The following is a 55,578-nucleotide window of genomic DNA, read 5'->3' on the forward strand; positions in this document are numbered from 1 at the left end:
TCGAACACGAGTCGGTCTCGGTGTTCCGCCACTTCGAGCAATTCCAGCAGATCAACCCGGTGGTCAAAGCCCCCACGCTGATCCTCGACGACGGCGTGGTCCTGATGGACTCGACCCTCATCCTCGACTACCTCGAAGCCAGTTCCGGCAAAAGCCTGCTGCCAACCGACCTGAAACAACGCGCCCACGCCCTACGCCTGATCGGCCTCAGCCTCGCCGCCTGCGAAAAAGCCGTACAGCTCTACTACGAACGCAACCTGCGCCCGGCCGACATTCAATACCAACCGTGGGTCGAACGCGTCGAAGGCCAACTCGCCGCCGCGTTCACCGCCCTTGAGCAAGAACTGGAAAAAACCGGCCTGCCCACCGACGGCACCCTCACCCAGGCCGGCATCAGCCTCGCCGTCGCCTGGAGCTTCACCGGCCTCGTCGTCCCCGACCAGATCGACACCCGCCGCTACCCCCACATCGCTCAATACACCGCCTACGCCGAAACCCTCGAAGCGTTCGTCAGCACCCCGATGACCTGACCATGAGCACCACCGACACCGCCGCCCCGGCGTTAAAGGAAATCTTCAACGCCGAGCGCTTGCAGCACATCGCCCGCGAAATGAGCGCCGTGTACCCGGCGTTCAAGGCCAAAGCGTTTCTCAAACACGCCCAGGACGGACTCGCCGAATTATCAGTGATGCAACGCATGGCCCGTGTCAGCGAAAGCCTGCATGCCGTGTTGCCGCTGGACTACGAAGATTCCCTCGATGTATTGCGTGAACTCGCGCCAAGGCTGAACAGCGGATTCGTCAGCATGTGTTTGCCGCACTACGTCGCGAGCTACGGCGGTCACGCGTTCGACACCTCCATGGACGCCCTGAAGTACTTCACCACCTTCGGCTCCTCCGAATTCGCCATCCGCCACTTTTTGCGCAGCGACCTGGAGCGCTCGCTGGAACGGATGCACGACTGGACCCGAGACGAAAACCACCACGTTCGCCGACTCGCCAGCGAAGGCAGCCGCCCTCGCCTGCCTTGGTCGTTTCGGTTAGAAGCGGTTCAGGCCGATCCGCAGTTGGCAGCGGGGATACTGGATCGGTTGAAGGCGGATGAGAGTTTGTACGTGCGCAAGTCCGTGGCGAATCATTTGAATGATGTGACGAAGGTGCATCCGGAGTGGGTGCTGGACACGATTGAAGGTTGGTCGCTGGAGAACAAGCACACGGCTTGGATTGCGAAGCATGCGTTGCGGAGTTTGATTAAGCAGGGGGACTTGCGGGCGCTGACGGTGATTGGTGCCGGGGCGAAGGCTGAGGTTGAGTTGTTGAATGTGCGGGTTGAGCCGGCGGTGGTGAGGTTGGGGGAAGCGATTACGTTGTCGTTTGTGGTGAAGTCGACGGTGGCGCATGAGCAGCGGTTGGTGATTGATTATGCGATTGACTATGTGAAGGCGAATGGCGGGGTTTCGGGGAAGGTTTTTAAGTTGAAGACGGTGGGGTTGGTGGGGTTTGGGGAGTTGGCTGTGGGGAGGCGGCAGGTGATTAAGGATTTTACGACGCGGAAGCATTTTATGGGGCGGCATGGGGTGCGGATTATGGTTAATGGGGAGGTGTTGGGTAGTGCTGCGTTTGGCATCGTTGCGGGATGAGACCATGTGTGGATTCGTTGATCTGGCAGTACCCGGACTGGTAGGAAGTTACGGATGGGGCTGCTTTCGGCCAAAAGCGGTCAGTCATCAAAGCCCCAAAAATGTCCCGAGGCGAGTATCTAGTCACGCCAATCGGGCCCGTCATTGTGAGCAAGGCTAGTGGTTTCAACCATTTGCTAGCCGGAGATAATCGAAAATAGATTTTTGCACAAATAGGCATCCTCTCTTTGGATGAAATCTTCGGGGCTTTCATTGCAGGAAAAAGCTTCGAAAACGTGGTTAATAATTTTTTTTGCTTGGTCCGTAGTAAGGACACGAATGTCTATCAGGTCAAGAAGAGCATCGGCTATCTCGTTTAAACTAATGCAGTATTCTTCAGCGGCAACCCTAAGCAGCGCTCGCATCTCCCTATGTTTACTATCTGAATCTACATTGTTTTTCAGAAATTCAAGTGGCTCTTCCAGAATTTCAAAAGGATAAATCTTTTGATACCTGTCGCAGTATTCTATAAGGATCCGCCTAATCTTCACGCCATCAAATTTTTGAGAGCTTGCCCCTAACAGTGCATTAATTTTCGTATTAGCTATCCAGCTTTTCATCGCGAAATTTACCTTGCTTAGCGCTTATTTAAGGGACGTCGACTGGCGGATCTTGGCCGATAGCTGCCACTTACAATTGAGTCGCCACCCACCCGCGGTGGCTATTTGCAAGAGGCGTGAGTGGCTTGAGAAATGAGCTAAAACGCATTCATCATAAGGCAGAAAGGCACCTAAGAGCTGCCCTAGCTTAATCGAACATAAGCACCAGGGTTCGCGGCATCGCAATCGGCGCTCAACCGCTGGTGATATATAAAACAGGATATAAGGTAACGTCAGTGCTTGAGCGCATCGAAGAGTGGAAACGGATTTTTGATTCCGAAGAGAATGCAATTACTAAGGCCTTAACTCGAATGGCTTGGGATGTTGCCGCATTTTCGTGTGTGGTTGAAATGGTACGGCAAGCCTCATCGGTCGACGGAGAAAAGCAGCTTAATGGCCTGGTGATGGACATGTTGGCGTCCGGTTTCTGGGCAGGAACGATGCAGGGAATCCGGCGGCTGGTCGAAAAGGAACCTATTCGCGGCCCTAAAAGCGTGTGCTCACTGGGTGGTCTGATTGAAGATATTCGCGCTTCTCGCGGAAAGCTTACTCGCGAGGTGTATGTAAGAGATATTGCCGGCTTAGAATACAACTACCTCCGCACTCGCGCCGCCAGCGACGCCTACGCAATAGAGCAGCTTCGACAAGGGAACCGCAGTTACTGGGTACCGATTCAATTACACCATGAGCTTGCGTTGAAACGGCACGAGGAATTTGATTGGCTCAGTGGGGTGACAGCGAATGTCTCTAGGCCGGATGATCTCATACGGGAGGAAATATTCGACATGCTTGAGTCACGATTGAAACGACTGTCGTCCGTGATTGATCACGTCAACGTCGAGATCGCCCATGCTGCCACAGAGGCAAGCCGTCAAGGGAGGGTTTTGGAGCGCTGGGGCTTGACTGACGCCAAGCAGGCTATGCGTGAGATTGCTGAGGTTGCCCATGTTGTGGGTTCCTGGTTTTGCTATAGCGGCGCAGGCACTGTGTTACCCATTGCACAGTTCGACAAGTTCAAGCATCTAGATCGTCCAATGTTCATTGGTGATCGTGCCAAGCTGGAAGCTGTATGGGCGGAATTCGATCGCGAGGCGCAGCAATGGAATCAAGTGGATGCGACAAAGTGGATGAACGCACAGTGAGGCCAGAATGAATCGGCCCTGATTCCATAGGCACATTAGAATGACCGCTTTTGGCCGAAAGCGGACCTTCGTTGAAACCAGCATTGACGCGGTAGCTGTCAAAGATGATTACTCGAAACAACGCCACTGAGAGACAGGCAAGAGAAATGTCTCATGCCTGCTGCTACCAACTCCCGTACGGTATGCCGAATTTATCGATATACCGCTTGGACTTTTCGCTGACGGGATACGCGTAGCGCCCTTGGCTCTTACCTTGACTCGGCCCTAGCGGTTCAACTTCTGCCTGTGCTCTGGCGATCTTGACAGGACGATGGCACTCGTCCCGAACAAAAACCTGTACAACGCCCCCTGGTGCCAATCCCAGATAAATAGATGCGCTATAGCTGGCCTGTTGCTCCGGTGTTTCCGGGCACCGCTGACTGACCGATTGCACCATCAGTTGCCTCGCCTCTTCTGGCACATCCAACCAAACCTTATAAGTCTGCGGCTCGACAATGGATTGCCAGCGCACGTAAATGCGCTTGGGCAAGTCGGCGCCAATCACTGGTTTCGCAGCCGCACCTAGCGCATGCCAACCGCGCGCGGGCTCTTTGCCATTTTCTGGTTCTCCACCAGCGGCCGTCCCTCCTCCTGTGCGCGTGAATAGCTTGCCGTTTATGTCTTCGACGGCACTGTCCTCAACCCAAACCTTCATGTAATAAGGTTCGGTGAACGCAAGCTCCCACGATTCGGACTTCGGGTCGTTTTTCCCGGATAGAGGAGAGGCAGACTGGCAACCGCTCAGGAACAACACAGATACCGCCACGATGCATTGCTTCATTGGTTTATCGCTTACCAACTACCGTAAGGAATACCGAATTTTTCGATATACCGCTTGGACTTTTCACTGACGGGATAAGCGTATCGCCCTTGGGTTTTCCCCTGACTCGGCCCCAACGGATCGATTTCGGCCTGCGCTTTCGCTACTTCGACCGGATGGTGACATGAGTCTCTTACCCAAACCTTGATGGCCCCGCCGGGAGCTAAACCCAAATAGACCGAAGATATATAGGTAGCTGTCTGGTCTGGAGTTTTCGCGCAGCGTTGATTCACCGATTTCAGCATCAGTTGTCTGGCCTCTTCGGGTATATCCACCCAGGCTCGATAGGTCTGTGGTTCCACGATGGACTGCCAGCGAACGAAGATCCGTTTCGGGAGATCAGCACCCACTACTGCTTTCGCGGAACTGCCCACACCGTGCCAACCTCGCGCCGACTCTGTTCCATCTTCTGGCTGCCCACCCGATGCGGATCCCTTTCCCGTACGAAGAAACGTCTTTCCTTTGATATCTTCGACGGAAGTGTCTTCAACCCACACCTTCATGTAGTCAGGTTCGGTAAAGCCTAGCTCCCACCAAGGAGATTTGGGGTCATTTTTGGCTGATAGTGGATCAGCAACCTGGCATCCCGTGACTAGCAAGATGCAAAGCATCGTAATGAGTTGCTTCATTGGCTGACTGGTTACCAACTCCCATAAGGTATGCCGTACTTTTCGACGTACAACTTAGCCTTATCACTCACCGGATAAGCATAGCGACCACCGTTTTTCCCTTGTTGCGCACCTAGGGGCTCAATATCGCCTTGGCCTCGAGCGACCTTAATAGGATCTCGGCATGAGTCTTTTACCCAAGCCTGTAGAACGCCACCTGGAGCAAGACCTACATAAAGAGACGCCATGAATCGAGCAGTCTTATCTGGGGTTTCCGGGCAGCGTTGATGTGTGGATGTCACCATCAACCGTCTGGCTTCTTCAGGAATATCAATGAACCCGCGATAGGTTTTCTGCTCTGTGATGGACTGCCAACGTACGGAAATGCGTTTTGGAAGGTCGGCCCCTGTTACCGGCATTCCCGATCCTGTCACAGCTCCCCAGCCACGTGCTGACTCGGTGCCAATGTCGGGTTCTCCTGAAGCGGCAGTGCTTTTGCCGGCTTTGGAAAATACCTTGTCGTTAATGTCCTGAACGGAACTGTCCTCTACCCAAACTTTCATGTAGTTCGGCTCAACGAACACTAATTCCCACCATGGGTATTTTGGGTCGTTTCCGCCGGTTTCGGCTCCTCCGAACTGGCACCCCGACAACAGTAAAACGCCCAAGAGGGCAATCATTGATTTCATTACCAAAGCGTCCAGTCAGGTACATGGGGGTGTTGTACGCGAATCCCGTCTTCAGTGGGGGCATTGATATAAACGGCGTCGATGCCACTTCCATCTCTTCTTCCGAGGGGATGATTCCAGTTTGCGGAGGTATGAATGTACCTCAGTTTAAGAAGTGCCTCTTCCTCTGGAGTGGTTGTGTAATCACCGGCGACAAATCGATCGCATAGCGGTTGGAGCTCCTCGGGTACGGAATACTCACCATCATCGGGAATGTCGATGAAGCGAACACCTTTTTCTTTTGCCAATTGATACATGACTTTTAAATAAACCCTCGAAAGCTTGCCGCTAACTGCGCGTTTGAGTTGCAGAGCTGCGAACACGCGCTTCTGACCGGGGGAAAGCCTGTCTTGATTTTCACGTGGGAGTTCTACAGACGCAGGAGTGACAATTTCCAGCAGATGAGCAGGCCATCCCTTAGCAACCCATTCACTTTTTGCTCGTGCAGCATCACGGTAGATCGAGGTACTTGCGACGTCGGTAAAAGTAGATACCGCCAGGGTTTGCATGGGGCTCACCAGCACACACTCTTCAACTTCGTCGAGATAACTGCCGCCGATATCAGAGTGGACGCCGGGAAAGGTGAACTCCGGATGAGCGGGCTTCACCCGGCTGAGCGCAAAGTTTGCGCGGCATTCATCACGAGCAACCAAGTGAACAACGTCCTTGAAGTACTTCCGATCCAGATAGAGCTTCACACCGGGAGCGATAGGACTTTTCACTCGCCCAAAATTCGTGAAACCGGCGATCGAGGGTACGGTGTCGAACAGCCCGATGAACCCCATGTTGATGCCGCTTCCGTATTGACTATCAAAGGTTCGGCTGAAGTCTCTGGCGCTGCCGTTTAGTAACGCGCCTAACGGTCCTTGCTTGCCCCTGACAACCTCGTTCGAAAAGTGCCGTGCTGCAGCGGCTCCCCGACTAAAGCCAAACGTATCAAAAGTCAGAGAAGCAATTTCGCTGTTTGAATTTTCCTTCAATGCTTCTTCAACAATGTGGTTGATCTGCGTGAAGGATGTCTGTACACGGCCTGCGACTCCTGTGTCACCGCGCCCCATACCGGAACCCAGCGCACTGTCTTTTTTATCGTTCTCCGTACCGATACCGTCGATGTAGATAGCACGCGAAACGCGCCTCAAAGAACCTTCACCCTCGTCTTCTTTGATCTCTTCATACAATGAAAACAATTTTTTTACGTTGGTAGGCCCGGCACCATAACTGCTGTCCGGATCCCTCATATAGGGCTGACAGCTAGCAGGAATATCTGCCGGCGCAATCGGATGCTGCGCCCCACACAGCAATCCCGCCGCCGTGTTATTCGCATTATTCCCAGTGCCATCAAAGAACACCCCAATCCTCAACGCGATCCCGATCTTCTCAGGTTCGCGCGCAGGTTCTTTCCCGTGTTTCTCATATTCCGCCCAACGCTGGGCGTGAATATCAACGGGTTTGGCTTCTTCGTAACGAAAATTTTTCGGGGGGTTGGGTACGTAGCCACTCATCCGTGATTCCTGGTTCTGATCCTTGAGAACGGCCCGAAGGGTGACAGCCGCGACTTTGGGGCGCAAGCCGTGGCCGTGTGCCAGCCAGGGTGTGACCGCGGGGTTCGACGAGGGTTTCCCCTCGTCGGGGTGGGGATTAGCTGGCGATTTCGACGTTATCCAGCGCTTGGTTGACGGCGATTTCGCCGAGCATCACGACTTGGGCGATGCCCAGTGCGGTTTTGCGGTGCGGGGTGTCGAGCATGGCGGCGAAGTTGAGGAGCATTTCGCTGGCGGAGCCGAGGGTTTCGCTGGCGTTGGCGAGCAGGGATTCGCTGTTGTACTTCGGGTTGGCGAGGTACATGCGTTCGGGTTGTTGGGTGCTGGCCATGATTTGGCTGGCGGGTTTGAGGTAGTGGTCGAGGGCGCGTTCGGCGGCTTCGTGGAATCGCTTGGAATCGGGGGATTCGTAGGGGGATGTGGGGTCGGTTTCTGGTGGGTTCGGCGTTACTTTGAACATAGATGAAGCTCCTAACACATTTAGAGGAGGCTTCACCCTTTCGCTACCAAACGAAGGGTGGCGGCCATGCGCAGGTTGGTAGACCGGGTGTTAGGATCCGGCGCGCCCTAGGACGCCCTGCACATGACCACCATAAATTCGAAACGAAGAAGTTTCGGCGATGGTGGAGCTGTACATCTAACACCGGGCTACCAAACCCGATCGCTGTTTTTCAGCGACCGACAGACGATAGAACCCGCGACCTAGACGCACAAGCCGGCGGATTCTGGCTTAGTCGTAGGTAACGGCGCAAGGCGTTGTAGGGTTTCGGTGGTTACTTGAGGCTTCGTTTAAACAGTGGTGGTTTTTACTGTTTATTTCGGTCAGTGGTTGATGGGGTGACTCGGTGGGCGTCTTCGCGAGCAAGCTCGCTCCCACAGGGATTTGTGGTTGAGTTGGGATTGGTGGTGGCTGAGCTGGCGTTATCGCGAGCAGGCTCACTCCTACATGGGATTGAGTCTGGCTTGGGATTTGGGGTGGTTGGGCTGGCGTCTTCGCGAGCAGGCTCGCTCCCACAGGTTTTGTGTTGGGCTTCTGGGTTCGCGGCGGCCGGGCTGGCGTCATCGCGGGCAAGCCCGGCTCCCACAGGAATTGGGGGATGGCTATGGTCGGTGGCGTGTCATGTTGATCAGCGCTGAACGTTTGCCACCCGGCGCCGGGCGTTCTTCGATGGAGAACGGCACGAAGCCGAGTTTTGGGTAAAGCAACAAGCCTGCGGTGTTTTCGTTAAAGCAGGACAGTTGCACTTCCTTAGCCTGGTATTTTTCGAAACCCACTGCGGTCATGGTCTCGACAATGTACCGCGCCACACCTTGCCCACGGGCGTATGGCGCGACGATGACGTTGCCGATGCAGCAGATGCCGTCGTGCTCAGCGCGATAGAAGTTGGCGAAACCGACAAACTCGCCGTTGGCCAGAAAAGCCGTGGAGTCGAAGCGCTGGCTGATTGCGCTGTGCATCTGCTCTTCGGTCAGCGGGAAGTTGGCTTTCGGGAACATGAAGAACAACTCTTGTTCGCCCTGGGGAAAGCTGCAGAGGGTGTTGACGTCGTCGGCCGTCACTGGCCGGTGGGAGAAATTCATCGCTGCCCTGCCCTCACTTTTTACCCGCCAGATGATGCGCAACCAAGGCGTTGGCATGACCGTGGCCCATGCCGTGTTCGTCTTTAAGCATGGCCACCAGTTCCATGTGTTTCTTGTCGCTGATGCCGGCGAGCAGGTTTAGCCAGTGATCGATGGGCTGCCCGTATTTTTTCTCGATGGAGGGGAAGTACGACGCCGGGCCTTTTACCTTGTTGTCTTCGCTCATGCTGCAAGCTCCCTGTGGTCACGACGGAGGGTCGGCGGACGCTCCTTGTCGGCAGGTCATAGAGTGGACGCGAAGTGCGATTCCGGCAACTGCCCCGCTCTGCCAGACACCACAAAAAACTGTGGGAGCGAGCTTGCTCGCGAAGGGGCCGTGTCAGCCAAAATCATCGTAGGCTGACACACCGCTTTCGCGAGCAGGCTCGCTCCCACAGGGTTTGTGGTTGAAGGGTTATTCGGTGCGGCCCGGCAGCATCCGCACCAGCGTGTTATCCCGCACCCAATAATGGTGGAACAACCCCGCCAGCGCATGCAGCCCGATCAGCCAGTAACCGGTGCTGCCAATCAGTTCATGCCAGTACTTCAGTTGCTTGGCGAAGTCCGGGTCGATGGCCACGGGTGCCGGGACGTGGAAGCCGAAGTACGGGAACGGTTTGTCGGCGGCGGCGAGCATCAGCCAGGCGAGGATTGGGGTGGCGATCATCAGGCCGTACAGCGCCAGGTGCATCAGGTGCGAGATGCCGGTCTGCCACGCCGGTGGCTTGGGCGTGATCGGTGGGCGTGGGCTGAGGCGGCCGAGCAGGCGGATCCACACCAGGGCGAAGATGCTCGCGCCGAACAGGCCGTGGAAGCCCATCAGCAAGCCGCGCGCTTCGCTGCCCTTGGGCATGTAGCCCTTGATTTCGACGCACGCGTAGACGCCGACAAAAAGCGCCAGCATCAGCCAGTGCAGGGTGATTGAGAGTTTTCCGTAACGGGTTACGGCGATGTCGCGGGACATAAGCTGCGCCTCTTGATTGTCATGAGTGACGGTCAATTCGTTCGACCGCCTCGCTCCGGTTGTTGGGCGAACCGACGGCGTTACCCTGCCCGCCCAGTCTTAAGAGAGTCTGAAGACAGACCCTCAGGTTAACCTTTTTTTACCTTCAGACTTCGTTAAGAAATGGCTTGGATACTCCGCTCAAACCTATTGAGGGAGGCGTTCTGCCCATGCCCGATTTTGACTGGAACATCCCCCTGCCCCTGCGCTTCGGTCAAGCCGAAACACCGCAGATGACACTGACCGGCGCGCTGCCCGACGACACTCTGCGAGCGTCGTTTGAGAGCTTTATCCAGCAACGCTTTCGCAAGGCCCATGGCGCCGATATCCGCCACTTCATGCCCGAGCTGTTCGGCATGCACAACGGCGAAGGCGAGTTGTGCGCCGTGGCCGGGGTGCGTCGCGCGCATCTGGAATCACTGTTTCTCGAGCGCTATCTGGATGAGCCGATCGAGCCGTTGATCAGCGCGGCGGCAGATCGTCCGGTCGAGCGCAGCGCCATTGTCGAAGTCGGCAACCTCGCCGCCAGCGACACCGGCAGCGCGCGCCTGAGCATCATCGCCATCACCTATCTGCTGGCCATGGGCGGCCTGGAATGGGTGACGTTCACCGGCAACATCGGCTTGGTCAACAGCTTCCATCGCCTGGGTTTGAAGCCAGTGACATTGTGCGCCGCTGACCCGGAACGATTGGGTGACGAGCGTCAACACTGGGGCAGTTATTACGAAAGCAAACCTTGGGTGCACGTCGGCAACATCCGCGCCGGGTTCGTCCATTTGCGCGATATCGGTCTGTTTGCCCGCCTGGGTTTGCCCGGTTCGATTGAAGGAGCCTGTCATGTCGCTTGAACTGCAACGCTTCCAGGAAACCCTGCGCGACCATGCCCGGCGCAATGACAACGCGACGGCCCTGTGGGGCGACACGCTGAAACTCGATTACGCCACGATGTATGCCGAGGTGCTGTATCGCCAGGAGCGTTTGCGCGATGAGCAAGCGCAGGTGATTGCACTGGCGTTGGACAATGGCGTCGACGCGATGCTGTGGGATCTGGCCGTGCTGTTTGAAGGCCTGACCTGCGTAACGCTGCCGCCGTTTTTCAGTGCGGCGCAACGTGCTCATTGTCTGGAACAGAGCCAGGCCGAACGGGTAATCGCCGAGCCGGAACTGGGCGCCGAACTGCTCGCAGCTGGCTATGAACAACGTGGCGAGTTCTGGTGCCGCTCGTTCAGCGGCCCCAGTCGCATGCCGGCCGGCACTGCGAAACTCACCTTCACCTCCGGCACCACCGGCACGCCGAAAGGTGTGTGCCTGAGCGCCGATAGCCTGCTGCGGGTTGCCCGGGAGCTGTATCACGCCAGCGAAGTGACCGGCCCGCAGCATCATCTGGCGCTGCTGCCGTTGGCGATTCTGCTGGAGAACCTTGGCTGTTACGCCGCGCTGTATGCCGGCGCGACGCTTAGTGTACCGAGCCAGAAAACCCTCGGTATTCAAGGCGCCAGCGGCGTCGACATTCCGCGCTTGCTCGGTTATCTGGCCAGCCGTGCGCCGGAGAGTCTGATCCTGGTGCCGCAGTTGCTGCTGTTACTGGTCAGCGCCGCCGAACAGAAAGCCTTCGACCCGCAAACCCTGCGCTTTGCCGCTGTCGGCGGTGCGCGAGTGTCGGAGGATCTGCTGCACCGCGCGCAACGGCTCGGGCTGCCGGTTTACGAAGGCTACGGCTTGTCCGAATGCGCCTCGGTGGTGTGCCTCAATCGCCCCGGTGCGCGCCGCCCCGGCAGCGTCGGCCGGCCATTGCCGCATGTCGAAGTGCGCCTGGCCGAGGACGGCGAAGTGCTGATCAAGGGCTCGACGTTGCTCGGTTATCTGGGCGACGCGCCGTACGCCGAGGAATGGTGGCCGAGCGGCGATCTGGGCGAGTTCGACCCGGAAGGTTTTCTCTATCTCAAGGGCCGCAAGAAGCACCAGTTCGTCACCAGTTTCGGGCGCAACGTCAACCCGGAATGGGTCGAGTCCGAGCTGACCCAGCGCCGCCACATCGCTCAGGCGTTCGTCTACGGCGAGGCCTTGCCGCATAACCACGCCCTGCTTTGGCCACATCGTCCGGACTGCACCGATGCCGAACTGGCCGCTGCCGTCGCCGAAGCCAACGAGGCTTTGCCCGATTACGCCCAAGTGCATCAGTGGACGCGCCTGCCGCAACCCTTCACCGCCGCCAATGGCTTGCTCACCGCCAATGGCCGCCCGCGCCGCGACGCCATCGTCGCGCAGTACCACACCCAATTGACCGAATCCGCTGTTTCCGAGGAGTCCGCATCATGAGTTTTTTTGACACCCTGCAAGAAGCCACGCAACAGGAACGCCACGAACTGTTCAACCTGCCGATCATCGTCGATGCCCTGCAAGGCAAGGTCAGCCTCGACAGCTATCGGGCGTTTCTGGCGCAGGCGTATTACCACGTGCGCCACACCGTGCCGCTGATGATGGCTTGCGGTGCACGCCTGCCGACGCGTCTGGAATGGCTGCGCAAAGCGGTGGCCGAGTACATCGAAGACGAATACGGCCACGAGCACTGGGTGCTCAACGACATCGCCGCGTGTGGCGGTGACCGTGATGCGGTGCGCGACGGTCAGCCGTCGTTGTCGATCGAACTGATGGTCAGCTTCCTTTACGACCTGATCGCCCGGGGCAATCCGGTCGGGCTGTTCGGCATGGTCAACGTGCTCGAAGGCACCAGCATCGCCCTGGCCACCCACGCGGCGGGCAGCATTCGCGAGCGTCTGGCGTTGCCGGAAACGGCGTTCAGTTACTTGAGTTCCCACGGCTCACTCGACATCGAGCACATGCAAACCTATCGGCGCCTGATGAATCAGCTGGAAGATCCTGCCGATCAAGCCGCCGTGATCCATGCCTCGAAGGTCGTCTATCGCCTGTACACCGACATGTTCCGTGGCTTGCCGCGTGACGCGGAGGCTCAACATGCAGCTGCGTGACGCACGGGTGGTGCTGACCGGTGCCAGTGGCGGCATCGGTCTGGCCATCGCCGAAACCTTGTGCGCTGCCGGCGCCCGCGTGCTGGCCGTGGCGCGGCATCAGGAGGCACTGCTGCCGTTGCTCAAGCGCTACCCCGACTCGTTGTGCTGGGTCGCCGCTGACCTGACCTTCCTCAGCGACCGGCGCAAAGTGCTGGTCGCCGCCGAAGCCATCGGCGGTATCAACCTGTTGATCAATGCCGCCGGGGTCAATCACTTCGCCATGCTTGAACAGCTGGATGACAGCGACATCAACGCGATGCTGGCGGTGAACATCAGTGCGCCGATGTGCCTGACCAAACTGCTGTTGCCGCTGCTCAAGCAGGCCGACAGCGCGATGGTGGTCAACGTCGGTTCGACCTATGGCTCGATCGGCTACCCCGGTTACGCCAGTTATTGCGCGACCAAATTCGCTCTGCGCGGGTTTTCCGAAGCGCTGCGCCGCGAGCTCGCCGACACCCGCGTCAGCGTGCTGTACGTCGCGCCCCGCGCCACGCGCACCTCGATGAACAGCGCCGCCGCGCAAGCGTTGAACGACGCGCTCAAGGCCAACGTCGACGACCCGCAAACCGTGGCCTCGGCGGTGATCCATGCGATTGCCGGTGATCGTCGCGATCTCTACCTGGGCTGGCCGGAACGCTTCTTCGTGCGCCTGAACAATTTGCTCCCGCATCTGGTGGATCGCGGCCTGCGCAAGCAGTTGCCGTTGATCCGCCGCCTCAGTGAAAAACCTGACAACGAGTCGCCAAAACCATGAAAAAACTATCCGCATGCCTGTTACTCGCTGCCCTGAGTCAAAGCGTCTGGGCACTGGAACCCGCCGACCAGCAACGTCTCGAGGGCATCCAGCAGAATTGGGCGCACATCCAATATGAAGTGGCGGAAAAACAACGCGCCGCCGCGTTCGAACAATTGGCCAGCGAGGCCAACGCGTTCACCACACAGCGCCCGGCGGTGGCCGAAGCGTGGATCTGGAAAGGCATCGTCACCAGCAGTTGGGCCGGTGCCGAAGGTGGCCTCGGAGCCTTGGGCAAAGCCAAGGACGCCAAGGCTGATCTGGAAAAATCCCTGACCCTCGACCCCAAGGCCCTGCAAGGCTCGGCTTACACCAGCCTCGCCGCGCTGTATGACCGCGTGCCCGGCTGGCCCATCGGTTTCGGCGACAGCGACAAGGCCGAGCAACTGCTCAAGCAAGCCTTGCAACTCAACCCCAACGGCATCGACAGTCTGTACTTCTGGGGCGATCACCTCTACCGTCAGAAGCGCTACGCTGAAGCCAAAGCAGCGCTGCTCAAAGCCCAGCAAGCCGCGCCGCGCCCGGGCCGGGAAAGTGCCGATGCCGGGCGCCGCAAAGAAATCGCCAGCCTGCTGCTGGACGTGAACAAGAAACTCGACTGACAGGAGTCCGCGTGCGTTTATTACTGGTTGAGGATGACGTGGCGCTGGGTGAAGGCATTCATCAGGCGCTGGGCCGCGAGGGTTACACCGTCGACTGGCTCAAGGACGGCAGCAGCGCGTTGCATGCGCTGCTCAGTGAAACCTTCGATGTCGCCGTGCTGGACCTCGGTCTGCCGCGCATGGACGGCCTGCAAGTGCTGCGCCGCCTGCGCGACAGCGGTTCGAATCTGCCGGTGCTGATTCTGACTGCCCGTGACGCTACTGAAGATCGCATCGCCGGGCTCGACGCCGGGGCCGACGACTACCTGATCAAACCGTTCGACCTGGACGAACTCAAGGCACGCTTGCGCGCCTTGTTGCGGCGCAGTGCCGGGCGCGCCCAGGCGTTGATCGAACATGCCGGCATCAGCCTCAACCCCGGCACCCAGCAAGTCAGCTATCAGGGCCAACCCGTGGCCCTGACGCCCAAGGAATATCAGTTGCTGCACGAACTGCTGTCGCCACCGGGCCGGGTGATGACCCGCGATCAACTGATGCAACTGCTTTATGGCTGGAATGAAGAAGCCGAAAGCAACACCCTCGAAGTGCACATCCACCATCTGCGCAAGAAATTTTCCACCGACCTGATCCGCACCATCCGTGGTGTGGGTTATCTGGTGGAGGAGCGTCGATGACCTCGATCCGCCGCCGCACGCTGACCCTGATCATCGGCCTGTTGCTGGCCGGTCTCGCCGTTCTCAGTACCTTCAACCTGCACGACAGCAACCACGAAATCGCCGAGGTGTACGACGCGCAATTGGCGCAGAACGCTCGCTTGTTGCAAGGCGTGATGCGCATGCCCTTGGCAGGCAAGCAGCACGCTGAACTTTATCAAGCGTTCAATTCTGCACTGGGCGAAGCGGTGCCACGCGGCGAAGGTCATCCCTACGAACGGAAAATCGCCTTTCAGGTATGGGATCCTGTCGGGGATGTGTTGGTGCACACCGCCAGCGCCCCGTCCTTCAGCGCACCGCCAACGCAGCCGGGCTTCAGCGATGTGGTGGATCTGAACAACCGTCACTGGCGCGCCTTTCTTCTCGAAGACCCGCAGAACAACCTGCGCATCTGGGTCGGTGAGCGCGACGATGTGCGCGCTGATCTGGTCGACCGCATCGTCCGTCACACCCTGTGGCCGAACATGGTCGGCAGCTTGCTGCTGGCGGCGATGGTCTGGCTGGCGATCGGCTGGGGCCTCAAGCCGTTGGCGAACATGGCCGAGACCCTGCGCGCCCGCCACAGCGGTTCGCTGGAACCGTTGCAACTGGCGCCGCTGCCCAGTGAGCTGGAACCGATGCAGGCAGCGCTCAACCGTATGCTCGCGCAGATTCAGGAAGTGCTCGGCCGCGAACGGCGTTTTATCGCCGATGCCGCCCACGAAATGCGCACGCCGCTGGCGGTGCTGCGGGTGCATGCGCAGAACCTTCAGGAGGCCGGCACCGAACAGGAACGCCGCGAATCGCTGGCGTTTCTGATCGCCGGGGTCGACCGCACCAGTCGCCTGGTCAACCAGTTATTGACCATGGCGCGCCTGGAACCGAAACCCAACCCGCCGCCGCTGCAACCCATCGACCTCAGCGAAACCGTGCGCAACAGCCTGGTGCAACTGACGCCGTGGTTGCTGAGCAAACACCTTGAGCTGGCCTTTGAAGACAGCGCCCAGCCGTTCAACATCATGGCCAGCCCCGGCACGATCGACATTGCCCTGAACAACCTGATCACCAACGCTGCCAACTTCTCCCCCGAACACGGCGTGATCACCGTACTGCTCAGCCAGGCCGAGGGTTTCTACCACTTGAGCGTTGAAGATCAGGGACCGGGCATTGATGAAGCAGATCGGGCGCGCTTGTTCGAACGTTTCTACAGTCGCGGCAATGCCAACGGTGCGGGGCTGGGGCTGACCATCGTCAACACCATCGCCACGCAGTTGGGCGGGCGAATCACGTTGGTCAACCGCGCCGAAGGTGGTTTACGCGCGACCTTGTCGATTCCCGACGGGCATCCGCGCTCCGCTGCGCAACGCAGCACCCGCGAGCCGCCGCCGGCCTGAGCCTGATTGCGGCGCCAGATGCGCCATCGCCCGGTAAAAACAGTGGCCTCGCGCCGGAATCTGATCCAGATCAGATCCCGGCGTTGCCACCGGCGTAGAACAGACCTCAGCGCACTGCCCGGCGCGTTGCTCGTTCAGCCGATGGAGGCTCACCTCATGCTCACTGTCAAAGACCACAATGACCGCGCGGCGACGATCTATGCCGCACATCAAGGTGAATACTGGATCGAGTCGCTCAAGGACGGCCGCCACGTCTTGATCCGGCCACTGGCCGCCAAGGATCGCGAACGCGAATACGCGTTCATCAAGCGCTTGTCGCCCGAGTCCCGGCACCTGCGTTTTCTCGCGCAGATCAGTGAACCGGGCACCGCGCTGCTCGATCAGTTGATGGACGTCGACTGCAAGCAACGCGCGGCCTTCATCGCGCTGGTACATGAAAACGGTGAACTGATCGAAATTGGCATCAGCCGCTACGCCGCCACCGGCGAACAGGATTGTGAATGCGCCGTGACGGTCGCCGATGAGTGGATGCACCTGGGCCTGGGCACGTTGCTGATGCAACACTTGATCAAGGCCGCTCGGCACCACGGTTTCAAGCATCTGTATTCGGTGGATTCGGCCAGCAACAAGGCCATGCGCGACCTCGCAAGATCACTGGGCTTTGAAACCCACAGCGATCCTGATGATCCGCACCAGGTCATTCATCGCCTGAGTCTGTAACGCATTCCTGCGCCCTGCACCTGTAAACAGTGCGGGGCGCATTGCCGATCAAGGCGTGATCGCCACCTTCATCACCCCATCGCGCTGATGCGCGAACAGTTCATACGCGGCTTCGATATCGTCGAGTTTGAAGTGGTGTGTCACCAACGGCGACAGATCGACGCCACCGCTTTGCACCACCGCCATCAACCGACGCATGCGTTCCTTGCCGCCGGGGCACAGGGTGCTGACGATGCTGTAATCACCCAGCCCTGCCGCGAAGGCATCGTAGGGAATACGCAGGTCCGACGCGTAAACACCCAGGCTCGACAAGCGTCCGCCCGGGCGTAACACCCGCAACGCAGACTCGAACGTGCCTTGGGTGCCCAAGGCTTCGATGGACACATCCACGCCGCGCCCGTCGGTCAACGCCATGATTTGCTCGACCACGTCACCGTCCTTGAAGTTGACCACATGGGTCGCGCCCAACTGCCGCGCAACGCTCATGCGCTCGGCCACCGCGTCGACGCCAATGATCACGCTCGCGCCCTTGAGCCGCGCCCCGGCCACCGCACACAGGCCGATCGGCCCCAGCGCGAATACCGCCACGCTGTCGCCGATACTGACTTCGCCGCGTTCGGCGCCGGAGAACCCGGTGGACATGATGTCCGGGCACATCAGCACTTGTTCGTCGCTCAATCCGTCGGGGATCGGACACAGGTTGGCCAAGGCATCGGGCACCAGAACGTACTCCGCCTGACAGCCATCGATGATATTGCCGAATTTCCAGCCACCGGTGGCGCGAAAGCCGTGGCGAGTGTCCGGCCCGTCCTGGGAACCGCAGCCGCACAGGCAGGCGTAGCTTTGACCGCTGGGGGTGATGGCGCCGGCGATCACTCGCTGGCCTTCGAAAAATCCGCGCACCTGTGAGCCGAGTTTCTCGATCACGCCCACCGGTTCGTGACCGACGGTCAAGCCTTTGGCCACCGGATACTCGCCGCGCAGGATATGCACGTCGGTGCCGCAGATCGTCGTGGTGGTGATGCGCACCAGCGCGTCCAGCGGACCAACCTCGGGGATCGGTTTGTCATCCAGCACGATGCGATTCTTTTCGACGAATATCGCCGCTTTCATCATGGCCATGATCAAGACTCCTGTGCAGGTGTTTGCAGTGAGTTCAGCACCTTTCCAAGGCTGCGCCGAATTGATCGACACAAGGTTGATAACGATCAACCCATGCAGAATTGCGCCCGCCGTTACCGCCCGTCGGGCGCGGGGGTTGCTCGGCTGCGTCATTGACAAAGATCAAGCCGCGCCCGGCGGCCCGGAGCAGCATGAACTGACGCCGCTGGTGCCGTTGCGCCCGCCGTGCAATGCCGCTACCCACAGGAGATTCGTCATGTCCGAGCAAGCACGTTTCATGCTGGTGGCTTCACCGCTGATGAAGCACAGCCCTGCGTTCGATCGGGCCGCGGCACTGGCCAAGGCATCGGGCGCGGCGCTGCATATTGTGGCGTTCGATTTCCTCGAAGGACTGGCGACCGCAGGGCTGGTCAACGAGCAGGCCCTCGAACAGATGCGCCTGGGTTATGTCGAGCGCCATCACCAATGGCTGGAGGATCAGGCCCGGCCGATGCGCCACCTCGGTGTGACCGTAACCACGGAAGTGGTGTGGGTCGACAATCCGTTGCGCGAGATTCAGATTCATCTCAAGGAGCAGCCGATGGCCCTGTTGATCAAGGATCTGCAGCACGCCTCGTTCATGTCGCGGTTGATGTTCACCCCGCTCGATGTTCATTTGCTGCGCGAATGCCGGGTGCCGCTGCACTTCGTCAGCCATGCTCAGCATGCGCGGCCACGGCGGATTGTGGCGGCGATCGATCCGTTTCATCGCGACGATCAATACGCGGATTTCAACGACCGCATCCTGCGCGAGGCCGCGAAACTGGCCAGCCTTTGTGCTGCCGAACTGGACGTGGTCTACGCCTATGACCTGTCATCGATCAGCGCCGACGAGTTCGGTTTTGGCAACGCCTCGACGTTTTTCACCCCGGGCAAGGCGAAAACCCTGTTCGATGCGCAAGGTGATGCGTTCCGCGAATTGGCCGAGCGCAACGGCATCGCGCCGGAACGTCAGCACATGATCATGGGCAATCCGGCCAAAGTGCTGTGCAGCTACGCCGATGCCTATGACATCGACGTGATCGTCATGGGCCGGATCGGCCATCGCGGCCTCGGTCGGTTGATCGGCAGCACGGTGGAACAGTTGCTGTACAAAATGCCCTGCAGCGTCTGGGTGGTGTCACCGCAAGTAATGGTCGACTGAACGCAGCCGTCCCTCGCCGAGGGACGGCTTCAGATCGAGCGCTGGTTGACCCGCGCCATCAATTGCTCGGCGCTTTCCTTGCGCTCGGAATAGCGGTCGACCAGATGCGCCTGTTGATCGCGCAGCAGCACGGTGAACTTCACCAGCTCTTCCATCACGTCCACCACACGGTCATAGAACGGCGACGCTTTCATCCGCCCGGCGTCGTCAAATTCCATGTAGGCCTTCGGCACCGAGGATTGGTTGGGGATGGTGAACATGCGCATCCAGCGCCCCAATACGCGCAACTGGTTGACCACGTTGAACGACTGCGAACCGCCGCAAACCTGCATCACCGCCAGGGTCTTGCCCTGGGTCGGGCGCACGGCGCCGAGCTCCAGCGGGATCCAGTCGATCTGCGCCTTGAACACGGCGGACATCGCGCCATGACGTTCCGGCGAACACCAGACCTGACCCTCCGACCACAGCACCAGCTCGCGCAGTTCCTGCACTTTGGGATGGTCGACCGGAACGTCGTCAGGCAGTGGCAGACCGGACGGGTTGAAGATGCGCGTCTCGGCGCCGAAGTGTTCGAGCAGACGTGCGGCCTCCTCTACCAGCAAACGGCTGAAGGAGCGTTCGCGGGTCGAGCCGTAGAGCAGCAGGATGCGGGGTTTGTGCTCGCCCAAAGGGGACGCTTCTTCGAACAGCGAATGATCAAGATGGGGCAGGTGTTCTGACATGTGTCCTCCAGCTCAGAGAGAGCCGATACGATCCAGCTCACGCTGGAGATCAGCGCGGCTGAGTGCTTTAAATGGCAGGCCGAGAAAGGTCGCGCAGCGCCGTTCGATGATCGCCAGCGTGGCAGCAAACGCCGCGTCCACGGCGGCATCGTCGCCGATCACATCCGAGGGATCTTCGAGGCCCCAATGGGCTTTGAGCGCGGGACCGAAGTACACCGGGCAGCTCTCACCGGCGGCCTTGTCACAGACGGTGATGACAATGTCTGGCGGATTGTCTTCGAACGCGTCATTGCCCTTGCTATACAGACCATCGATGGCAATGCCGGCCTGTTGCAGCGTCGACAGGCTGCGCGGCAACACTTGGCCCTTGGGGAAACTTCCGGAACTCACGGCCTCGAATCCGGGGCGCGCCAGATGATTGAACATGGCTTCGGACAGGACGCTGCGGCAGCTGTTGGCCGTGCACATAAACAGGACTCGCATGTTTTCTCTTTCCTCAGCAGCAGGCAGCTTCGCGAACCGGACGACCGTCCATGTTCTGCAGACGGGCGGCGTTGTCCTTGAGCCAATCGGCGTTGGCTTTGGACGTCACTTGCAGGATTTCGCGAACCCACGCAGGAAGATCAGGGTTGAGGCGGTAATAGACCCATTGCCCCTGACGGCGATCAAGCAGCAACTCATTGCTGCGCAGTTGCGCGAGGTGGCGGCTGATTTTCGGTTGGCTGTCGCCGAGTGCGCACATCAGCTCGCAGACGCAGAGTTCACCTTGATCGCAAATGAGCAGCATGGCGCGGACGCGGGTTTCGTCAGCGAGGCTCTTGAAGACTTCGGTGGGGGTGATCATGGGATAGGCTCGACACATATGGAAATCCGAATATACGAATATCCATATGTACGGTCAAACAAGATCAAAAGATCGCAGCCTCCGGCAGCTCCTACAGAAATCGTTGTAGGAGTTGCCGGAGGCTGCGATCTTTTGATCTCAAAGGTTAAGCAACAACCCCTGCTCCGCCTCACACAACCCCACCACATAATCCCAAACCACCCGCAGGCGCACCGACTTGTGCAACTCGCGCCGCGTGCTGATCCAATAGCTGCGCTCGATGCTTTCATCCGGCAGCAACGGCACCAGATCGGGATCCGACTCGGCCATGTAGCAAGGCAACACCGCAATGCCCAATCCCGACCGCGCCGCCTCCTGCTGCGCGATGACGCTGGTGCTATGGAACACCACGCGCGGACTGCGGCAGAAGCTGTTGAGAAACATCAGTTCCTGGCTGAACAGCAAGTCATCGACATAGCCAATCCACGCATGCCGCCCAAGGTCTTCGCGGCTTTGCAGTGGCGGCGCCTTATCGAGATAGCGTTGGCTGGCGTAGAGCGCCAAGCGATAGTCGGTGAGTTTGCGCGTCACCAGCATGTCCGCCGCCGGGCGCTCGAGATGAATGCTGATTTCCGCCTCGCGGTTGAGGATGCTGACAAAGCGCGGCACCGCGACCAGTTCCACTTCCAATCCCGGATAGCGTTCGAACAAGCCGATCATGCGACTGGCGAGAAACTTGATGCCCAGCCCTTCGGTGACACCGACGCGAATCTTGCCCAGCGGCGCGGTGGATTGGGTGATCTCTTCCTGCGCCAGCAACGCCACGTTTTCCATCGCCTCAGCGTGTTTAAGCAGCGCCTCCCCTGCCGGGGTCATTTCGTAGCCTTGTGCGTGCTGGACGAATAGCGCGGTGCCGAGGCTTTTTTCGATGGCTTCGATATGGCGGGCGACGGTGGCGTGGGTGGTGTTGAGGCGGCGGGCGGCGGTGAGCAGGCGGCCGCTGCGTTGCAGTTCGAGAAAAAACCGCAGGTCGTTCCAGTCGAACATGGCGTGTCCTTGTCGGCGATGGTCAATGCAGGCTGTTTAAAAACGCACAGCGGCTGCGCAAAAACTAACATTCTTTTAACGAAAGCTAACAACTAGAGTGTCCGACAATAAAAACAAAAAGCGAGGTCAGGGAATGCAGACTTCCCTTGATGAATACGACTACATCGTGGTCGGCGCCGGCCCTGCCGGGTGTTTGCTGGCCAATCGATTGTCAGCGGATCCGCAGCAGCGCGTGCTGTTGCTTGAAGCCGGCGGACGCGACAACTATGCGTGGATTCACATTCCTGTCGGTTACCTGTTCTGCATCGGTAACCCGCGCACCGATTGGTGCTTCAAGACCGAAGCACAACCGGGCCTCAATGGCCGCGCGCTGAGTTATCCGCGCGGCAAAGTGCTCGGTGGCTGTTCGTCCATCAACGGCATGATCTACATGCGCGGCCAGGCCAACGACTACGATGGCTGGGCTGCCGAGGGCAATCCGGGCTGGGCCTGGAACGACGTGCTGCCGCTGTTCAAACAAAGCGAAAACCATTTTGCCGGTAACGCTGAATTTCACGGTGCCAAGGGTGAATGGAGGGTCGAACAACAGCGCCTGTCGTGGCCGATTCTGGATGCCTTTCGCAGTGCCGCCGAGCAAAGCGGCATCGCCAGCATCGACGACTTCAATCAGGGCGACAACGAGGGTTGCGGCTACTTCCAGGTCAACCAGAAATCCGGCGTGCGCTGGAACGCGGCGAAGGCTTTTCTCAAGCCTGTACGCGATCGGACGAATCTGACGGTGCTGACCGGGGTTGAGGTGGATCGGGTACTGCTGGAGGACGGACGCGCCTCGAAGGTCAGTGCGCGTCATGAAGGTCAGAGCAAGCAGTTCAAGGCGCGCAAAGAGATCATCCTGTGCGCCGGCGCGGTCGGTTCGCCGAGCATTCTGCAACGTTCCGGGATCGGTCCGCGGCCGCTGCTCGAACGCTTGGGCATCGGCGTGATTCATGAGCTGCCGGGCGTCGGCGGCAACCTGCAGGATCACCTGCAATTGCGCCTGATCTACAAACTGGAAAACGCGCGCACGCTGAACCAGATCGCCGGCAGTGTCTGGGGCAAGATGGGCATGGGCCTGCGCTATCTGTATGACCGCAGCGGGCCGCTGTCGATGGCGCCGAGTCAGTTGGGCGCGTTTGCGCGTTCGGGGCCGGAGCAGACTTCGGCAAATCTGGAATATCACGTGCAACCGCTGTCGCTGGAGCGTTTTGGCGAGCCGTTGCACAGTTTCCCGGCGTTCACCGCGTCGGTGTGTGATCTGCGACCACAGAGTCGTGGGCGCATCGAAATCCGTTCGGCGGACCCGCAGGAGGCGCCGCTGATTCAACCCAACTACCTCAGCCATCCTGCAGATTTACGCGTCGCGGCAGACGCCATCCGTCTGACCCGGCGCATCGTCAGCGCCCCGGCCCTGCGCGCATTCAAACCGGTGGAATACCTGCCCGGTGCAAGCCTGCAAAGCGAAGAACAATTGCAGCAAGCAGCGGCGAAGATCGGCACGACAATTTTCCACCCGGTCGGCACCTGTCGCATGGGCAATGACGGCGATGCGGTGGTCGATGCACAGCTGCGCGTCCACGGCGTGCCCGGTCTGCGCATTGCCGACGCCTCGATCATGCCGCGCATTACCTCGGGCAACACCTGTTCGCCTACGCTGATGATTGCCGAGAAAGCCGCACAACTGATCCTCAACCCCAACACCAGGAGCAGCACCGCGAAATTGGAGCTGGCCCACCCCCTGTAGGAGCTGCCGAAGGCTGCGATCTTTTGATCTTTGGATTTTCCAGATCAACAGCAAGATCAAAAGATCGCAGCCTGCGGCAGCTCCTACAAAGAACCGCGTTTGATTCAAGGCATCACCCGGACACGCAACACCAGTGGAACAACAAAAACAATCACTGTGAGGGATACCGATATGTCAGAACACGCTCAGACGCTGGGCGCGGCGAGCAGCGCCGAGACCAGCAATGCCACACAAAAAGTCATCTTCGCTTCGTCACTGGGAACGGTGTTCGAGTGGTATGACTTCTTCCTCTACGGCGCCCTCGCGGCGGTGATCAGCAAACAGTTTTTCGCCGGGGTCAACGACACCACGGCGTTCATCTTTGCGCTGATGGCCTTCGCTGCTGGCTTTATCGTGCGGCCGTTCGGGGCGTTGGTGTTCGGTCGATTGGGGGACATGATCGGGCGCAAATACACCTTTCTCGCGACGATCATTCTGATGGGCGTGGCGACCTTCTGCGTCGGCCTGCTGCCGACCTACGCCAGCATCGGCATCGCCGCGCCGATCATTCTAGTGGTGCTGCGCATGCTTCAGGGTCTGGCGCTCGGCGGCGAGTATGGCGGCGCAGCCACCTACGTGGCCGAGCACGCGCCGATTGGCAAGCGCGGTTTCCACACCAGCTGGATTCAGTCCACCGCGACCCTCGGCCTGCTGCTGTCGCTGCTGGTGGTGCTCGGTTGCCGCTACTTTACTGGCGATCAGTTTGAAGTCTGGGGCTGGCGCATTCCGTTCCTGCTGTCGATCGTGCTGCTGGGCATTTCCACCTGGATCCGCCTGAGCCTGCACGAGTCGCCGGCGTACCTGAAGATGAAAGAGGAAGGCAAAACCTCGAAAGCGCCGATCCGCGAATCCTTCGGTAAATGGGAAAACCTCAAAGTCGTGCTGATCGCCCTGTTCAGCATTAACGCCGGGCAAGCGGTGACCTTCTACGCCGCGCAGTTCTACGTGCTGTTCTTCCTCACCCAGTTCCTGAAAATGGACCCGGCGGTGGCCAACACCTTGCTGATCATCAGCGTGGTGATCGGTGCGCCGTTCTTCATCATTTTCGGCTGGCTGTCGGACAAGGTCGGACGCAAACCGGTGCTGATGCTCGGCTTGCTGCTAGCCACGGCGCTGTACTTCCCGATCTTCAAATCCCTCGCCCACTACGCCAACCCGGCGATCGACCAGGCCAGCCGTCAGGCGCCGATCACCGTGCTGGCGGATCCGGCGACCTGCACCTTCCAGTTCGACCCGGTGGGCAAAGCCAAATTCGACAGCCCGTGCGACAAGGTCAAAACCTTTCTGGTCAAGCAAGGCCTGCCCTACTCCAGCGCCGCCGCCCCGGCCGGCAGCGGCGTACAGGTCAGCATCGGTGACGTGAAGATCGACGGCTACGACGAAGCCGCCCTGCGTGGCGCCGTGACCCTGGCCGGCTACCCGCAACAAGCCGATATGCAGCAGATCAACAAACCGATGATCGTCGCCCTGATCGTGGCGCTGATCATCATCTCGGCCATGTGCTACGGCCCGCTTGCGGCGCTGATGGTCGAACTGTTCCCGACGCGCATTCGCTACACCTCGATGTCGCTGCCGTACCACATCGGCAACGGCTGGTTTGGCGGGTTTCTGCCGACCGTGTCGTTTGCGCTGGTGGTGTACACCGGGGACATTTTCTATGGGCTGTGGTACCCGGTGCTGATTACCGGGGTGAGTCTGGTGGTGGGGATGATCTGTTTGCGTGAGACGAAGAATATCGATCTCGACAAGAACTGATTACGTTAATCGAGCCGCTTCAGGCAGGTCCTGAAGCGGCTTTTTGCTGCCCGCATTATTGTTATCGACAGACTAGTGGCACTTCAATACCATCGAATCTCCAGCAAGCGCGTCCATCGCGTGGCTGGCTCCCCATCCTAAGGAACAGGATATGACCGATTCACCAAATTCCACTGCCAGCCCTTACCGATATCACGAGCAAAATCTTTCAGAAGATCATCTCTTGGCAAAGGACCGGCATGTCGACATTCCCCACGCACCGCTAGAGAGTTTGAGACCAGTCCTCCTCAGCTGGATAAATTGCGTCCAGCGCTACATTGATGTCTGGGACGCCGATGATCTGCCTTACTGGTACAACGAACAGGCCAACGTCAGCATTCTTGCGGGAGCCGCATGGAAAGCTGACTGGACAGCCATTGAGGAATATCAGGTTCGCAAAATTGCAAACGAGGGGACAGAACCGTACTCGTCCATTGGGCGCAACGATCTCTATATTGCCAATGAAAATCACGGTTGGAGCATCGAGGCAAAGGTCTCCTACGTTCCCATCGATAACCGGGAGCGGGCCAGGACGCAAATCAACGAAAAATGCACATGGGCCATCCGGGATGCCAACCGGGTACATTACGACGAGCCGAGGTTGGGTGCCGTGTTCGTTGCGCCGTACTCGGCAGGCGAGCCAGCTAACGTGACGCAGATTCAGATGTTCCGGAAAATGCTTCTGGAAATCCCCTGTGCTGCGATTGCCTGGGTCGCTCCCGGCCGTGCGCAGAAGACGCATAGCCACGACGGCAGGTACTACCCGATGGTGGCGTTGATCTTGTTGAGTTCGGATTGAAAGCTCTCGACTCATCTTGGGGCCGTGAATCCACCTGCCCAGGCAGATAGCCCCCGTTTCCCATTTCAATCCGTAGAACAGTTTCAATGTCCAAGGAAGAATCCGTGATTTCAAAAGCCAAATTCGCTGAAGCCGAATTATTGACTCTGATAGATCGAATGCTGCGTAAGATTCCGGACGGAAATGGCGGAAGAGCCAAAATTCGTCAGGTCACGCAAAGACAGGAACGTAACCTCGGTGGGTACGATGCCGTCGCAACGAGCGTTCAGCCATTTTACATACAGGCTAAAACCTCAAGCTTTTACCCCGGCAGATCCACCAGCAAAATCATTTCATCGCGAAATGCCATACCGGTGAATAGCGACCCAGGTGCTTTCGCGTTTGATCTTCGCAAACACAAGGGCACTGATGAACCCTTGCAACACAATGCCTTGTATTGGCTTTCGCTAAGGTCCACTGCCGCCTACGTATGCCCGACATTCCTATCCGAGTACGAACTGGAAAATCGACTCGAAAAAGCCCTCGATTTGGAAAGACATGAAATATGGCACTACCGTGATCATGTGTATACCGAGGCCAGCAACAGCAAATCGCAGAGCTTTCAGGCCTTACACTTTCATGGGCTGATAACGGTCATTCCTCATCGCCTGGTAAAGACCAACCGCCACCGCTACAGCTACGACAACAATGCTACACCAAGTATTGTTTTTCACTCGGATCCGGAGAACGTTGGTGAAGCCCGCTCCTTCACTTCTTTTGTCGAAACACTGACCAGTCAAAACAAAATTCCCGACAAGGAATTCAGAAGCATTACCCGTCCCGTATCATTTGAAAAGCTCAAGGAGACGCAATTGAACTGGATAGAGGAAGCATTCGACCCCGATACGCCTGGCTTCAATATAAAGGCATCTGATGTTTCGGAATCGCTCAGATCGGCATTTCTATCCCGATCCACCGACTTTCAAAACACTACCAATGCGCTGAAGTATCTGCAGAAACTGGACGGCCGGGATCTTTCCATATTTTTTGGTGCGTTGCTGAAAAACAAATACTCCATCTATCAGCACCACCTTCTCAGGTTTGACTGAATGCAGGCTGTCCCCCGAGCAGGCACAGCCCCACGTCAGTGTTAACTGGCGGTAAGTGGACTCAAGCATCGGGCGCGATCACTTCAAACTTGACCTGATCCGGATAAAACGCCACGTAATCACGAATAGGCGCCACTGACACTTTCGGATTCTCATACGTCCACACTGCATTCGCGCCCTCATGCCCCGGCACTTGCAGACTGAAGTAGTTGGCATCGCCCTTGTACGGGCAATAACTGGTGTGATCGGTGCGGGCGAAATACTTTTCGTCGATGTCTTCGCGGGGGACGTAATAAACCGGCGGGTAGTTGGCTTCGTTGAGGATCAGCACGCGGGAGGACGCAGCGACCTGGATGCCGTGGAATTTCACCACCAGGCACCCGACAAGTTGTTCGAGGTTTATGACGGGACTGAGGCCGGAGCTTTTCATGGGGTTCCCCTGAATACGGCGAAGAGACCGGTTCAGGTATAGCCCATCGGTTCTGGTTGGGGTGGTTTTACAGCCGAACGGCCCATCAACTTCAAAAGCCCCTCACCCCAGCCCTCTCCCCGAGGGAGAGGGAGCCTACGGGGGTGTCTTTCGTTCTACATCGACCTGAAAGTCCTGCTTCGATTATGGATTCGGCAAAGCGCTATCAGGTCAATGTACTTCTGTAGCATCCCTCAATCGGTCTCCTCTACCTCTGGGAGAGGGAAGCGATGGGGGGATATTGGCGAGATTCACCGACTTGAACGATTGGCTTTGAATCCATAATCGACTCGGTTTTTCAGGTCGATGTATTTCGCCAGACAACTCGGTCAGTCCCCTCTACCTCTGGGAGAGGGTTAGGGTGAGGGCCGATCTTCAGGCATCACGCCAGAATATCAGTCGCCACCGCTTGCCCCACCACACCCACAGCAAAGTCCACCGAACCCTGCCCCGTCAGGTCAACCATCAGGCTGGTCTGATTGGTCTGCGCGAAGTAGGTCAGGATCGCGTCGCCCGCATGTCCGGTGAAGCCGCTGACAAAGTTCAGCGACGCCGCACCCGTGGCGAAACCAGCGATCCCCGACAAGTCGATCTTGTCCAGACCGCTGGTGAAATCCATGATCCAGTCCGGCGCGGTCATGGTCGAATCGCTGGCCGCGCCAAACACAAAGGTGTCTGCGCCGGCACCGCCCCACAAGGTATCGCCACCGCCACCACCGTAGAGGATGTCGTTGCCGGCACCGCCGAACAGATCATTGGCGGCCGCGTTGCCAATCAGCAGGTCATTGCCCGAACCGCCCACCGCATTCTCCACGGTCACACCGTAAGCAATCGACACGTTGCCCACCAGACCGCCGACATCGGAGAACGAGCCTTCATTGAGGTTGATCTTCTGGTTCTGGCTGAAGCCGGAGAAGTCCAGCGTGTCGTTGCCGCCGCCATCCCACACCGAAAACACCACTTTCGACGACGCCGAAGTGGCGCTGTAGAAATCGCGCTCGGCGTTGGAGTTGAAGCCGTAAGTGGTGTCATCGGCACGGGTCGCGTAGTTGGCGCCATAGAGTTTTTGCACAGCGACGATATCGTCCAGCAACGGCGCCGAGGCGTACGCGCCGCTGCCGTCCTTGCTGAAGTTCTGCTCGGTATTGGCTTCGCTCCAATAGCTCATCAGGCTGTAGCCACGGGTGTCTTCAGCGTATTTGGCGTCGTTGTAGGTCGGGTTGCCGTTACCGGCGTTGTAGGCGCCCGGGTGCGAGAGGCCGAGGGTGTGGCCGATTTCGTGGGTCAGGGTCTGGCGCCCGTAGTTGTTGGTGTCCGGGGTCTTGTTGACCTGATATTGATCGTTGATCAGGTACCACGACTGGCCGTCATAGCTGCCGCCGCTCGGCAGATAAGCGAATGCCGCGCCACCGGTGCTGACGTCGTAATTACCGAACGTCATGTGGCCATCGCCGCCCTTGCCTTCAGTGAAGGTGACGTTGGCGACGTCGGCCCAGGATTGCATAGCCAGCACAGCCTGAGCTTTTTGCTGGGCGCTGAATTCGCTGAAGTTGCCCAGCTTGACGTTGTAGTTCGCCGGTTTCTCGGTCAGGAACGTATAGCTGAGGTCGATTTTGCCATCAGCGTTCTTGTCGCCCCACGACAGGCCTTTGCGCAGGATTTCGTCAGCGGCCTGATCGGCAGTGAATGAGGGTTTGCCGTTGACCAGCCCGACGCCACGGTCATACAAGTGGCTGAAAGCATCGACCTGGTCGAAGGCGCTGGTGGTTGTGGATTTGGCTTGAGCCATGGTGGACTTCCTTGTTTCTGAGTAGTCAGTGTCGACAGACCACGGCGATCTTCTGGCGAGATCGTCCTGTCACTCGCGTGTTTGAATCGCTGAAAAACCTGACACAAGTGCAAACCGCAGGCTAATCAATTTCTCGATAGCCCAAGCTGCGTCCCGGTATTACCCGTCACGTGCTGCAATCCTTTTTATCTGTATATCCATACAGATAAAAGTTGCCGCTGAAGCCAAGTCCGGCCATTCTGTGCACCTGTGCGGATCTTGATCGACGTGGGTGGTTATGCGGTTGTACCTCTGTGAAAAACCTTCTCAGGCCAAAGACATTGCGGCCGTGCTCGGCGCCAGGCGTCGGGGCGACGGCTGCTGGCTGGGAACGGACGTCACGGTGACCTGGTGCATCGGCCACTTGCTCGAAACCGCCCCGCCGGATGCCTACGACGCGCGCTACAAGCGCTGGGTACTGGCCGATCTGCCGATCATCCCGGACAAGTGGAAAATGACCGTCAAGCCGCGCACCGCCAGCCAGTACAAAGCGGTCAAGCGCCTGCTCTGTGAAGCCAGCGAGCTGATCATCGCCACCGACGCCGACCGTGAGGGCGAGATGATCGCCCGGGAACTGGTCGAACATTGTCGCTATCGCGGGCCGATCCGTCGTTTATGGCTGTCGGCGCTGGACGAAGCGTCGATCCGCAAGGCTCTGGCGGCACTGAAACCGGGGGCCGAAACGTTCAGCCTGTATCACTCGGCGCTGGGCCGCTCGCGGGCGGACTGGCTGATCGGCATGAACATGAGCCGGCTGTTCACGCTGCTGGGGCGGCAATCGGGTTATCAAGGCGTATTGCCGGTAGGCCGGGTGCAGACGCCAACCTTGCGTCTGGTGGTGGATCGCGACCGCAGCATCGCCGATTTCGTGCCGGTGCCGTTCTGGGCAATCGATGTCGATTTGCTGCACAACGGCATCCCGTTTACCGCACAGTGGCGCGCGCCGCCGGATGTCTGTGACGATCAGGATCGCTGCCTGAATCAGGCGCTGGCCCAACAAGCCGCGGCAGCGATCCGCAGCGCTGCCAGTGCCCGGGTAGTGAAGCTGAAAACCGAGCGCATGCGTGAAGTGGCGCCCCTGCCCTTCGATCTCGGCACCTTGCAGGAAGTCTGTTCGAAGAAACTCGGCCTCGGCGCGCAGGAAACCCTCGACATCGCCCAGGCCCTCTACGAAACCTACAAAGTCATCACCTATCCGCGCAGTGATTGCGGCTATCTGCCGCTGAGCCAGCACAGTGAGGCGCCGGGGATTCTCGCCGCACTGCGTCAGGCCGATCCGGGTCTTGAGGCGCTGCAAGGCTTTCTCGAACCCCAACGCCGCTCCCGGGCATGGAACGACGCCAAGGTCAGCGCGCACCACGGCATCATCCCCACCGCTGCGGCGAAAAACCTTGAACGCCTGAGCGGCAAGCACCGCGCGGTCTATACGTTGATCCGCGCACGCTATCTGGCGCAATTCCTGCCCAATCACGAATACGATCGCACCCAGGCCGATTTCGATTGCGCCGGTGAAGCCCTGCGCGCAGTCGGCAAACAGATCATCGAACCGGGCTGGAAACGCGCACTGCCCGAAGCGCTGGCACCGGCCAAGGGCCGCGAAGCTCCGGCGCCACAAACCTTGCCGGCCCTGAGCCAGGGTGTCGAATGCGCCATCGCCGCGGTGAAACTCAAGGACCTGTGGACGCAACCGCCCAAGCCCTACACCGAAGGCGATCTGATCAAGGCGATGAAAAACGTCGCCAAACTGGTGGAAGACCCGCTGCTCAAGCAGAAACTCAAGGACACCACCGGGATCGGCACCGAAGCCACCCGTGCCTCGATCATTCAGGGCTTGATTGATCGGGGCTATCTGGTGAAAAACGGTAAGGCCCTCGCCGCCACCCCGGCCGCGTTCAGCCTGATCGATGCGGTGCCCCGCGCGATTGCCGACCCCGGCACCACCGCAATCTGGGAACAGGCGCTGGACATGGTGCAAAGCGGCGAAATGAGTCTGGAAGAGTTCGTCACCAAACAAGCGGCATGGATGAGCAAACAGGTGACGCGCTGTTCCAGCCTCAGCCTGACCATCAGCGGCCCGCCACCAGCCGGTAAAGCGGCGGCCCCGTGGAAGAAGAAACGCAAATCGACCCGCAGCAAAACCACGGGCACCACCAAACGCGCGGCGAAACCGGCAGGCAAATAAAACGCGCTACTGTTTCTGCAAGGCTCAGCACTTTCAGGAACCCGGCGCATGGCCAATATCGAACTGCACCCCGCCCAACGCGATGAGCTGGACATCATCGAAAACCTCATGCAGTTCTACATGTACGACTTCAGCGAGTGGCTGCCGCTGAAGCTCGCCGAGCACGGCTTTTTCTCGATTCAGCCGAAAATCGACTACTGGCGTCACTCGGCCACCCAACCCTTCCTGATTCGCGTCGACGGCGAACTCGCCGGTTTCGTGACCGCCGACAACGAAACCCATCTCGCCGGCGCCGAACACAACATCGGCTACTTCTTCATTGCACGACGCTTTCGTGGCCAAGGCGTCGCGCAGTTTGTCGTCTCTGCCCTCTTGAGCCGGATCCCCGGTCAGTGGCAGATTTTCCATATCGACGCCAACCTGCCGGCACAGCGCTTCTGGGCTGGGCTGATCCCTTTGTTGACCGGCGGCGATTTCACCCGGCAGCAGCGTGAAGTGGACGGCTATCCGTGCACGTTCTATCGCCTGCGAACGCCTTTTTCCGTTGTCTGAACGGATTCTTTCTCATTCCAAAACAGCTTTGTCCGACAATATGTAGTGAACAAAAATAATCACTACAAAACCGTTGACGGCGTCGTTTTGCTTTTGCATGATGAAGACGTTCCCCGATCGGGAACACGCGTAACACGCTTGAGCAAACTCGTCTGACCGCCGAGTTGTTTTTTCCGGATACACGCTGCCCACAAGGCAGATTGAAGAAGCTGACCTGGCCTGAACGTCCAGTACAAGGACGAGAAGCGCTGGCGAAAATTCTCAAGACGCTTGTGGTCGACACGGTAAATGTCGTCAAGGAGCCTCCCGGTTTTCGCTGCTTCTCCTCGTTGTGACGCTATTGCGTAGCAGTTATTCAACACGACTACATGCAACAGATGCACGACCCCGTACTTCATACGGGCGAGCGCTGACGTCCTGGTTTCGGTGCCAGGGATCAACTAACCGATGGGCTACCTGTATTAGCGAATCAACTTTGAAAGATCACCAGACTGGTCAAGGGGCAATATCATGAATCTGAACAATCAACCTACTATCGAAGAACTGGCTCGTATGTTCGCTGCGCAGAAAGACAGCCACGACAGCCATATTCTGTGGATCAGCAAGTCGGGTCAGGTACATATCGACTGCCTGGCGACCCATGCTGACGAAGACGAGTTCGACCGCAACCATCAGAACCTGCTGGCCCGCTTGAAGATGTACCGCCGTGGCCACGGTTATGTTGGCAAGAAGGCTGCGGCCGACAAGGACTTCATCGGGAATGTTCTGCAAACGCTGAAACAGGCGTGGGATTCGATGCAGAACAACAACGAAGTTCGGGTGATTGATCGGTTCTGCTGAGTCAGTCATTAAATAATTGAAAGGCCTGCTTCCTTAAAGGAAGCAGGCCTTTTTTGGTTCGCTCGCATTGATATGGCGTGACTGGAATTGTAGCCCCTCACCCCAGCCCTCTCCCGAGGGAGAGGGAGCCGATCGAGTTGTATAAAGTCATTCGTCAACAGGGAACACCGAGTTGATTATGGATTCAGCAGAACACTTTCAGGTCGGCGTATTACTCCAACATCCCTCGGTCAGTCCCCTCTCCCTCTGGGAGAGGGTTAGGGTGAGGGGCTTCCCATGCCCAACACCAATTCCACAAACGCCACTGCCGCCGCACTGTGATAATTATTGCGCCGCCGCAACACCGCCGCCCCACGTTGCGGCGCCTCGCTCTCGACGCGCAACCGGCGCAACGCCCGATCCTCCGTCGCGATCGCCTGCGGCAGCATCGTCGCCACCGGCGAATGACGCACCACCTCCAGCAATGTACTCACCGAATTCACCTCGATCCGCACCTGCGGCGTAATCCCGTGCTGACGGAAATATTCATCCACCGATAGCCGCGTGATGAAGTCCGGCGCCAGCAAGGCGAAATCCAGTGAAGCGATATCTTCCGGCGTCAGTACCGAGCTGGACTCATACAGCGGGTGCTCACGCCCGACCATGATCGCCAACGTTTCGGTAAACGCCGGAATGCATTCGATATCGGCGTTGCGCACGGGTGTAAAGGCAATCGCAATATCCAGCGAGTCATCCGCCAGACCCGCCTCGATGTCGTCCATCGACAGCTCGAAAATCTGCAAATGAATCCCCGGATACCGCGCGGCAAAGTCGCGCACCAACGGCCCGACCAGATACGCCATGAACGTCGGCGTCATCGCCAGGCGCAACGTCCCGCGAGAAAGATCCTTCACGTCATGCAACGCGCGCTTGCCCGCCTCCAACTCCACCAACACCCGTCGCGCGCATTCGATGTAGGCCTCGCCGGCATCGGTGGGTTTGACCGTGCGCGAAGTGCGATCAAACAGGTTCACCCCCAGGGTTTCCTCCAGTTGGCGAATCTGCTGCGACAGGGTCGGCTGCGACACGTGCAATGCCTCGGCGGCACGGGTGAAGCCGCCGTGATCGGCAACAGCCAGCAGATAACGCAAATGTCGCAGCAGCATGGGAACACCATCTATAGGCAGGGCTTATGCGAAGCATTGTATATCGGTCTTGGACGCTATGGATCAATCGGCAGAAGATGAATCCCACACAGCAAGCCAACCCCTGAAAGGAGTGACACCATGCAACAGTCCCACGCCTACAACGACACCAGCCTGGCCCTGACCACCCGCATTCTCGACGCCAAGGCACGCAAAGATCTGTCGTGGCAGGATCTCGCTGACGACACCGGCCTGAGCCTGGCGTACGTCACCGCTGCCCTGCTTGGCCAGCACCCGCTGCCGGAGAACGCCGCCCAAGTGGTCGGTGACAAGCTGGAGCTGAGCGCTGACGACGTCGCGGCGATGCAGGTCATCCCGCTGCGTGGCAGCCTCAGCGGTGTGCCGACCGACCCGACCATCTACCGCTTCCACGAGATGATCCAGATTTACGGCACCACCCTCAAAGCGCTGGTTCACGAGCAGTTCGGCGACGGCATCATCAGCGCGATCAACTTCAAACTCGACATCAAGAAAGTCGAAGATCCGGAAGGCGGCTCCCGCGCGGTCGTTACCCTTGACGGCAAGTTCCTGCCCCTGCGTCCGTTCTGATCCGCACCAGCCCGCACACCGCGTGCGGGCCACTCTCCCCAAAAAGGTTACCTGTCACCACTGCGTCTGGAGGCTGTCCCATGCAAAAAATGCTACTGACCCTGGCCCTGCTCGGCGGTTTTTCCGTTCAGGCCTTTGCCGCTGACGAGGCCGTCGCCTACCGCTACGGCATGCAACTGGATATCGCCCAAGTGCTGAGCATCACACCGGCTGCCGACGTGTGTGGCGTGGTCCCGGTCGAGATGACGTATCTGGACAGCCACGGCGGCAAACACATTCTTCAATACAGCGAATTTGGCAGCGGTTGCTCGAACTGAGAGGACAACACCATGAAAAACCTGATTGATGGCTTCCTGAAATTCCAGAACGAAGCGTTTCCGCAACGCACCGAACTGTTCAAACACCTGGCGACCACGCAACAGCCAGGAACTCTGTTCATTACCTGCTCCGACAGCCGTGTCGTGCCAGAATTATTGACCCAACAAGAACCCGGTGAGCTGTTCGTGATCCGTAATGCCGGCAATATCGTGCCGTCCTACAGCCCGCATCCGGGCGGGGTTTCGGCGACGGTGGAATACGCAGTGGCGGTGCTTGGCGTAACTGACATTGTGATCTGCGGGCATTCGGACTGCGGCGCGATGACTGCAATTGCCCAGTGCAAATGCATGGATCACCTGCCCGCCGTCAGTGGCTGGCTGCAGCATGCCGAGTCGGCAAAAGTGGTGAATGAAGCGCGGCCGCATGCCAGCGACGCGGCGAAATTGAGTTCGATGGTGCGTGAAAACGTGATCGCGCAACTGGCGAACATTCAGACCCACCCGAGCGTACGTCTGGCTCAGGAGAAAGGCCTGCTGAATCTGCATGGCTGGGTGTATGACATCGAGACCGGCTCGATCGACGCGCTGTCCGCCGACCGCCGCACGTTTGTGCCGCTGGCCGAGCAACCGGCGACGTGCGCGATCCACGCAAACGCCCCCGCAGCCGCCTGAAATTCAAGCCATCCCTGTAGGAGCTGCCGAAGGCTGCGATCTTTTGATCTTGTTTTTAACAGCAAGATCAAAAGATCGCAGCCTTCGGCAGCTCCTACACGGGATCAGCGTTTTATTGTGAGATCGATCTGCGTCATCCGGCTACGAACAGTAAACACGCCGTCACCAGAAAGAATCGCACTGCGCGCAAACAAGCGCCCGCTCTCCCAGTTCGAAAGCCCCAGTTCCGGCTTGTTCAGCGCGTACTGGCCGTCAACCCAACGGGTAATGCCGTTGCCCACGAACGGCGCGTTGACCACGTTGTAGAAACGCTCTTGTACGGCTGCATCCTCACTGATCAAAGACACGGTGAATTGCGGGCTATAGCGGTTGAACAGCGCAATCGCCTGGTCCAGATCGTCGACGATCATCAGGCTGACTTCCGGGGTTTCTTCCCATTCCCACTCGCGGCCCAACGCCGATTCCGCCAAGGGTTCGGCCAGTGCTTCAGTCTGATAACCCTCAGCGCGATAGACCTCGACCGTCGCGTTCTGCCACTCACCCGGCAAGCAGCCTTCGCTGCCTTCGACGATGTGTAATTTGCAGCCCTGGCCACGCGCGGTGCCGGCCTGTTGCAGCGCATCGAGAAACAACGGCACCAGTTCTGCCGCGCGATCACGCTGGATCAGGCACACGTTGAGGGTGTTGCACACCTTGCGATCCAACGAGTTGCGCACCACGGCGGCGAAACGTTTGGCATCGGCAGCGAGATCCGCGATCAACCACGCGCCCCCCGTGCCGTGCAGGCTGACGGCGGTGCCGGCCTGCTGGGCAATGCTGCCCAATTGACTGACCGCACGCCCCGAACCGCGCGCTACCGCCAACGACAAACGTCGGTCAGCGAACATCGCCCAACCGGCGGCATGATTGACACTTTCCACCAACGACACCGCACCGGCCGGCAGACCGGCATCGGCCAGTGCCGGGTTCAACGCGTGAGTAACGATGGCTTGCGCAGTGCCCAACGCATCGCTGCCAATACGCAGCACGGCGGTGTTACCGGTGCGCAGGACACCCGCCGCGTCGGCGAAGACGTTCGGCCGGCCTTCAAAGACAAACGCGACGATGCCCAGCGGCGAGACCACTTGTTCGACTTTCCAGCCATCGTGTTCGACGCTGCTGATGACTTTTCCCCGCGTGGCGGCGGCATCCCGCCAGGCACGCAGGCCGGCGATCATGTCGCGGCGCATGCGCTCATCAGCGAGCAGTCGGGTGGTGGAACGACCGCGCGCCTTGGCCCGCTCGATGTCCGCCAGGTTGGCGGACTCAATCTGCGCCCAGCACTCCGGACTTTCCAGACGTTGCGCGAACAGGTCGAAAAACTGGCTGATGGCCTCATCGGACACCGCCGACAACGCAGTGAATGCCGCTGCCGCACGCTCGATCGCCACGGACGCCGCTTGCTGATCCGCCACGGGGATCAACAGCAACTCGCCACTGACCTGCTCGACCAGCAGATGGTCACCGGGCTGAAAGCGCGCGGCCAGTTCGGGGCTGACCACGGTGACGCGGTTACCAGCGAAAGGGATCGGCGTGCCAGCGACTAGACGTTCGAGCGCGAGAGACATGAAGCGGATTCACCATGCAGGGAGCGGCCGGAAAATGTAGCGGATTACTCGATGAAATACACCTCCTCAAACACTAAAGAAACCTGTGGGAGCTGGCTTGCCAGCGATAGCGGTGGTTCAGGCAAATTCATAGTGACTGACAGGGCCTCATCGCTGGCAAGCCAGCTCCCACAGGGTTTTGTGGTGTTTGGCAGATCGGGTCAGAACACCGACCAGCCAATCCGCGAACTGAGCATCTCCAGCGCCGCCATCCCCGCCAGTGAGTTACCCGCCGCATTCAATTCCGGCGACCACACGCACACCGTGAACTGCCCCGGCACCACCGCGACAATCCCGCCGCCGACGCCACTCTTGCCCGGCAAGCCGACGCGGTACGCGAAGTTGCCCGCTTCGTCGTACAGCCCGCTGGTGGCCATGATCGAGTTGACCTGCTGAGTCTGCCGGCGCGTGAGTATCTGTTCGCCGCTGTGCTTGCAATAACCGTCGTTGGCCAGAAAGCAAAACGCCCGGGCCAGATCAATGCAGTTCATGCGCAACGCGCAGTGACTGAAATAGCTGCGCAACACCGCTTCGACGTCGTTGTGAAAATTGCCGAACGACTGCATCAGATACGCCATCGCCGCATTGCGCGCGCGGTGCTGGTATTCGGAGTCGGCCACTTTGCCGTCGATCATGATCTGCGGATTGCCTGACAGACGCCGGACGAAATCGCGCATCGACAGGGTCGGTGCGGCGAAACGCGACTGGTTGATGTCGCAGATCACCAGCGCACCGGCATTGATGAACGGATTGCGTGGCCGGCCGCGCTCGAATTCCAGCTGCACCAGCGAGTTGAACGGCTGCCCGGACGGCTCATGACCGAGGCGCTCCCAGATTGCTTCGCCGGAATGATCGATCGCCTGCACCAGGCTGAACACCTTGGAAATACTCTGCACCGAGAACGGCGTCTCGGCGTCACCGGCGCAGTACATCTCGCCGTCGTTGCCGTACACGGCGATGCCCAGTTGATTGGCCGGCACGGTGCCGAGGGCGGGAATGTAGTCAGCCACCTTGCCCTGCCCGATCAACGGGCGGACGGCGTCAAGAATCTCGTTCAACAGCGCTTGCATGCCGGGTTCCGAAGTCTCGCCCCATGGGATTGCGGGGACACTGGGGCTAGACGCTGCGCCCGCCCGTCGAATCACACCGGTCGCCATCGCACTGAATGTTCTAGGCTCAATCGCACATTCAAAACGGGAGAGCACCCATGCATCTCGAAGGCTCCTGCCATTGTGGCGAGGTCACATTCAGCCTCACCAGCACCCACCCCTACCCTTATCAACGCTGCTATTGCTCGATCTGCCGCAAGACCCAGGGCGGCGGCGGTTATGCGATCAACCTCGGCGGCGACGCAACAAGCCTCAAGGTGCGCGGGCGCAAACACATCAGCATCTACCACGCGAAGATGAAAGACGATGGCGCCAAGCGCGTCCATCGCAGCAGCGCCGAGCGGCATTTCTGCTCACTGTGCGGCAGCGGCCTGTGGCTGTTCAGCCCGGAATGGCCGGAGCTGATCCACCCGTTTGCCTCGGCCATCGACACGCCGTTGCCGGTGCCGCCGGAGCACACGCATCTGATGCTCGGTTCGAAAGCAACCTGGGTGGAAGTCGAGGTTAAAGCGAAAGACAAACAGTTCGACGTCTACCCCGAGGAATCCATTGCCCAGTGGCATGAACGGCTCGGACTGACCCGTTAAATCGCCACCTGCGCTGCCCTGTAGAAACTGCGGTGTTTTGACGTTGAAGGTCAGGATCAAAAGATCGCAGCCTCGTTTCACTCGACAGCTCCTACAGGTTTTGTGTGTGACAAAAATCCAATCGGCGCCATAAATCAATGTGGGAGCGCGCCTGCTCGCGAAGGGGCCGGTACAGGCCACAGCTTTAATCCAGATGCGCCCAGGTCATCCGGAACGACGCCCCACCCCAAGGCGAATCACCCACCTCAACCTGGCCGCCATGGGATTGCGACACTCTTCGCACCAACGCCAGGCCCAAGCCAAACCCGCCGGTACGCCGGTCCCGGCTGGCGTCCAGTCGCGAAAACGGTTCAAAGATTTTCTCCCGCCCATCCACCGGCACACCCGGCCCATCGTCATTGACCCGCACCTGGTAATAATCGCCCGTGCGTTCCAGCGTCACCTCCACGCGCTGCTCGGCATAACGAATCGCGTTGCGCAGCAGATTGATCACCGCCCGCGCCATGAATCGCGGTTCGATGCGCACCGTGTCGATCCGGCAATCAGCAATCAGCAACTGCACCCCCGCCGCCTCTGCTTCCAGCGCCACGCTGCCAACCACACTGTCGAGCCAATTGGCGGCCTCGATGTTTTCGCGTTTGATCACCGTCGCGCCGCGCTCAAGGCTGGCGTAGGTCAGCAGTTCCGAGACCATTTCTTCCAGCTCACCGAGGTCGGCGTACATGTCGGCAATCAGCTCGCGGTTCTGGCTGGCGTCCGGCTGCTGCTTGAGCTGGTCGAGCTCAAACGACAGCCGCGCGATCGGCGTGCGCAACTCGTGGGACACGGCGTTGGTCAGTTCCCGCTGATTGGCAATCAGCCCTTCAATGCGCGCCGCCATCAGGTTGAAGTGTTCGGCTAGGTCACGGATGTTCGAACGCTTCGACAACTGGATGCGCACCGACAGGTCGTTATCGCCGAAACGCTCGGCGGCCAGGCGCAGTTTTTCCAGATCGCGCCAGTGCGGACGCACCCAGAAAAACAGGACGATGCCGATCAACACGGCAATCATCAGGTAGGCAGCGGCAATATAAAACGGCATCAGGCTCGGTTCGGCCGGCAAGCGGATGCTGAGCAACTGCGGCCCTTCGTCAATCGCGGAAATATACTGGTTGTACTTGTCGCGGATCACCAGCAGCCCTTTGGCCAGCTCGGCTTTTTCCTCGGCGCTCAGGGCCAGTTCAGAGGCGTCAACCAGCGTCAGCCCCAAACCGTAATGCGGGCGGATGGTTTCCAGCTGTTGTTCCCGGGCCGGGCCGTCGAGGTCACGCAACTGCTGGCCCAATGTCCATGCCTGCCCACGCACGGCCTCGCGGTTGTAGTCCTGCATCTGATAATCGAGCAAGGCATCGAAGGTACGCTCGACCGTCTGCAAGGCCAGCACCAGACCTAACGTCATGACCAGAAACAGCCCGAAAAATAACCGCAGCATCTACAACTCCCACGCGAACGGATTGAACAGATACCCCTTGCCCCACACGGTTTTGATGCACATCGGTTCGCGGGGATTGTCTTTGAGCTTGTTGCGCAATTTGCTGATGTACACGTCGACACTGCGATTGAGCCCGTCGAAGGCAATCCCGCGCATGCGATTGAGGATGTCATCACGCGACAGCACTTTGCCGGCCGCGCTGGCCAGCAACCACAGCAGCTCGAACTCCATGGTGGTCATTTCGATAACCTCGCCCGCCAGTCGCACTTCACGGCAACTGCGGTCGACGCTCAACTGACCAAATTCCATGAAGCTCACCACGTTGCTGTCCGGCACCTGCCGTCGTTGTAGCGCTCGCAGCCGGGCCAGCAACACGGGTGGTTTGATCGGCTTGATCACGTAGTCATCGGCGCCGGACTCCAGACCGAGGATATGGTCGAGGTCATCTTCCTTGGCCGTCAGAATCACGATCGGCGTGTCCGACACGCTGCGAATCTCCCGACACACGTGCAAACCGCTCTGCCCCGGCAACATCAGGTCAAGCACCACGACTTTCGGCTTGAATTCCAGAAAAGCAGCCACGGCCAGATCACCGCGATGCACCGTGCGCACCTCGTAGCCGTGTTGTTCGAGAAAGTGGGCGATCAGCGCGGCGAGGCGCTCATCGTCTTCCACCAGCAGGAGTTTGCCAAAACCCAGGTTATCCATAACGACCATGTGCCGCCCTTGTGTGAAGTGGTCGGCATTATGGCGGCTTTCGTGGCGCAGGCGTTTGTTCCAGGCAGCAAAAACCGGCCGCTGGGGCCGGTTTTCGGTGATGTTTCATACTCTTAAGAGTTTTTAACATTCATGCACTGATCGCTATATCTGTAGGAGCTGCCGAAGGCTGCGATCTTTTGATCCGGCTTTTTCAAGAGCAAAAGATCGCAGCCTTCGGCAGCTCCTACACGGAGTCATGCGGTGGCAGGCACACCGCTGTGGAAGCGGAATTCTTCATCCGGCGACTCGATCAGCTCCTGCTCGGCGGCGCGGACCTTTTCGATGACCTGAGCAATATCCTTCGCATCGCCGTACTGATAGGCCAGTTTCAGATAACCCTGAAAATGCCGCGCCTCGCTTTTCAGCAGGCCAAAGTAGAACTTGCCGAGTTCTTCGTCCAGATGCGGTACCAGTGCTTCGAAACGCTCACAACTGCGCGCTTCGATAAACGCGCCGACTACCAGCGTATCGACCAGTTTCACCGGCTCGTGGCTGCGCACGACTTTACGCAAGCCCGAAGCGTAACGACCGGCGTGGAGCTGGCGCAGTTCGATCTTGCGCCGTTTCATGATGCGCATGACCTGCTCGTGGTGCACCAGTTCTTCCCGGGCCAGACGCGACATCATATTGATCAGATCGACGTGGGAATGGTACTTGGCAATCAGGCTCAGGGCGGTGCTGGCGGCCTTGAACTCGCAGTTCTTGTGGTCGATCAGCAGGGTTTCCTGATCGGCCAGGGCAGCCTGAACCCAGGCGTCGGGGGTGCGGCAGCCAAGGAATTCGTGGATTTCGGGAAGGATCATGGGGCTCACGGTAAAAGGTGTTCGAGCGAAGGCCGCCGATTATACCGGCCTGTCCGCAGACCACCAGCGGCTGGCGTTGATATGCATCAAGTCGCGCACGATCGAGCAGCAACTATAGTTGTGCAACGCCGTGCCTTTTCTTTGCTGGAGACTCCGCTCATGCAAGCCATTCGCAGCATTCTGGTGGTCATCAACCCCGAACATTCGGAAAGCCTGGCGCTCAAGCGCGCCAAGTTGATTGCTGGCGTGACCCAGGCCCATCTACACCTGCTGGTGTGCGACAAGAAGCACGACCACGCCGCCATGCTCAGTGTGCTCAAAGCCGCGCTGCTGGCCGACGGCTACAGCGTGACCACCGAACAGGCGTGGAACGAAAGCCTGCACGAAACCATCATCGATGTGCAGCAGGCCGAGGGTTGCGGGCTGGTGATCAAGCAGCACTACCCGGACAGCTCACTGAAAAAAGCCCTGCTGACCCCGGCGGACTGGAAGCTCCTGCGTCACTGCCCTACCCCGGTGCTGCTGGTGAAAACCAGTACGCCTTGGAAGGATCGAGTGATTCTGGCGGCCGTCGATGTGGGTAATGCCGATGGCGAACACCGGCATTTGCACACGACGATCATTGATCATGGCTTCGACATTGCCAGCCTGGCCAAGGCGCACCTGCACGTGATCAGCGCCCATCCGTCTCCGATGCTGTCGGCGGCCGACCCGACGCTGCAACTGAGCGAAACCATCGAAGCGCGCTATCGCGAACAATGTCGGGCGTTTCAGGCGGAATTCGATGTCGATGATGAGCATCTGCACATTGAAGAAGGCCCGGCGGATGTGTTGATTCCGTTCATGGCGCACAAGCTGCAGGCAGCGGTGACCGTGATTGGCAGCGTGGCGCGCACCGGGTTGTCAGGGGCGCTGATCGGCAATACCGCGGAAGTGATTCTGGATGCGCTGGAGAGCGATGTACTGGTGCTCAAGCCGCAGGAGGTTGAGGATCATCTGGTGGAGCTGGCGGTGAAGCATTAAGCGCAAAAGATCGCAGCCTTCGGCAGCTCCTACATGAGAATGCGTTCTACCTGTAGGAGCTGCCGAAGGCTGCGATCTTTTGCTTTTTCAGGCGCCAAAAGCGTCTTTGAGGAATCCTGGGGCGATGTAGCGCTGATAGTGCGCTTCCGACAGCAGGAAAAATTCCCGATCAATGGCATCGCGCAGTTCCGGCAGATTCCAGTCGCGAAACTCCGGCAGCAACACCATCCCGTAGGCTTCCAGATTAATGATCACCCGCGCCCCACGGGCAATCAGCTGATAAGCCCAGCAATATTCCGACTGATGCGGCACGAAGCGGATCTTGCGCTGCTCCAGCTGTTCGCGCAGGCGCGCCGGATCGAAAATCTCGACCTTGGCCGCCATCACTTGTGACAGCAATTGCTCCAGACGCAGCCACACCGCACGCTTTTCCTCCTCGTTGTAGCCATTCCAGTGGATCACTTCGTGGTGGAAACGCTTGCAGCCACGGCACACCAGATCACCGTAAACAGTGGAGCAGAGGCCGACACAGGGGGTCTTGATGGTCTGATTGGGCATAAGATAGGCAAAACACTGAAACGCGGAACAGGTCGGCATGTTAGCCCTTTGTCGGGCATTGATCACCCCTCAAACATCAGGGTCTCAGTCGCGCGCGGCGTTTGGCACGGGCACGCGCATTGCCACGAAAGTCCAATAGAGCGCGACTTACCTTTAAATTTTTTTTGCCGTAGAATCAGCCAGCCTTTTAAGGCGCCAATGTCCGTTAGAAGCTGTTTTCAAAGCGTCACGAGCACAGTCGTTCCTTCAGAGCGGTGTTGGCGAAGGGTTTTTCCAGCGGGGAAAAGCCCAACGCCAACCCTCATCAGCTCCCCGTTCTGCAGGCGTAAAACTTTGAAAGCAGCTTCTGTAAGGAATTGCCGGTAATTCTGGCCGAACGACCCACAACGTCGTGAGGTGCATGAGTACGGCAATTTCGGGATGAGCGTCCCGGACACCCATTTGGGACCACTGATGAGGGTAATAACTGTGCTTGAAGCCTACCGCAAACATATCGAAGAGCGTGCAGCCCTGGGTATCGTTCCCCAGCCGCTTAACGCCGAACAAACAGCAGGCCTGGTCGAGCTGCTGAAAAACCCTCCGGCTGGCGAAGAAGAATTTCTCGTTGACCTGATCACCAATCGCATTCCACCAGGCGTGGACGAAGCGGCCTATGTCAAAGCCGGCTTCCTGTCTGCACTGGCCAAGGGCGAAGTTTCCTCCCCTCTGCTGGACAAAAAGCGCGCTGTAGAACTGCTCGGCACCATGCAGGGCGGCTACAACATCGTCACTCTGGTTGACCTGCTGGACGACGCCGAACTGGCGCCAGTCGCTGCCGCGCAACTCAAGCACACTCTGCTGATGTTCGATGCGTTCCACGACGTCGCGGAAAAAGCCAAGAACGGTAACGTTCACGCGAAAGAAGTGCTGCAATCCTGGGCTGACGGCGAGTGGTTCAAAAACCGTCCGACCCTGGCCGACAAGATCAGCCTGCGCGTGTTCAAGGTCACCGGCGAAACCAACACCGACGACCTGTCCCCTGCTCCAGATGCCTGGTCGCGTCCAGACATCCCGCTGCACGCCCTGGCCATGCTGAAAATGGCTCGCGACGGCATCGTTCCTGATCAACAGGGCGCCATCGGCCCTATGAAGCAGATCGAAGAAATGCGCGGTCAAGGCTTCCCTATCGCCTACGTCGGTGACGTGGTCGGTACCGGTTCCTCGCGTAAATCGGCAACCAACTCGGTGCTGTGGTTCTTCGGCGACGACGTTCCTTACGTACCGAACAAGCGCGCTGGCGGTTTCTGCTTCGGCAGCAAAATCGCTCCGATCTTCTACAACACCATGGAAGATGCCGGCGCACTGCCAATCGAGTTCGACGTTTCCAACATGAACATGGGCGACGTGATCGACCTGTACCCGCATGCTGGCAAAGTCTGCAAACACGGCACCGACGAAGTCCTGACCACCTTCGAAATGAAGACTCCGGTCCTGTTGGACGAAGTTCGTGCTGGCGGCCGTATTCCGCTGATCATCGGCCGCGGCCTGACCGAGAAGGCTCGCGCCGAACTGGGTCTGCCACCGTTCGATCTGTTCAAGAAGCCGGAAGCCCCGGCTGAAAGCACCAAGGGTTTCACCCTGGCGCAGAAAATGGTCGGCAAGGCTTGCGGTCTGGCAGAAGGCAAAGGCGTTCGTCCTGGCACCTACTGCGAACCGAAGATGACCACCGTAGGTTCTCAGGACACCACCGGTCCAATGACCCGTGACGAACTGAAAGACCTGGCGTGCCTGGGCTTCTCCGCTGATCTGGTAATGCAGTCGTTCTGCCACACCGCGGCGTATCCAAAGCCGATCGACGTGACCACCCACCACACCCTGCCTGACTTCATCATGACCCGCGGCGGCGTTTCCCTGCGTCCGGGCGACGGCATCATCCACTCGTGGCTGAACCGCATGCTGCTGCCAGACACCGTCGGTACCGGTGGTGACTCGCACACCCGCTTCCCGATGGGCATTTCGTTCCCGGCCGGTTCCGGTCTGGTCGCGTTCGCCGCAGCCACCGGCGTTATGCCGCTGGACATGCCGGAATCGATCCTGGTGCGCTTCAAAGGCAAAATGAAACCTGGCATCACCCTGCGTGACCTGGTTCATGCCATTCCTTACTTCGCTATCCAGAACGGTCTGCTGACCGTCGAGAAGAAAGGCAAGAAAAACGCCTTCTCCGGCCGCATCCTGGAAATCGAAGGTCTGGAAGGTCTGACCCTGGAGCAGGCGTTCGAACTGTCCGACGCCTCGGCCGAACGTTCGGCTGCCGGTTGCACCATCAAGCTGTCGAAAGAGTCGATCACCGAGTACCTGCAGTCCAACATCACCCTGCTGCGCTGGATGATCGGCGAAGGCTACGGCGATGCGCGTACTCTGGAACGTCGCGCCCAAGCGATGGAAGCCTGGATCGCCAACCCGGAACTGATGGAAGCCGATGCCGACGCCGAATACGCCGAAATCATCGAAATCGATCTGGCCGACATCAACGAGCCTGTGCTGTGTGCGCCGAACGATCCGGACGACGCCCGTCTGCTGTCCAGCGTTGCTGGCGAGAAGATCGACGAAGTGTTCATCGGTTCGTGCATGACCAACATCGGTCACTTCCGCGCTGCCGGTAAGCTGCTGGATCAGGTCAAGGGTCAGCTGCCAACCCGTCTGTGGCTGTCGCCGCCGACCAAAATGGACGCTCACCAACTGACCGAAGAAGGCTACTACGGCATCTACGGCAAAGCTGGCGCACGTATGGAAATGCCAGGCTGCTCGCTGTGCATGGGTAACCAGGCACGCGTTGAGCCGAACAGCACCGTGGTTTCCACTTCGACCCGTAACTTCCCGAACCGTCTGGGCGACGGCGCGAACGTCTACCTGGCTTCGGCCGAGCTGGCGTCCGTGGCTTCGATCCTGGGTCGCCTGCCGACCGTCGAGGAGTACATGGAATACGCTGGCAAGATCGACAGCATGGCGGCCGATATCTACCGCTACCTGTCCTTCGACCAGATCGCCGAGTTCCGTGAAGCTGCTGCGAACGCCAATATCCCGGTCGTTCAAGCCTAACGCTACAACGCAATGAAAAACGCCGCCCATCGTGAGATGTGCGGCGTTTTTTTATGCCTGCTGGAGCGTGGTTATCTGTTCGGGCCTCATCGCTGGCAAGCCAGCGATGGCGGAGTGTCAGTCGACATCATTGCTGATGACTCACCGCTTTCGCGCTCAAGCTCGGCTCCCGGGCAAAAAAAACCGCTGTGCCTGGGCAGGCACAGCGGTTCTTATCGATTGAATCCGCGTTACATCGCCAGCTTATAAACCAGTGCCGAAATCGCTACCAGACCTACCGCCGTAACAAACACGTTAGACGCCTGACCACGATAGCGTGCCATCGCCGGAACCTTGCGAATCGCATACATCGGCATCAGGAACAGAATCGCCGCGATCACCGGGCCGCCGATGGTTTCGATCATGCCCAGAATGCTCGGGTTCAGCGTCGCGATGACCCAGCAGATCACCAGCATGAACGCCGCCACGATGCGATCCAGCGCCTTGGCACCCGGACGCTTACCGCTTTTGATGATCAGGCCTTTGAGACCTTCGCTCGCACCGATGTAGTGACCGAGGAACGACTTGGAGATCGCCACAAACGCAATCAACGGCGCTGCGAAAGCGATGGTCGGATTGCTGAAGTGGTTGGCCAGGTACGACAGGATCGACAGGTTCTGCGCCTTGGCCTCGGCCAGTTGTTCCGGCGAAAGGGTCAGCACGCAACTGAAGACGAAGAACAGCACCATCGCCACCATCAACAGGTGCGCGCGGGACAGGATCTGCGAGCTGCGCTCTTCAGCGTGGACGCCGTAACGACGCTTCTGATCCACCGCAAACGCCGAGATGATCGGCGAGTGATTGAACGAGAACACCATCACCGGAATCGCCAGCCACAGCGTGTGCAGCAACGCAGACGGTGCCGGCACGTGCGAAGCCGTGGCGAGAATGCCGCCGTTCCAGTGCGGAACCAGGTACACCGCGAGGAACAGCAATGCGACGATAAACGGATACACCATCAGGCTCATCGCTTTGACGATCGCCTGCTCACCGCAACGCACCACGGCCAGCAGACCGAGGATCAACACGAACGACAGCAGCGCACGCGGTGGCGGCGTGATGTGCAGTTGATGCTCGAGGAAACTGGCGACCGTGTTGGTCAGGCCGACGCTATAGATCAGCAGGATCGGGAAGATCGCGAAGAAGTACAGCAAGGTGATCAGCGCACCGGCCTTGATGCCGAAATGCTGCTCGACCACTTCAGTGATGTCGGCGCCTTCACGACCGGAAAGCACAAAGCGGGTCAGACCACGGTGCGCGTAGAACGTCATCGGGAATGCCAACAGCGCGAGGATCACCAGCGGCCAGAAGCCACCCAGCCCCGCGTTGATCGGCAAAAACAGGGTGCCGGCGCCGATGGCCGTCCCAAACAGTCCCAACATCCAGGTGGTGTCCTGGCGATTCCAGCTCGAAAGTTCAGCGGGTGCTGTTGCATCAAAGCGCTCTTCGACGCTATTGGCCTGATCATTCATCCGGTCGGATCTCCGCATTCCGGTCACTTGCCACTCGGTCAGGACGCGTCGGAAAAAACCGACAGACATGCTCCGGCCGAAACAGGGGCGCGATTCTCCGCGATAAATGAGCAGAAGCAAAGACTTAGCTGAGGAATGGTTGTGCGGAGCAGATCAGTAGGGTGTCGTTTTCGGGAAAATGGCTGTCGCGCAAAGACACGCCGAATGTCGTTTTTAGTATGACCGTGCGAGTTCAAGAACACATTTCAGACCGAATGAAGAACCAGCGTTCCGATTGTGATGACGACCAGCGCAAACATTGCCCCCATGGCGAACCTGAATAATTCAGAGCGAATCTCCGCAGGGGACAGACCTTTCGACTCTTCAGCGAACTCGGCGTCCTCTCGTCGAAGTCGTTCGACTCTGGCCTTGGGATCTTCTGTGTACATGTTTATTGTCCTTTGCGAAGTCACGAGATCAATCTGCTATGCAAACCGTTGTTGAGCATCCGATACGCCTGATCGCAAACCATGATGCTTGCAGCGTTTCATTCAAAGCTTGGTCAATATCCCGAATACAGCCGTAATCGCAGTCAGCAGTCCCGTACCTACGGCTACCGGGTACCAGAACCTTTCTCGCTTGAGTTTGTTTTCCTCAGCCATAAGCTTGCGCCTCTCGACAATGAGCTTGCGGGATTCGTTTTGTAGTCTTTCGAGTTCCAGGTTTTCTCGATCATTCTGAAGCATGTGCCTTCCTTGGCGTTTAGCACTGAGTGCCCGGGCTGCTCTGTGCCCTCATGATTTCGCATTCATCAACTGCCCGATAGCGGATGGATCTGTCGAATTCGTAGGCAAAATCCGCCAGTCAGGTAGGCAGCCTCATACAGAGACCTTTCAGAAAACACCTCGCGATCAAGTACCCGTGCCTTTCAATTTGGCCCACATGATCTAGCGTGAGAGGAGTCCCCTGCCCTGCGGAGCCTTCCCATGCCATTGGTTCGCGTCGACATCAGACAAAACCCCGACCCCACCTTCGCCAAACGCATCGGTGAGCAGATCTACGCCGCCCTGCGCAGTTGTATCGATGTGCCCGAGCACGACAACTTTCAGATCCTCACCGAACACGATGGCCAGCACCTCGTCTACGATCCGCAATATCTGGGGATCCAGCGCAGCGACGGCGTGGTATTCATTCAGATCACCATCAGTGAGGGGCGCACGGTGGAGAAAAAGCAGTTGCTGTTCAAAACCATCGCGGAGAGCCTGCACACACAGTTGGCGATACGTCTGGAGGACGTGTTCATCAATCTGGTCGAGGTGAAAAAAGAAAACTGGTCATTCGGCAATGGCATTGCTCAGTACGTCACCTGACCCCGCAATTGGCAGCCAGCTACCTGCCGAGGCGATCATCAACAGTCACCATGCAACCCTCGGCGGCGCTTCGTACGGTTGATCGACAGCGCGCAGATGCGTTTCTAAAGAAAACTCCTTGAAATTGACGCAACTTCACCGACTGCGATTGCGTCAATCACGGATTTGTAACTTTATCCTCCGTCCTACAACTGCGTGTACTTATCTAATGCCACCTGCGCTATGAATTACAGAACACCCCCATAAAAAGCCCCTCATTTATCGATACTTCAGAATATTCCTACAGCCAAAAACACCTAATAAAACCACGACGAAATATTACTAAAACCCAAATGACAGCCATTTGTTACAAGCAACTACGCAGCCATTGAACAATCCTCTTTTTCAGGCCTATATTTTTCACGCCCTGAATAACGAAAGACCAATCGCAAACAACCTTCCATGTTTGATAAAAGAGGAAAAAGCATGCAAAAGCACAGAATGACCGGCCTGCTGTTGGCCGCACTGCTTTTTACCCCACTCGCCAGCGCCGATGTCCGCGAACTGGCGTCTTCGCCGCGATGGCTGACCACCAAGGTCTACATCGATGGTGCGCCTGAAACAGACGTGAAAGCGAAGTACCCCGGCGTTGTAGGGATATCAACCTGGGATCCCGAACGTAATCGATATGAGTTCTTTTACACCGATACAGGTGAATCAAAGTACAACAATGGTGGAGGCGGTTATTTCTTTGTCACCGGTGACCAGAAACAGCACATCCTGGTACCCGATATCGGCCCGACCAAAACAATTGTCAGACGCCTGGAAACATTGAACGACCGTGAATTTACTTACTCTCGGGAAGTCCCCCGCGACATGATCGACAGCAATCCTCCTGTGCGTATTCATGTTGTTCACGCGCCATATACCGGCACCGTAGAAACCCGATCAGCCATCAAACAATAAAACCAGGAGTTCACATGCAAAAGACCGTCAAAACCCTGCTGATCTCGACGTTGCTGGCTTCCTCGGTGTATTGCGCCGGAGTCAACGCGCAAGCCGCCAGTCAACCGGCCAAAAATACTGTCGCCACTGCCGACAACGCCATGATGCTGACCGTGTTTCTGAAACATGATCAGACACGTCCGTTGAGCGAACTCAAGGCTCAGCTCACGCAACAAGGCTTCTACAAGACCTTTCCCCCCGCCGGGGTCGAAGTGGTGAGCTGGAATATCATGATGGGCATTGGCCAAGTGGTGACCGTTCGCTTCCCCGCCTCGCGGTTGGCAGAAGTGAACCTCGCCCTGGAAAACACCGCTTGGGGCAGTTACCGCACCGAGTTTTATCCAACCTACGATTTCAAGCCGATTGCCCTGGCAGAACAAACCAAAGCCCAAGCGGCCCAATGATGCCGACAGCACACCGGATCACCGGTGTGCTGCCACCCCTTGCTTCTTGCCCGAAGCCGTCCAGAATCAAAGCACCACTGCGCGAATGACAACAATTGCCAAGCCGCTGCGGATTCAGCACTCTGAAACGATTTTCGCGACCCACCCGCCGACGACCACAGGAGCCGCGCAATGCCCGCAACCGTTCTGGTACTGGTTGAAACCATCAATGACTATTTGCCGATACTTGAACATCAGGGTTTTCACCTGATCCTCGCCCCCACACCCGCCGAACGAGCACAAGCCGTCGCCACACACGGCAGCCGCATCGACGCGGTACTGACCCGCGGCCCTTTGGGCCTGACCGCCGATGAAATCGCCGCCCTGCCCGCGCTGAAAATCATCACGGTCATCGGCGCCGGTTACGAGCAGGTCGACCTGCAAGCCGCCAGTAACCGTGGCATTACTGTTACCAACGGCGCCGGGGTCAATGCCTCGTCGGTGGCCGACCACGCGATGGCGATGTTGCTGGCGCTGGTCCGGGATATCCCCCGTTGTGACGCCGCGGTACGCCGCGGTGAATGGCCGAAGATCATGCGCCCTTCGCTGGCCGGCAAGCGCCTGGGGATTCTCGGTCTCGGCGCCGTGGGCATGGCGATTGCCAAACGCGCCAACCTCGGCTTCGACATGGAGATCAGTTATCACAGCCGCCAGGTGCGCAACGATGCGCCTTACACGTTCTGCTCGACGCCGACCGAACTGGCGCGGGCCTCGGATTTCCTGATCATCGCCACGCCTGGCGGCATCGGTACGCAGCACCTGGTGACCCGCCCGGTGCTCGATGCGCTCGGGCCGAAGGGCTTTATCGTCAACATCGCACGTGCCAGTGTGATCGCCACGGCGGATCTGATCACAGCGCTTGAACAACGCAAAATTGCCGGCGCCGCACTGGATGTGTTCGACCACGAGCCGCAAGTACCGGATGCACTGAAAACCCTGAGCAACGTGCTGCTGACGCCACACGTCGCCGGCCTGTCACCGGAAGCGACTCAAGGCACGGTGGAACTGGTGGGCAAAAATCTCATGGCGTTTTTTTCGGGCGAACCGGTACTGACGCCCATTGCGTTACCACCGAAGCTCAACAACCAGCGCGTGCACTGAAGCACGCCGAACCACTTGTGGAGCGCTCGCCTCAGCCTTCCCTTTTACCCATGGCACCTGCGCTAAAACCTGGTCAGCCGCGACTTTTCGCGCACATTCCCAAAGGTGATTATCGGGCAACACGCTAGCCTATAAGACCGACTCGCGCTTGTGGCAACCCAAGCTCGCCATTAGATTAGCCAATGATGTCTGGCCTCCAAAATAAGCAGAAGGGATAAGCATGGCGCTTACTGACCAGTCCACCCGTATCCGCTCTGGCGAAGAACTCGATGCCAGCCTGATCGATCCGTACCTCAAGGCGCACATTCCCGGCCTCAGCGGCACACCTGCGATCAGCCAGTTTCCCGGCGGTGCGTCGAACCTGACCTACCTGCTGGAATACCCGGAACAGGAATTCGTCCTGCGCCGTCCACCGTTCGGCCACAAGGCCAAATCCGCCCACGACATGGGCCGCGAATTCCGCATTCTCAATCAATTGCGCGACGGTTTCCCGTATTGCCCGAAAGCCTACGTGCATTGCACCGACGAATCGGTGATCGGCGCCGAGTTCTACGTGATGGAACGGGTCAAAGGGATCATCCTGCGCTCCGAGCTGCCGCCGGAACTGGGCCTCGACTCGGAAAAGACCGAAGCTCTGTGCAAAAGCTTTATCGACCGTTTCGTCGAACTGCACCGCGTCGACTACAACGCCTGCGGCCTCGGTGATCTGGGCAAACCGCAAGGCTACGTCGCCCGTCAGATCAAAGGCTGGAGCGAGCGCTACGAAAAAGCCCTGACCCCGGATGCGCCGCACTGGGAAGCGGTGAAAGCCTGGCTCAACGACAAGATGCCGGCCGACCATCCGACCTCGAGCATCGTTCACAACGACTACCGCTTCGACAACGTCATCCTCGACCCGCACAACCCGATGCAGATCATCGGCGTGCTCGACTGGGAACTGACGACCCTCGGCGATCCATTGATGGACCTGGGCAACACCCTCGCCTACTGGATCGAAGCCGGTGACCCGGCGCCGGTGCAACTGATGCGCCGCCAGCCAAGCCACGCGCCGGGCATGCTCACCCGCCGCGAGTTCGTCGATTACTACGCCGAACGTTCGGGCATCCAGATCGACAATTTCGACTTCTACTACACGTACGGCCTGTTCCGCCTGGCGGGCATCGTGCAGCAGATCTACTACCGCTTCTACCATGGTCAGACCCAGGACAAACGCTTCGCGCAGTTCATTCACATGAACAAACTGCTGGAGCAGATGAGCTTGCAGGTCATTGCGAAATCGAGCCTCTGACGGCCCACACCCAGGAACCCTTATGTCCAAGACTCAGTTGTTCGACCTCGACGGTAAAATTGCTTTCGTTTCCGGCGCCAGCCGTGGCATCGGAGAAGCCATCGCCAAACTGCTGGCCCAGCAAGGCGCCCATGTCATCGTTTCGAGCCGCAAGCTCGACGGCTGCCAGCACGTCGCCGACGCGATCATCGCCGCCGGCGGCAAAGCCACGGCCGTGGCCTGCCATATCGGTGAAATGGAGCAGATCAGCCAGGTCTTTGCCGGGATCAAGGAGCAGTTCGGCCGCCTCGACATTCTCGTCAACAACGCCGCGACCAATCCGCAATTCTGCAATGTGCTGGACACCGATCTGAGTGCGTTCCAGAAAACCGTCGACGTGAACATCCGTGGCTATTTCTTCATGTCGGTCGAAGCCGGCAAGCTGATGCGCGAAAACGGTGGTGGCAGCATCATCAACGTCGCGTCGATCAACGGCATTTCGCCGGGGATCTTCCAGGGCATCTACTCGGTGACCAAAGCGGCGGTGATCAACATGACCAAGGTCTTCGCCAAGGAATGCGCGCAATTCGGCATTCGCTGCAATGCCCTGCTTCCGGGGCTGACCGACACCAAGTTTGCCTCGGCACTGGTGAAGAACGATGCGATTCTCAAGCAAGCGCTGACGCAGATCCCGCTCAAACGCGTGGCCGATCCGAGCGAAATGGCCGGTGCGGTGTTGTACCTGGCGAGTGATGCTTCGAGCTACACCACCGGGGTTGCGCTGAATGTGGATGGTGGGTTCCTGTCCTGATCCGGATCTGAAATCGAACCTGCAGGAGCTGCCGAAGGCTGCGATCTTTTGATCTTGATCTGAGTAAATCAAAGTCAAAAGATCGCAGCCTTCGGCAGCTCCTAGGTGGGATTGGGGTTAACCAGGACTTTCGGTAATTGCCAACTGAAAGGCACCGGCAGCAAACACAGCAGCAAACATCCCGCCCCCGCCAGCCACGCCGCCAAACGCAATCACCATCACCCCGGGCAAGTCGAGCTGACTGCGCATTGCCGCACGGCAAACACCACCACGCCGGCCAGATCGGCCACCAGCACAATCCACTCAACCCGGGACTGACGCCCCGCCGGCGCTATTGCGTGACGCAACGGGTGGTCGTGATGTGTCGAGTCACCTGCCCGTCGGCGTACACGTCACCGGCGACCTCAGTGTTTTCGAGCACCTGACACGTACGCTCCGGCGGTGGCGGCGGCGCTGCCGGCGGAGGGGGTGGCGGACTGGCACAACCCGCCAACAACACTGCAAAAAAAGCCAACGACAACACGCGTTTCCCAAGATTGTTCATAGGACGACCCGCGATGAATGGAAGAGCCACTCCCGCGACCGAACCGACCACGGAAGACCTGACCACTCATTCTTTATAGCCGAGCCCCCCGCAAGCGCCAGTGAATCGGCCGGATCAGGAGAAAGTGGCTGTCGATTTTGCGTTGGGATTCGAAAAGATTGGCAGATTGGAATGCGCTCTGCCCGACAAGACCTCATCGCTGGTCCGATCGAGACTGGTCGGCTGTCAGGCCGCCTTCGCGAGCAGGCTCGCTCCCACCGAAAAGCCAAAGCACAACAGCACAACAGCGCACACCGCACAGCGCCCACCGCACATCGCTTCCGCTCCTCACCACTCAACAGGATGAGCGTTAGCTCGGCTGCAGCTCTTGATCTTGATTCACCGGCCGCGTCGGCAGGCTGAGTGGAGGGATTGATCCGGGGGTGGGAGCGCAGCGACCGTTTGGCGCAGCCAAACACAGCGAGAGGAGGTGCAGCGAAGCAAACCGTAGGCGCTGCCCCCGGATCGATCCCGGAGCGAAGGAACCCCGAGCC

At 58.7% G+C, this 55,578-nt stretch carries 59 protein-coding genes; 32 read left to right on the top strand and 27 right to left on the bottom strand.

What is annotated here, in order from left to right:
• Together M9827_RS19700 and M9827_RS19705 are read left to right on the top strand one after the other, a co-directional pair.
• On the top strand, positions 1–530 hold a 530-nt coding region (locus M9827_RS19700), incomplete at its 5' end, for a glutathione S-transferase (protein WP_250606734.1).
• Positions 531–532: 2 nt separating this feature from the next.
• Positions 533–1,639: a DNA alkylation repair protein gene (locus tag M9827_RS19705; protein WP_250606735.1), complete on the top strand. Its 1,107-nt coding sequence runs from the start codon at positions 533–535 to the stop codon at positions 1,637–1,639.
• A 176-nt stretch (positions 1,640–1,815) separates the two neighbouring features.
• Here M9827_RS19705 and M9827_RS19710 read toward each other — a convergent pair whose 3' ends face one another.
• On the bottom strand, positions 1,816–2,238 hold the full coding sequence (locus tag M9827_RS19710; protein ID WP_250606736.1) for a hypothetical protein: 423 nt from the start codon (positions 2,236–2,238) through the stop codon (positions 1,816–1,818).
• Between the two features lie 275 nt (positions 2,239–2,513).
• Here M9827_RS19710 and M9827_RS19715 point away from each other — a divergent pair, with 275 nt between their 5' ends.
• Positions 2,514–3,419 (top strand): hypothetical protein, encoded by a 906-nt coding sequence (locus tag M9827_RS19715; protein WP_250606737.1) that lies wholly within the window; start codon positions 2,514–2,516, stop codon positions 3,417–3,419.
• Positions 3,420–3,582: 163 nt separating this feature from the next.
• On the opposite strand, the gene M9827_RS19720 is transcribed toward M9827_RS19715, so the two are convergent.
• The 8 genes from M9827_RS19720 to M9827_RS19755 all read right to left on the bottom strand — a co-directional run bounded on the left by M9827_RS19720 (position 3,583) and on the right by M9827_RS19755 (position 9,739).
• On the bottom strand, positions 3,583–4,239 hold the full coding sequence (locus M9827_RS19720) for a DUF2931 family protein (RefSeq protein WP_250606738.1): 657 nt from the start codon (positions 4,237–4,239) through the stop codon (positions 3,583–3,585).
• 11 nt (positions 4,240–4,250) lie between these two features.
• Positions 4,251–4,907: a DUF2931 family protein gene (locus M9827_RS19725; RefSeq protein WP_250606739.1), complete on the bottom strand. Its 657-nt coding sequence runs from the start codon at positions 4,905–4,907 to the stop codon at positions 4,251–4,253.
• An 11-nt stretch (positions 4,908–4,918) separates the two neighbouring features.
• Positions 4,919–5,575 carry a DUF2931 family protein gene (locus M9827_RS19730; RefSeq protein ID WP_250606740.1) on the bottom strand — a complete coding sequence of 219 codons (657 nt, stop codon included), beginning with the start codon at positions 5,573–5,575 and terminating at the stop codon, positions 4,919–4,921.
• The gene (locus tag M9827_RS19735; RefSeq protein ID WP_250606741.1) at positions 5,575–7,116 is read right to left on the bottom strand and encodes a phospholipase effector Tle1 domain-containing protein; all 1,542 of its coding nucleotides are present in this window, start codon (positions 7,114–7,116) and stop codon (positions 5,575–5,577) included. Before M9827_RS19735 ends, M9827_RS19730 begins: the two co-directional genes overlap by 1 nt.
• Positions 7,117–7,252: 136 nt before the next feature.
• On the bottom strand, positions 7,253–7,615 hold the full coding sequence (locus tag M9827_RS19740; RefSeq protein WP_108226440.1) for a DUF6124 family protein: 363 nt from the start codon (positions 7,613–7,615) through the stop codon (positions 7,253–7,255).
• Between the two features lie 641 nt (positions 7,616–8,256).
• Entirely contained in the window at positions 8,257–8,736 is a 480-nt protein-coding gene (locus tag M9827_RS19745; RefSeq protein ID WP_250606742.1) for a GNAT family N-acetyltransferase, read from the bottom strand.
• Positions 8,737–8,749: 13 nt separating this feature from the next.
• The gene (locus M9827_RS19750; protein WP_250606743.1) at positions 8,750–8,962 is read right to left on the bottom strand and encodes a DUF4287 domain-containing protein; all 213 of its coding nucleotides are present in this window, start codon (positions 8,960–8,962) and stop codon (positions 8,750–8,752) included.
• A gap of 228 nt (positions 8,963–9,190) precedes the next feature.
• Positions 9,191–9,739 (bottom strand): cytochrome b, encoded by a 549-nt coding sequence (locus tag M9827_RS19755; protein ID WP_250606744.1) that lies wholly within the window; start codon positions 9,737–9,739, stop codon positions 9,191–9,193.
• Between the two features lie 209 nt (positions 9,740–9,948).
• Here M9827_RS19755 and M9827_RS19760 point away from each other — a divergent pair, with 209 nt between their 5' ends.
• The 8 genes from M9827_RS19760 (at position 9,949) to M9827_RS19795 (ending at position 17,011) form a co-directional block, all read left to right on the top strand.
• Positions 9,949–10,626, top strand: coding sequence for a thermostable hemolysin (locus M9827_RS19760; RefSeq protein ID WP_250606745.1), 678 nt, complete (start codon positions 9,949–9,951; stop codon positions 10,624–10,626).
• On the top strand, positions 10,616–12,097 hold the full coding sequence (locus M9827_RS19765) for an AMP-binding protein (RefSeq protein WP_250606746.1): 1,482 nt from the start codon (positions 10,616–10,618) through the stop codon (positions 12,095–12,097). The genes M9827_RS19760 and M9827_RS19765 overlap by 11 nt, the downstream gene beginning before the upstream one ends.
• Positions 12,094–12,768 carry an iron-containing redox enzyme family protein gene (locus M9827_RS19770; RefSeq protein WP_095047431.1) on the top strand — a complete coding sequence of 225 codons (675 nt, stop codon included), beginning with the start codon at positions 12,094–12,096 and terminating at the stop codon, positions 12,766–12,768. Before M9827_RS19765 ends, M9827_RS19770 begins: the two co-directional genes overlap by 4 nt.
• Positions 12,755–13,564: an SDR family oxidoreductase gene (locus M9827_RS19775; protein ID WP_123448905.1), complete on the top strand. Its 810-nt coding sequence runs from the start codon at positions 12,755–12,757 to the stop codon at positions 13,562–13,564. Before M9827_RS19770 ends, M9827_RS19775 begins: the two co-directional genes overlap by 14 nt.
• Positions 13,561–14,205: a tetratricopeptide repeat protein gene (locus M9827_RS19780; protein WP_250606747.1), complete on the top strand. Its 645-nt coding sequence runs from the start codon at positions 13,561–13,563 to the stop codon at positions 14,203–14,205. Before M9827_RS19775 ends, M9827_RS19780 begins: the two co-directional genes overlap by 4 nt.
• An 11-nt stretch (positions 14,206–14,216) precedes the next feature.
• A complete protein-coding gene (locus M9827_RS19785) occupies positions 14,217–14,879 on the top strand; it encodes a response regulator (RefSeq protein WP_007910671.1) in 663 nt (220 codons plus the stop codon).
• The gene (locus M9827_RS19790) at positions 14,876–16,291 is read left to right on the top strand and encodes an ATP-binding protein (protein ID WP_250606748.1); all 1,416 of its coding nucleotides are present in this window, start codon (positions 14,876–14,878) and stop codon (positions 16,289–16,291) included. The genes M9827_RS19785 and M9827_RS19790 overlap by 4 nt, the downstream gene beginning before the upstream one ends.
• Positions 16,292–16,447: 156 nt before the next feature.
• The gene (locus M9827_RS19795; protein ID WP_250606749.1) at positions 16,448–17,011 is read left to right on the top strand and encodes a GNAT family N-acetyltransferase; all 564 of its coding nucleotides are present in this window, start codon (positions 16,448–16,450) and stop codon (positions 17,009–17,011) included.
• A gap of 48 nt (positions 17,012–17,059) precedes the next feature.
• Here the strand turns inward: M9827_RS19795 and M9827_RS19800 are convergent, their stop codons facing one another.
• Positions 17,060–18,133, bottom strand: coding sequence for an NAD(P)-dependent alcohol dehydrogenase (locus M9827_RS19800; protein ID WP_134173893.1), 1,074 nt, complete (start codon positions 18,131–18,133; stop codon positions 17,060–17,062).
• A gap of 256 nt (positions 18,134–18,389) precedes the next feature.
• Between M9827_RS19800 and M9827_RS19805 the strand changes: the two genes are divergently transcribed.
• Positions 18,390–19,316 carry a universal stress protein gene (locus M9827_RS19805; RefSeq protein WP_250606750.1) on the top strand — a complete coding sequence of 309 codons (927 nt, stop codon included), beginning with the start codon at positions 18,390–18,392 and terminating at the stop codon, positions 19,314–19,316.
• Between the two features lie 29 nt (positions 19,317–19,345).
• Here M9827_RS19805 and arsH read toward each other — a convergent pair whose 3' ends face one another.
• The 4 genes from arsH to M9827_RS19825 form a co-directional block, all read right to left on the bottom strand.
• Positions 19,346–20,038 (bottom strand): arsenical resistance protein ArsH, encoded by a 693-nt coding sequence (gene arsH, locus M9827_RS19810; RefSeq protein ID WP_250606751.1) that lies wholly within the window; start codon positions 20,036–20,038, stop codon positions 19,346–19,348.
• Between the two features lie 12 nt (positions 20,039–20,050).
• Entirely contained in the window at positions 20,051–20,521 is a 471-nt protein-coding gene (locus tag M9827_RS19815; protein ID WP_250606752.1) for an arsenate reductase ArsC, read from the bottom strand.
• 13 nt (positions 20,522–20,534) lie between these two features.
• A complete protein-coding gene (locus M9827_RS19820; protein ID WP_250606753.1) occupies positions 20,535–20,882 on the bottom strand; it encodes a metalloregulator ArsR/SmtB family transcription factor in 348 nt (115 codons plus the stop codon).
• Positions 20,883–21,020: 138 nt separating this feature from the next.
• Positions 21,021–21,908 (bottom strand): LysR family transcriptional regulator, encoded by an 888-nt coding sequence (locus M9827_RS19825; protein WP_008077304.1) that lies wholly within the window; start codon positions 21,906–21,908, stop codon positions 21,021–21,023.
• Positions 21,909–22,041: 133 nt separating this feature from the next.
• Here M9827_RS19825 and M9827_RS19830 point away from each other — a divergent pair, with 133 nt between their 5' ends.
• The 4 genes from M9827_RS19830 to M9827_RS19845 all read left to right on the top strand — a co-directional run bounded on the left by M9827_RS19830 (position 22,042) and on the right by M9827_RS19845 (position 27,408).
• Positions 22,042–23,688, top strand: a complete 1,647-nt coding sequence (locus M9827_RS19830) for a GMC family oxidoreductase (RefSeq protein ID WP_250606754.1) — start codon at positions 22,042–22,044, stop codon at positions 23,686–23,688.
• 171 nt (positions 23,689–23,859) lie between these two features.
• Entirely contained in the window at positions 23,860–25,482 is a 1,623-nt protein-coding gene (locus M9827_RS19835) for an MFS transporter (protein WP_250606755.1), read from the top strand.
• Positions 25,483–25,633: 151 nt separating this feature from the next.
• Entirely contained in the window at positions 25,634–26,320 is a 687-nt protein-coding gene (locus M9827_RS19840; protein WP_250606756.1) for a hypothetical protein, read from the top strand.
• Between the two features lie 86 nt (positions 26,321–26,406).
• Entirely contained in the window at positions 26,407–27,408 is a 1,002-nt protein-coding gene (locus M9827_RS19845; RefSeq protein ID WP_250606757.1) for a hypothetical protein, read from the top strand.
• A gap of 61 nt (positions 27,409–27,469) precedes the next feature.
• Here M9827_RS19845 and M9827_RS19850 read toward each other — a convergent pair whose 3' ends face one another.
• Both M9827_RS19850 and M9827_RS19855 read right to left on the bottom strand, forming a co-directional pair.
• Positions 27,470–27,838, bottom strand: a complete 369-nt coding sequence (locus M9827_RS19850; protein WP_250606758.1) for a DUF427 domain-containing protein — start codon at positions 27,836–27,838, stop codon at positions 27,470–27,472.
• Positions 27,839–28,259: 421 nt separating this feature from the next.
• The gene (locus M9827_RS19855) at positions 28,260–29,666 is read right to left on the bottom strand and encodes a serralysin family metalloprotease (protein ID WP_250606759.1); all 1,407 of its coding nucleotides are present in this window, start codon (positions 29,664–29,666) and stop codon (positions 28,260–28,262) included.
• A 277-nt stretch (positions 29,667–29,943) separates the two neighbouring features.
• Here M9827_RS19855 and M9827_RS19860 point away from each other — a divergent pair, with 277 nt between their 5' ends.
• From M9827_RS19860 to M9827_RS19870, 3 genes are all read left to right on the top strand, one after another.
• On the top strand, positions 29,944–31,887 hold the full coding sequence (locus M9827_RS19860) for a DNA topoisomerase III (RefSeq protein WP_250606760.1): 1,944 nt from the start codon (positions 29,944–29,946) through the stop codon (positions 31,885–31,887).
• A gap of 48 nt (positions 31,888–31,935) precedes the next feature.
• Complete coding sequence (locus M9827_RS19865; RefSeq protein ID WP_250606761.1) at positions 31,936–32,439, top strand: GNAT family N-acetyltransferase; 504 nt, start codon at positions 31,936–31,938, stop codon at positions 32,437–32,439.
• Between the two features lie 510 nt (positions 32,440–32,949).
• On the top strand, positions 32,950–33,279 hold the full coding sequence (locus tag M9827_RS19870) for a hypothetical protein (protein WP_007910633.1): 330 nt from the start codon (positions 32,950–32,952) through the stop codon (positions 33,277–33,279).
• 257 nt (positions 33,280–33,536) lie between these two features.
• On the opposite strand, the gene cynR is transcribed toward M9827_RS19870, so the two are convergent.
• Positions 33,537–34,424: a transcriptional regulator CynR gene (cynR, locus tag M9827_RS19875; protein ID WP_250606762.1), complete on the bottom strand. Its 888-nt coding sequence runs from the start codon at positions 34,422–34,424 to the stop codon at positions 33,537–33,539.
• A gap of 120 nt (positions 34,425–34,544) precedes the next feature.
• On the opposite strand from cynR, the gene cynS reads away from it, so the two are divergent.
• The 3 genes from cynS to M9827_RS19890 all read left to right on the top strand — a co-directional run bounded on the left by cynS (position 34,545) and on the right by M9827_RS19890 (position 36,001).
• On the top strand, positions 34,545–35,012 hold the full coding sequence (cynS, locus tag M9827_RS19880; RefSeq protein WP_250606763.1) for a cyanase: 468 nt from the start codon (positions 34,545–34,547) through the stop codon (positions 35,010–35,012).
• A gap of 80 nt (positions 35,013–35,092) precedes the next feature.
• Positions 35,093–35,329 carry a DUF2790 domain-containing protein gene (locus M9827_RS19885; RefSeq protein WP_250606764.1) on the top strand — a complete coding sequence of 79 codons (237 nt, stop codon included), beginning with the start codon at positions 35,093–35,095 and terminating at the stop codon, positions 35,327–35,329.
• A gap of 12 nt (positions 35,330–35,341) precedes the next feature.
• Positions 35,342–36,001 carry a carbonic anhydrase gene (locus tag M9827_RS19890; protein WP_250606765.1) on the top strand — a complete coding sequence of 220 codons (660 nt, stop codon included), beginning with the start codon at positions 35,342–35,344 and terminating at the stop codon, positions 35,999–36,001.
• Positions 36,002–36,105: 104 nt separating this feature from the next.
• On the opposite strand, the gene M9827_RS19895 is transcribed toward M9827_RS19890, so the two are convergent.
• The gene (locus M9827_RS19895; RefSeq protein WP_250606766.1) at positions 36,106–37,608 is read right to left on the bottom strand and encodes an aldehyde dehydrogenase family protein; all 1,503 of its coding nucleotides are present in this window, start codon (positions 37,606–37,608) and stop codon (positions 36,106–36,108) included.
• A 200-nt stretch (positions 37,609–37,808) separates the two neighbouring features.
• On the bottom strand, positions 37,809–38,717 hold the full coding sequence (gene glsB / locus M9827_RS19900) for a glutaminase B (RefSeq protein WP_047301820.1): 909 nt from the start codon (positions 38,715–38,717) through the stop codon (positions 37,809–37,811).
• Positions 38,718–38,854: 137 nt separating this feature from the next.
• On the opposite strand from glsB, the gene M9827_RS19905 reads away from it, so the two are divergent.
• Positions 38,855–39,343 carry a GFA family protein gene (locus M9827_RS19905; protein ID WP_250606767.1) on the top strand — a complete coding sequence of 163 codons (489 nt, stop codon included), beginning with the start codon at positions 38,855–38,857 and terminating at the stop codon, positions 39,341–39,343.
• A 184-nt stretch (positions 39,344–39,527) separates the two neighbouring features.
• Here M9827_RS19905 and M9827_RS19910 read toward each other — a convergent pair whose 3' ends face one another.
• From M9827_RS19910 to M9827_RS19920, 3 genes are all read right to left on the bottom strand, one after another.
• Positions 39,528–40,814 carry an ATP-binding protein gene (locus tag M9827_RS19910; RefSeq protein ID WP_250606768.1) on the bottom strand — a complete coding sequence of 429 codons (1,287 nt, stop codon included), beginning with the start codon at positions 40,812–40,814 and terminating at the stop codon, positions 39,528–39,530.
• Complete coding sequence (locus M9827_RS19915; RefSeq protein ID WP_093437091.1) at positions 40,815–41,522, bottom strand: winged helix-turn-helix domain-containing protein; 708 nt, start codon at positions 41,520–41,522, stop codon at positions 40,815–40,817. It lies immediately after the preceding gene.
• 245 nt (positions 41,523–41,767) lie between these two features.
• Complete coding sequence (locus M9827_RS19920; protein WP_038366285.1) at positions 41,768–42,376, bottom strand: MiaE family protein; 609 nt, start codon at positions 42,374–42,376, stop codon at positions 41,768–41,770.
• 159 nt (positions 42,377–42,535) lie between these two features.
• Between M9827_RS19920 and uspL the strand changes: the two genes are divergently transcribed.
• On the top strand, positions 42,536–43,399 hold the full coding sequence (gene uspL / locus M9827_RS19925; protein ID WP_250606769.1) for a universal stress protein UspL: 864 nt from the start codon (positions 42,536–42,538) through the stop codon (positions 43,397–43,399).
• Between the two features lie 87 nt (positions 43,400–43,486).
• On the opposite strand, the gene M9827_RS19930 is transcribed toward uspL, so the two are convergent.
• Positions 43,487–43,957, bottom strand: a complete 471-nt coding sequence (locus tag M9827_RS19930; RefSeq protein ID WP_250606875.1) for a DUF1289 domain-containing protein — start codon at positions 43,955–43,957, stop codon at positions 43,487–43,489.
• A 468-nt stretch (positions 43,958–44,425) separates the two neighbouring features.
• Between M9827_RS19930 and acnB the strand changes: the two genes are divergently transcribed.
• Both acnB and M9827_RS19940 read left to right on the top strand, forming a co-directional pair.
• On the top strand, positions 44,426–47,035 hold the full coding sequence (gene acnB, locus M9827_RS19935) for a bifunctional aconitate hydratase 2/2-methylisocitrate dehydratase (RefSeq protein ID WP_250606876.1): 2,610 nt from the start codon (positions 44,426–44,428) through the stop codon (positions 47,033–47,035).
• A gap of 12 nt (positions 47,036–47,047) precedes the next feature.
• On the top strand, positions 47,048–47,284 hold the full coding sequence (locus tag M9827_RS19940) for a hypothetical protein (RefSeq protein WP_250606770.1): 237 nt from the start codon (positions 47,048–47,050) through the stop codon (positions 47,282–47,284).
• On the opposite strand, the gene M9827_RS19945 is transcribed toward M9827_RS19940, so the two are convergent.
• The 3 genes from M9827_RS19945 to M9827_RS19955 form a co-directional block, all read right to left on the bottom strand.
• Positions 47,266–48,546 carry an HAAAP family serine/threonine permease gene (locus tag M9827_RS19945; protein WP_250606771.1) on the bottom strand — a complete coding sequence of 427 codons (1,281 nt, stop codon included), beginning with the start codon at positions 48,544–48,546 and terminating at the stop codon, positions 47,266–47,268. The genes M9827_RS19940 and M9827_RS19945 overlap by 19 nt on opposite strands.
• A gap of 245 nt (positions 48,547–48,791) precedes the next feature.
• Positions 48,792–48,974 (bottom strand): hypothetical protein, encoded by a 183-nt coding sequence (locus tag M9827_RS19950; protein ID WP_250606772.1) that lies wholly within the window; start codon positions 48,972–48,974, stop codon positions 48,792–48,794.
• 102 nt (positions 48,975–49,076) lie between these two features.
• Complete coding sequence (locus M9827_RS19955) at positions 49,077–49,271, bottom strand: hypothetical protein (protein ID WP_095047463.1); 195 nt, start codon at positions 49,269–49,271, stop codon at positions 49,077–49,079.
• A gap of 240 nt (positions 49,272–49,511) precedes the next feature.
• Here M9827_RS19955 and M9827_RS19960 point away from each other — a divergent pair, with 240 nt between their 5' ends.
• The 6 genes from M9827_RS19960 to M9827_RS19985 all read left to right on the top strand — a co-directional run bounded on the left by M9827_RS19960 (position 49,512) and on the right by M9827_RS19985 (position 54,501).
• Positions 49,512–49,895: a tautomerase family protein gene (locus M9827_RS19960; protein WP_250606773.1), complete on the top strand. Its 384-nt coding sequence runs from the start codon at positions 49,512–49,514 to the stop codon at positions 49,893–49,895.
• Positions 49,896–50,360: 465 nt separating this feature from the next.
• Positions 50,361–50,840, top strand: coding sequence for a DUF4822 domain-containing protein (locus M9827_RS19965; RefSeq protein ID WP_250606774.1), 480 nt, complete (start codon positions 50,361–50,363; stop codon positions 50,838–50,840).
• 14 nt (positions 50,841–50,854) lie between these two features.
• Positions 50,855–51,283 carry a hypothetical protein gene (locus tag M9827_RS19970; RefSeq protein ID WP_250606775.1) on the top strand — a complete coding sequence of 143 codons (429 nt, stop codon included), beginning with the start codon at positions 50,855–50,857 and terminating at the stop codon, positions 51,281–51,283.
• Positions 51,284–51,454: 171 nt separating this feature from the next.
• Complete coding sequence (locus M9827_RS19975; protein ID WP_250606776.1) at positions 51,455–52,423, top strand: 2-hydroxyacid dehydrogenase; 969 nt, start codon at positions 51,455–51,457, stop codon at positions 52,421–52,423.
• A gap of 220 nt (positions 52,424–52,643) precedes the next feature.
• Positions 52,644–53,711, top strand: coding sequence for a phosphotransferase family protein (locus tag M9827_RS19980; protein WP_250606777.1), 1,068 nt, complete (start codon positions 52,644–52,646; stop codon positions 53,709–53,711).
• A 22-nt stretch (positions 53,712–53,733) separates the two neighbouring features.
• A complete protein-coding gene (locus M9827_RS19985) occupies positions 53,734–54,501 on the top strand; it encodes an SDR family oxidoreductase (RefSeq protein WP_034152479.1) in 768 nt (255 codons plus the stop codon).
• Positions 54,502–54,719: 218 nt separating this feature from the next.
• Here M9827_RS19985 and M9827_RS27770 read toward each other — a convergent pair whose 3' ends face one another.
• Positions 54,720–54,848: a hypothetical protein gene (locus M9827_RS27770; protein ID WP_284676943.1), complete on the bottom strand. Its 129-nt coding sequence runs from the start codon at positions 54,846–54,848 to the stop codon at positions 54,720–54,722.
• Positions 54,849–55,578 lie beyond the last annotated feature (730 nt).

The organism is Pseudomonas sp. AKS31 (assembly GCF_023634765.1).
Lineage (GTDB): Bacteria > Pseudomonadota > Gammaproteobacteria > Pseudomonadales > Pseudomonadaceae > Aquipseudomonas.

What these genes read in the sequence shown, in the direction of transcription:
- M9827_RS19780 (WP_250606747.1), top strand. Translation starts at nt 13,561, where the DNA reads ATGAAAAAACTATCCGCATGCCTGTTACTCGCTGCCCTGAGTCAAAGC.
- M9827_RS19775 (WP_123448905.1), top strand. Translation starts at nt 12,755, where the DNA reads ATGCAGCTGCGTGACGCACGGGTGGTGCTGACCGGTGCCAGTGGCGGC.
- M9827_RS19965 (WP_250606774.1), top strand. Translation starts at nt 50,361, where the DNA reads ATGCAAAAGCACAGAATGACCGGCCTGCTGTTGGCCGCACTGCTTTTT.
- M9827_RS19760 (WP_250606745.1), top strand. Translation starts at nt 9,949, where the DNA reads ATGCCCGATTTTGACTGGAACATCCCCCTGCCCCTGCGCTTCGGTCAA.
- M9827_RS19870 (WP_007910633.1), top strand. Translation starts at nt 32,950, where the DNA reads ATGAATCTGAACAATCAACCTACTATCGAAGAACTGGCTCGTATGTTC.
- M9827_RS19955 (WP_095047463.1), bottom strand. Translation starts at nt 49,271, where the DNA reads ATGCTTCAGAATGATCGAGAAAACCTGGAACTCGAAAGACTACAAAAC.
- M9827_RS19825 (WP_008077304.1), bottom strand. Translation starts at nt 21,908, where the DNA reads ATGTTCGACTGGAACGACCTGCGGTTTTTTCTCGAACTGCAACGCAGC.
- M9827_RS19845 (WP_250606757.1), top strand. Translation starts at nt 26,407, where the DNA reads ATGTCCAAGGAAGAATCCGTGATTTCAAAAGCCAAATTCGCTGAAGCC.
- M9827_RS19740 (WP_108226440.1), bottom strand. Translation starts at nt 7,615, where the DNA reads ATGTTCAAAGTAACGCCGAACCCACCAGAAACCGACCCCACATCCCCC.
- cynS (WP_250606763.1), top strand. Translation starts at nt 34,545, where the DNA reads ATGCAACAGTCCCACGCCTACAACGACACCAGCCTGGCCCTGACCACC.
- M9827_RS19885 (WP_250606764.1), top strand. Translation starts at nt 35,093, where the DNA reads ATGCAAAAAATGCTACTGACCCTGGCCCTGCTCGGCGGTTTTTCCGTT.
- M9827_RS19830 (WP_250606754.1), top strand. Translation starts at nt 22,042, where the DNA reads ATGCAGACTTCCCTTGATGAATACGACTACATCGTGGTCGGCGCCGGC.
- M9827_RS19930 (WP_250606875.1), bottom strand. Translation starts at nt 43,957, where the DNA reads ATGCCCAATCAGACCATCAAGACCCCCTGTGTCGGCCTCTGCTCCACT.
- cynR (WP_250606762.1), bottom strand. Translation starts at nt 34,424, where the DNA reads ATGCTGCTGCGACATTTGCGTTATCTGCTGGCTGTTGCCGATCACGGC.
- M9827_RS19850 (WP_250606758.1), bottom strand. Translation starts at nt 27,838, where the DNA reads ATGAAAAGCTCCGGCCTCAGTCCCGTCATAAACCTCGAACAACTTGTC.
- M9827_RS19735 (WP_250606741.1), bottom strand. Translation starts at nt 7,116, where the DNA reads ATGAGTGGCTACGTACCCAACCCCCCGAAAAATTTTCGTTACGAAGAA.
- M9827_RS19960 (WP_250606773.1), top strand. Translation starts at nt 49,512, where the DNA reads ATGCCATTGGTTCGCGTCGACATCAGACAAAACCCCGACCCCACCTTC.
- M9827_RS19755 (WP_250606744.1), bottom strand. Translation starts at nt 9,739, where the DNA reads ATGTCCCGCGACATCGCCGTAACCCGTTACGGAAAACTCTCAATCACC.
- M9827_RS19855 (WP_250606759.1), bottom strand. Translation starts at nt 29,666, where the DNA reads ATGGCTCAAGCCAAATCCACAACCACCAGCGCCTTCGACCAGGTCGAT.
- M9827_RS19890 (WP_250606765.1), top strand. Translation starts at nt 35,342, where the DNA reads ATGAAAAACCTGATTGATGGCTTCCTGAAATTCCAGAACGAAGCGTTT.
- M9827_RS19725 (WP_250606739.1), bottom strand. Translation starts at nt 4,907, where the DNA reads ATGAAGCAACTCATTACGATGCTTTGCATCTTGCTAGTCACGGGATGC.
- M9827_RS19945 (WP_250606771.1), bottom strand. Translation starts at nt 48,546, where the DNA reads ATGAATGATCAGGCCAATAGCGTCGAAGAGCGCTTTGATGCAACAGCA.
- M9827_RS19770 (WP_095047431.1), top strand. Translation starts at nt 12,094, where the DNA reads ATGAGTTTTTTTGACACCCTGCAAGAAGCCACGCAACAGGAACGCCAC.
- M9827_RS19750 (WP_250606743.1), bottom strand. Translation starts at nt 8,962, where the DNA reads ATGAGCGAAGACAACAAGGTAAAAGGCCCGGCGTCGTACTTCCCCTCC.
- M9827_RS19940 (WP_250606770.1), top strand. Translation starts at nt 47,048, where the DNA reads ATGAAAAACGCCGCCCATCGTGAGATGTGCGGCGTTTTTTTATGCCTG.
- M9827_RS19795 (WP_250606749.1), top strand. Translation starts at nt 16,448, where the DNA reads ATGCTCACTGTCAAAGACCACAATGACCGCGCGGCGACGATCTATGCC.
- M9827_RS19910 (WP_250606768.1), bottom strand. Translation starts at nt 40,814, where the DNA reads ATGCTGCGGTTATTTTTCGGGCTGTTTCTGGTCATGACGTTAGGTCTG.
- M9827_RS19865 (WP_250606761.1), top strand. Translation starts at nt 31,936, where the DNA reads ATGGCCAATATCGAACTGCACCCCGCCCAACGCGATGAGCTGGACATC.
- M9827_RS19980 (WP_250606777.1), top strand. Translation starts at nt 52,644, where the DNA reads ATGGCGCTTACTGACCAGTCCACCCGTATCCGCTCTGGCGAAGAACTC.
- M9827_RS19920 (WP_038366285.1), bottom strand. Translation starts at nt 42,376, where the DNA reads ATGATCCTTCCCGAAATCCACGAATTCCTTGGCTGCCGCACCCCCGAC.
- M9827_RS19975 (WP_250606776.1), top strand. Translation starts at nt 51,455, where the DNA reads ATGCCCGCAACCGTTCTGGTACTGGTTGAAACCATCAATGACTATTTG.
- M9827_RS19745 (WP_250606742.1), bottom strand. Translation starts at nt 8,736, where the DNA reads ATGAATTTCTCCCACCGGCCAGTGACGGCCGACGACGTCAACACCCTC.
- M9827_RS19710 (WP_250606736.1), bottom strand. Translation starts at nt 2,238, where the DNA reads ATGAAAAGCTGGATAGCTAATACGAAAATTAATGCACTGTTAGGGGCA.
- uspL (WP_250606769.1), top strand. Translation starts at nt 42,536, where the DNA reads ATGCAAGCCATTCGCAGCATTCTGGTGGTCATCAACCCCGAACATTCG.
- M9827_RS19705 (WP_250606735.1), top strand. Translation starts at nt 533, where the DNA reads ATGAGCACCACCGACACCGCCGCCCCGGCGTTAAAGGAAATCTTCAAC.
- M9827_RS19860 (WP_250606760.1), top strand. Translation starts at nt 29,944, where the DNA reads ATGCGGTTGTACCTCTGTGAAAAACCTTCTCAGGCCAAAGACATTGCG.
- M9827_RS19815 (WP_250606752.1), bottom strand. Translation starts at nt 20,521, where the DNA reads ATGCGAGTCCTGTTTATGTGCACGGCCAACAGCTGCCGCAGCGTCCTG.
- M9827_RS19905 (WP_250606767.1), top strand. Translation starts at nt 38,855, where the DNA reads ATGCATCTCGAAGGCTCCTGCCATTGTGGCGAGGTCACATTCAGCCTC.
- M9827_RS19915 (WP_093437091.1), bottom strand. Translation starts at nt 41,522, where the DNA reads ATGGATAACCTGGGTTTTGGCAAACTCCTGCTGGTGGAAGACGATGAG.
- M9827_RS19765 (WP_250606746.1), top strand. Translation starts at nt 10,616, where the DNA reads ATGTCGCTTGAACTGCAACGCTTCCAGGAAACCCTGCGCGACCATGCC.
- M9827_RS19835 (WP_250606755.1), top strand. Translation starts at nt 23,860, where the DNA reads ATGTCAGAACACGCTCAGACGCTGGGCGCGGCGAGCAGCGCCGAGACC.
- M9827_RS19970 (WP_250606775.1), top strand. Translation starts at nt 50,855, where the DNA reads ATGCAAAAGACCGTCAAAACCCTGCTGATCTCGACGTTGCTGGCTTCC.
- M9827_RS19985 (WP_034152479.1), top strand. Translation starts at nt 53,734, where the DNA reads ATGTCCAAGACTCAGTTGTTCGACCTCGACGGTAAAATTGCTTTCGTT.
- M9827_RS19950 (WP_250606772.1), bottom strand. Translation starts at nt 48,974, where the DNA reads ATGTACACAGAAGATCCCAAGGCCAGAGTCGAACGACTTCGACGAGAG.
- M9827_RS19895 (WP_250606766.1), bottom strand. Translation starts at nt 37,608, where the DNA reads ATGTCTCTCGCGCTCGAACGTCTAGTCGCTGGCACGCCGATCCCTTTC.
- M9827_RS19840 (WP_250606756.1), top strand. Translation starts at nt 25,634, where the DNA reads ATGACCGATTCACCAAATTCCACTGCCAGCCCTTACCGATATCACGAG.
- glsB (WP_047301820.1), bottom strand. Translation starts at nt 38,717, where the DNA reads ATGCAAGCGCTGTTGAACGAGATTCTTGACGCCGTCCGCCCGTTGATC.
- arsH (WP_250606751.1), bottom strand. Translation starts at nt 20,038, where the DNA reads ATGTCAGAACACCTGCCCCATCTTGATCATTCGCTGTTCGAAGAAGCG.
- M9827_RS19805 (WP_250606750.1), top strand. Translation starts at nt 18,390, where the DNA reads ATGTCCGAGCAAGCACGTTTCATGCTGGTGGCTTCACCGCTGATGAAG.
- M9827_RS19720 (WP_250606738.1), bottom strand. Translation starts at nt 4,239, where the DNA reads ATGAAGCAATGCATCGTGGCGGTATCTGTGTTGTTCCTGAGCGGTTGC.
- M9827_RS19800 (WP_134173893.1), bottom strand. Translation starts at nt 18,133, where the DNA reads ATGGCCATGATGAAAGCGGCGATATTCGTCGAAAAGAATCGCATCGTG.
- M9827_RS19790 (WP_250606748.1), top strand. Translation starts at nt 14,876, where the DNA reads ATGACCTCGATCCGCCGCCGCACGCTGACCCTGATCATCGGCCTGTTG.
- M9827_RS19730 (WP_250606740.1), bottom strand. Translation starts at nt 5,575, where the DNA reads ATGAAATCAATGATTGCCCTCTTGGGCGTTTTACTGTTGTCGGGGTGC.
- M9827_RS19820 (WP_250606753.1), bottom strand. Translation starts at nt 20,882, where the DNA reads ATGATCACCCCCACCGAAGTCTTCAAGAGCCTCGCTGACGAAACCCGC.